The 57671-nt window shown below is 55.8% G+C and carries 49 protein-coding genes and 2 pseudogenes (1 of these 51 only partly in view); 27 read left to right on the top strand and 24 right to left on the bottom strand.

All coding sequences use genetic code 11. From position 1 onward, the window contains the following. A protein-coding gene (locus tag ACP15L_RS07470) for an adenylate/guanylate cyclase domain-containing protein (protein ID WP_425083694.1) crosses the window boundary here: on the top strand, window positions 1–1016 show its final stretch. It extends 1117 nt beyond the left edge of the window; 1016 of the gene's 2133 nt are visible here — the last part of the coding sequence; the start codon falls outside the window, past its left edge; it ends in the stop codon at window positions 1014–1016. Window positions 1017–1153: 137 nt separating this feature from the next. Here the strand turns inward: ACP15L_RS07470 and ACP15L_RS07465 are convergent, their stop codons facing one another. The 11 genes from ACP15L_RS07465 to ACP15L_RS07415 all read right to left on the bottom strand — a co-directional run bounded on the left by ACP15L_RS07465 (window position 1154) and on the right by ACP15L_RS07415 (window position 12697). After that, window positions 1154–2065, bottom strand: a complete 912-nt coding sequence (locus ACP15L_RS07465; protein WP_425083693.1) for a DMT family transporter — start codon at window positions 2063–2065, stop codon at window positions 1154–1156. A 143-nt stretch (window positions 2066–2208) separates the two neighbouring features. Continuing rightward, the gene (locus ACP15L_RS07460; RefSeq protein ID WP_425083692.1) at window positions 2209–3363 is read right to left on the bottom strand and encodes a Gfo/Idh/MocA family protein; all 1155 of its coding nucleotides are present in this window, start codon (window positions 3361–3363) and stop codon (window positions 2209–2211) included. Beyond that, a complete protein-coding gene (locus ACP15L_RS07455; RefSeq protein ID WP_170719913.1) occupies window positions 3363–4418 on the bottom strand; it encodes a sugar phosphate isomerase/epimerase family protein in 1056 nt (351 codons plus the stop codon). Before ACP15L_RS07455 ends, ACP15L_RS07460 begins: the two co-directional genes overlap by 1 nt. A 27-nt stretch (window positions 4419–4445) precedes the next feature. Beyond that, window positions 4446–5504: a LacI family DNA-binding transcriptional regulator gene (locus tag ACP15L_RS07450; RefSeq protein WP_170666317.1), complete on the bottom strand. Its 1059-nt coding sequence runs from the start codon at window positions 5502–5504 to the stop codon at window positions 4446–4448. Between the two features lie 7 nt (window positions 5505–5511). Further along, window positions 5512–7134: a dihydroxyacetone kinase subunit DhaK gene (locus ACP15L_RS07445; protein WP_425083691.1), complete on the bottom strand. Its 1623-nt coding sequence runs from the start codon at window positions 7132–7134 to the stop codon at window positions 5512–5514. 11 nt (window positions 7135–7145) lie between these two features. Continuing rightward, the gene (locus tag ACP15L_RS07440) at window positions 7146–8138 is read right to left on the bottom strand and encodes an ABC transporter ATP-binding protein (protein WP_425083690.1); all 993 of its coding nucleotides are present in this window, start codon (window positions 8136–8138) and stop codon (window positions 7146–7148) included. Next, complete coding sequence (locus ACP15L_RS07435) at window positions 8131–9228, bottom strand: ABC transporter ATP-binding protein (RefSeq protein ID WP_425083689.1); 1098 nt, start codon at window positions 9226–9228, stop codon at window positions 8131–8133. Before ACP15L_RS07435 ends, ACP15L_RS07440 begins: the two co-directional genes overlap by 8 nt. 2 nt (window positions 9229–9230) lie before the next feature. Next, window positions 9231–9419 carry a hypothetical protein gene (locus ACP15L_RS07430; RefSeq protein WP_155150119.1) on the bottom strand — a complete coding sequence of 63 codons (189 nt, stop codon included), beginning with the start codon at window positions 9417–9419 and terminating at the stop codon, window positions 9231–9233. After that, entirely contained in the window at window positions 9416–10354 is a 939-nt protein-coding gene (locus ACP15L_RS07425; RefSeq protein WP_010442361.1) for a carbohydrate ABC transporter permease, read from the bottom strand. Before ACP15L_RS07425 ends, ACP15L_RS07430 begins: the two co-directional genes overlap by 4 nt. After that, window positions 10351–11298, bottom strand: a complete 948-nt coding sequence (locus ACP15L_RS07420; protein WP_170332156.1) for a carbohydrate ABC transporter permease — start codon at window positions 11296–11298, stop codon at window positions 10351–10353. The genes ACP15L_RS07425 and ACP15L_RS07420 overlap by 4 nt, the downstream gene beginning before the upstream one ends. 79 nt (window positions 11299–11377) lie before the next feature. Beyond that, window positions 11378–12697: an ABC transporter substrate-binding protein gene (locus ACP15L_RS07415; protein WP_170375848.1), complete on the bottom strand. Its 1320-nt coding sequence runs from the start codon at window positions 12695–12697 to the stop codon at window positions 11378–11380. A gap of 395 nt (window positions 12698–13092) precedes the next feature. Between ACP15L_RS07415 and ACP15L_RS07410 the strand changes: the two genes are divergently transcribed. From ACP15L_RS07410 to ACP15L_RS07400, 3 genes and pseudogenes are all read left to right on the top strand, one after another. Further along, window positions 13093–13872 carry an MOSC domain-containing protein gene (locus ACP15L_RS07410; protein ID WP_425083688.1) on the top strand — a complete coding sequence of 260 codons (780 nt, stop codon included), beginning with the start codon at window positions 13093–13095 and terminating at the stop codon, window positions 13870–13872. A 122-nt stretch (window positions 13873–13994) separates the two neighbouring features. Continuing rightward, window positions 13995–14107: pseudogene (locus tag ACP15L_RS07405) on the top strand (IS5/IS1182 family transposase); the annotation flags it as partial. After that, a pseudogene (locus ACP15L_RS07400) lies at window positions 14106–14268 on the top strand (IS5/IS1182 family transposase); the annotation flags it as partial. The pseudogenes ACP15L_RS07405 and ACP15L_RS07400, both read left to right, overlap by 2 nt. 75 nt (window positions 14269–14343) lie before the next feature. Here ACP15L_RS07400 and ACP15L_RS07395 read toward each other — a convergent pair. Genes ACP15L_RS07395 through ACP15L_RS07380 form a run of 4 tightly spaced genes read right to left on the bottom strand, consistent with a single transcriptional unit; the run spans window position 14344 to window position 18253 of the window. After that, entirely contained in the window at window positions 14344–15078 is a 735-nt protein-coding gene (locus ACP15L_RS07395; protein ID WP_425083687.1) for a peptidase, read from the bottom strand. A gap of 11 nt (window positions 15079–15089) precedes the next feature. Further along, window positions 15090–15887 carry a transglutaminase family protein gene (locus ACP15L_RS07390; protein ID WP_425083686.1) on the bottom strand — a complete coding sequence of 266 codons (798 nt, stop codon included), beginning with the start codon at window positions 15885–15887 and terminating at the stop codon, window positions 15090–15092. 3 nt (window positions 15888–15890) lie between these two features. Beyond that, window positions 15891–16832 carry an alpha-E domain-containing protein gene (locus tag ACP15L_RS07385; RefSeq protein WP_425083685.1) on the bottom strand — a complete coding sequence of 314 codons (942 nt, stop codon included), beginning with the start codon at window positions 16830–16832 and terminating at the stop codon, window positions 15891–15893. 2 nt (window positions 16833–16834) lie between these two features. After that, window positions 16835–18253: a circularly permuted type 2 ATP-grasp protein gene (locus ACP15L_RS07380; protein WP_170638005.1), complete on the bottom strand. Its 1419-nt coding sequence runs from the start codon at window positions 18251–18253 to the stop codon at window positions 16835–16837. A 436-nt stretch (window positions 18254–18689) separates the two neighbouring features. Between ACP15L_RS07380 and ACP15L_RS07375 the strand changes: the two genes are divergently transcribed. The 9 genes from ACP15L_RS07375 to aspT all read left to right on the top strand — a co-directional run bounded on the left by ACP15L_RS07375 (window position 18690) and on the right by aspT (window position 30511). After that, window positions 18690–19877 (top strand): hydroxymethylglutaryl-CoA reductase, encoded by a 1188-nt coding sequence (locus ACP15L_RS07375; protein WP_425083684.1) that lies wholly within the window; start codon window positions 18690–18692, stop codon window positions 19875–19877. Then, complete coding sequence (locus tag ACP15L_RS07370) at window positions 19874–20785, top strand: UbiA family prenyltransferase (protein ID WP_425083683.1); 912 nt, start codon at window positions 19874–19876, stop codon at window positions 20783–20785. Before ACP15L_RS07375 ends, ACP15L_RS07370 begins: the two co-directional genes overlap by 4 nt. Then, window positions 20782–23238: a PEP/pyruvate-binding domain-containing protein gene (locus ACP15L_RS07365; protein ID WP_425083682.1), complete on the top strand. Its 2457-nt coding sequence runs from the start codon at window positions 20782–20784 to the stop codon at window positions 23236–23238. Before ACP15L_RS07370 ends, ACP15L_RS07365 begins: the two co-directional genes overlap by 4 nt. Next, entirely contained in the window at window positions 23231–24331 is a 1101-nt protein-coding gene (locus ACP15L_RS07360; RefSeq protein WP_425083681.1) for a DUF3419 family protein, read from the top strand. The genes ACP15L_RS07365 and ACP15L_RS07360 overlap by 8 nt, the downstream gene beginning before the upstream one ends. Further along, on the top strand, window positions 24328–25659 hold the full coding sequence (locus tag ACP15L_RS07355; RefSeq protein ID WP_425083680.1) for a hypothetical protein: 1332 nt from the start codon (window positions 24328–24330) through the stop codon (window positions 25657–25659). Before ACP15L_RS07360 ends, ACP15L_RS07355 begins: the two co-directional genes overlap by 4 nt. Then, window positions 25656–26501, top strand: a complete 846-nt coding sequence (locus ACP15L_RS07350) for a hypothetical protein (RefSeq protein ID WP_425083679.1) — start codon at window positions 25656–25658, stop codon at window positions 26499–26501. Before ACP15L_RS07355 ends, ACP15L_RS07350 begins: the two co-directional genes overlap by 4 nt. Continuing rightward, entirely contained in the window at window positions 26494–27924 is a 1431-nt protein-coding gene (locus ACP15L_RS07345; protein WP_425083678.1) for an AMP-binding protein, read from the top strand. The genes ACP15L_RS07350 and ACP15L_RS07345 overlap by 8 nt, the downstream gene beginning before the upstream one ends. A 65-nt stretch (window positions 27925–27989) precedes the next feature. Further along, complete coding sequence (locus ACP15L_RS07340; protein WP_425083677.1) at window positions 27990–28295, top strand: transposase; 306 nt, start codon at window positions 27990–27992, stop codon at window positions 28293–28295. Between the two features lie 515 nt (window positions 28296–28810). Next, window positions 28811–30511, top strand: a complete 1701-nt coding sequence (aspT, locus tag ACP15L_RS07335) for an aspartate-alanine antiporter (protein ID WP_425083676.1) — start codon at window positions 28811–28813, stop codon at window positions 30509–30511. A 107-nt stretch (window positions 30512–30618) separates the two neighbouring features. Here the strand turns inward: aspT and ACP15L_RS07330 are convergent, their stop codons facing one another. From ACP15L_RS07330 to ACP15L_RS07315, 4 genes are all read right to left on the bottom strand, one after another. Then, a complete protein-coding gene (locus ACP15L_RS07330; RefSeq protein ID WP_425083675.1) occupies window positions 30619–32250 on the bottom strand; it encodes a bifunctional aspartate transaminase/aspartate 4-decarboxylase in 1632 nt (543 codons plus the stop codon). Between the two features lie 651 nt (window positions 32251–32901). Continuing rightward, window positions 32902–34173, bottom strand: coding sequence for an O-antigen ligase domain-containing protein (locus tag ACP15L_RS07325; RefSeq protein WP_425083674.1), 1272 nt, complete (start codon window positions 34171–34173; stop codon window positions 32902–32904). Beyond that, entirely contained in the window at window positions 34170–35651 is a 1482-nt protein-coding gene (locus ACP15L_RS07320) for a GumC family protein (RefSeq protein WP_425083673.1), read from the bottom strand. Before ACP15L_RS07320 ends, ACP15L_RS07325 begins: the two co-directional genes overlap by 4 nt. A gap of 114 nt (window positions 35652–35765) precedes the next feature. Then, window positions 35766–36380, bottom strand: a complete 615-nt coding sequence (locus tag ACP15L_RS07315; RefSeq protein ID WP_425083672.1) for a LuxR C-terminal-related transcriptional regulator — start codon at window positions 36378–36380, stop codon at window positions 35766–35768. 252 nt (window positions 36381–36632) lie between these two features. On the opposite strand from ACP15L_RS07315, the gene ACP15L_RS07310 reads away from it, so the two are divergent. The 4 genes from ACP15L_RS07310 (at window position 36633) to ACP15L_RS07295 (ending at window position 42099) form a co-directional block, all read left to right on the top strand. After that, window positions 36633–38006 carry a WecB/TagA/CpsF family glycosyltransferase gene (locus ACP15L_RS07310; RefSeq protein WP_425083671.1) on the top strand — a complete coding sequence of 458 codons (1374 nt, stop codon included), beginning with the start codon at window positions 36633–36635 and terminating at the stop codon, window positions 38004–38006. Between the two features lie 20 nt (window positions 38007–38026). After that, window positions 38027–38908, top strand: coding sequence for a UTP--glucose-1-phosphate uridylyltransferase (locus tag ACP15L_RS07305; protein ID WP_425083670.1), 882 nt, complete (start codon window positions 38027–38029; stop codon window positions 38906–38908). A gap of 101 nt (window positions 38909–39009) precedes the next feature. Then, on the top strand, window positions 39010–39516 hold the full coding sequence (locus ACP15L_RS07300) for a molybdopterin-dependent oxidoreductase (protein WP_170663342.1): 507 nt from the start codon (window positions 39010–39012) through the stop codon (window positions 39514–39516). Window positions 39517–39711: 195 nt separating this feature from the next. Next, entirely contained in the window at window positions 39712–42099 is a 2388-nt protein-coding gene (locus ACP15L_RS07295) for an ATP-binding protein (RefSeq protein ID WP_425083669.1), read from the top strand. 1 nt (window position 42100) lies between these two features. Here ACP15L_RS07295 and ACP15L_RS07290 read toward each other — a convergent pair whose 3' ends face one another. Next, window positions 42101–43330, bottom strand: a complete 1230-nt coding sequence (locus ACP15L_RS07290; RefSeq protein WP_425083668.1) for a polysaccharide biosynthesis/export family protein — start codon at window positions 43328–43330, stop codon at window positions 42101–42103. Between the two features lie 194 nt (window positions 43331–43524). On the opposite strand from ACP15L_RS07290, the gene ACP15L_RS07285 reads away from it, so the two are divergent. Genes ACP15L_RS07285 through ACP15L_RS07270 form a run of 4 tightly spaced genes read left to right on the top strand, consistent with a single transcriptional unit; the run spans window position 43525 to window position 47606 of the window. Beyond that, window positions 43525–44763 (top strand): oligosaccharide flippase family protein, encoded by a 1239-nt coding sequence (locus tag ACP15L_RS07285; RefSeq protein ID WP_425083667.1) that lies wholly within the window; start codon window positions 43525–43527, stop codon window positions 44761–44763. Then, window positions 44760–45674: a glycosyltransferase family 2 protein gene (locus ACP15L_RS07280; protein ID WP_170471327.1), complete on the top strand. Its 915-nt coding sequence runs from the start codon at window positions 44760–44762 to the stop codon at window positions 45672–45674. Before ACP15L_RS07285 ends, ACP15L_RS07280 begins: the two co-directional genes overlap by 4 nt. Window positions 45675–45694: 20 nt before the next feature. Further along, the gene (locus ACP15L_RS07275; RefSeq protein WP_425083666.1) at window positions 45695–46681 is read left to right on the top strand and encodes a glycosyltransferase family 2 protein; all 987 of its coding nucleotides are present in this window, start codon (window positions 45695–45697) and stop codon (window positions 46679–46681) included. A gap of 13 nt (window positions 46682–46694) precedes the next feature. Continuing rightward, on the top strand, window positions 46695–47606 hold the full coding sequence (locus ACP15L_RS07270) for a glycosyltransferase family 4 protein (protein WP_425083665.1): 912 nt from the start codon (window positions 46695–46697) through the stop codon (window positions 47604–47606). Window positions 47607–47767: 161 nt separating this feature from the next. Here ACP15L_RS07270 and ACP15L_RS07265 read toward each other — a convergent pair whose 3' ends face one another. Genes ACP15L_RS07265 through ACP15L_RS07255 form a run of 3 tightly spaced genes read right to left on the bottom strand, consistent with a single transcriptional unit; the run spans window position 47768 to window position 50419 of the window. Beyond that, on the bottom strand, window positions 47768–49060 hold the full coding sequence (locus tag ACP15L_RS07265) for an ATP-binding protein (RefSeq protein ID WP_425083664.1): 1293 nt from the start codon (window positions 49058–49060) through the stop codon (window positions 47768–47770). Window positions 49061–49110: 50 nt separating this feature from the next. Next, entirely contained in the window at window positions 49111–49770 is a 660-nt protein-coding gene (locus tag ACP15L_RS07260) for a response regulator transcription factor (protein ID WP_425083663.1), read from the bottom strand. Window positions 49771–49807: 37 nt separating this feature from the next. Continuing rightward, the gene (locus ACP15L_RS07255; RefSeq protein WP_425083662.1) at window positions 49808–50419 is read right to left on the bottom strand and encodes a PepSY domain-containing protein; all 612 of its coding nucleotides are present in this window, start codon (window positions 50417–50419) and stop codon (window positions 49808–49810) included. 179 nt (window positions 50420–50598) lie between these two features. Here ACP15L_RS07255 and ACP15L_RS07250 point away from each other — a divergent pair, with 179 nt between their 5' ends. Further along, the gene (locus tag ACP15L_RS07250; protein ID WP_425083661.1) at window positions 50599–51726 is read left to right on the top strand and encodes a hypothetical protein; all 1128 of its coding nucleotides are present in this window, start codon (window positions 50599–50601) and stop codon (window positions 51724–51726) included. A gap of 240 nt (window positions 51727–51966) precedes the next feature. Here the strand turns inward: ACP15L_RS07250 and ACP15L_RS07245 are convergent, their stop codons facing one another. Then, on the bottom strand, window positions 51967–52155 hold the full coding sequence (locus ACP15L_RS07245) for a hypothetical protein (protein ID WP_170375770.1): 189 nt from the start codon (window positions 52153–52155) through the stop codon (window positions 51967–51969). 301 nt (window positions 52156–52456) lie between these two features. Here ACP15L_RS07245 and ACP15L_RS07240 point away from each other — a divergent pair, with 301 nt between their 5' ends. The 5 genes from ACP15L_RS07240 to ACP15L_RS07220 all read left to right on the top strand — a co-directional run bounded on the left by ACP15L_RS07240 (window position 52457) and on the right by ACP15L_RS07220 (window position 57664). Then, window positions 52457–52876, top strand: a complete 420-nt coding sequence (locus ACP15L_RS07240; RefSeq protein ID WP_425083660.1) for a hypothetical protein — start codon at window positions 52457–52459, stop codon at window positions 52874–52876. Window positions 52877–53238: 362 nt separating this feature from the next. Then, window positions 53239–54777: an FAD-binding domain-containing protein gene (locus ACP15L_RS07235; protein WP_425083659.1), complete on the top strand. Its 1539-nt coding sequence runs from the start codon at window positions 53239–53241 to the stop codon at window positions 54775–54777. A 2-nt stretch (window positions 54778–54779) separates the two neighbouring features. Continuing rightward, window positions 54780–54911 carry a DUF2256 domain-containing protein gene (locus tag ACP15L_RS07230; protein ID WP_425083768.1) on the top strand — a complete coding sequence of 44 codons (132 nt, stop codon included), beginning with the start codon at window positions 54780–54782 and terminating at the stop codon, window positions 54909–54911. Further along, entirely contained in the window at window positions 54908–56143 is a 1236-nt protein-coding gene (locus tag ACP15L_RS07225) for an FAD-binding domain-containing protein (RefSeq protein WP_425083658.1), read from the top strand. The genes ACP15L_RS07230 and ACP15L_RS07225 overlap by 4 nt, the downstream gene beginning before the upstream one ends. 27 nt (window positions 56144–56170) lie before the next feature. Further along, window positions 56171–57664: a cryptochrome/photolyase family protein gene (locus ACP15L_RS07220; RefSeq protein WP_425083657.1), complete on the top strand. Its 1494-nt coding sequence runs from the start codon at window positions 56171–56173 to the stop codon at window positions 57662–57664. Window positions 57665–57671: the final 7 nt, after the last annotated feature.

Genomic DNA, 57671 nt, shown 5'->3' with positions numbered 1-57671 from the left:
GCAAAAATCTTGTGCGCGTGGCAACGGAAGCCAGAAAAGTCAGTAACTTTGAGCTAAGTGAAAACTTGAACTTGAAATCAAATATTCAGGAAGTCGCCGAACTCGGGGCCGCCGTTGCGAGTATGAAAGCTGGATTGTCGAGTTTCGGTGCGTACGTACCGAAAGAGCTGGTACGCTCTATCCTTTCAAAAGCGGAGAGAATTAGCGTTGGCGGAGAGTCGCGCGACGTTACACTTATGTTCGCCGATCTCAAAGGCTTTACGCGCCAAACCGAGGGGCTTGAACCCGAAGTACTGATGCCTGCTTTGTCCGAGTATTTCGAAGCAATGGAAAAAGAGATATCCGGCAATCAGGGTACCGTGGATAAGTACATCGGCGATGCCATTATGGCTCTGTGGAATGCTCCGCTCGATGATATCGATCACCCTGTTCATGCTTGCCGAGCAGCTTTGGCGTGTTTGCAGGCTGAGGCGAAACTCAATTCTGATAAGGAAGCGTTACCATTGCGTCCGTTGCATACACGTTTCGGCCTGCACACCGGTCGCGTAGTGGTCGGTAACGTTGGGTCACTTTCAAGATTGCAATACACTGCGCTCGGCGCTGCCGTTAATTTTGCTTCCAGACTGGAAGGGTTGAATAAAGTTTACGGCACAAGAATTCTCGTATCGTCGGATGTGGCTGTTCACGTCGAGAGCAAGTTTGTGCTGCGCGAAATTGACTTTGTCGTGCCCGCCGGGACTAGTTTTCCTAGTCGTATCTTTGAACTGGTAGCGGAAAAAGATGATGAGAGTGGTTTTCTGGTAAGCGCAGCCAAAAAACGCGAACTCGAAGAATGGCGTGCATGCTATGACTTGTATCAGTTTGGAAAATGGACTGAAGCATTAGATTCCTTGAAGAGGCATCGGGAAATCGCTGCTAACAAGCTTCTTGTAGATGTCTTTATCGAACGCTGCAGCAGTTTTGCGTTTGAACCACCGGCCGATTGGGATGGCGTTTATCGTTTCGAAAAGAAATAAATGAGAAGCATCGCAAACTCTCGCCCCGTTGGACCAGAGACCAGTTATGCACTCACAATCAAACCGGACCAGTCAAATCAGGCCAACCGAATATGGAATTGTACTACTGCCAGCGTATTTCGCCTTCGAACCCAATACTACCGCCTCGGTGATTTTGCGAGCACGGTAGATACGGTGCGCGTCTTTCTACTTCTTGTGATCGCGATTGCGCCCAGCACTAAGGCACATGCAAAAGCTTGAGGAAAAGAGATGGCTTCGCCAAAAGCAAGGTATCCGACGGCAAACATCGTGCGCAATTCGATGCTTCCTACGACCGCAGTTTGGGAAGCCCCAATAACAGGTGAGCATATCGTGTAAATAAGCTGGGGCACGAAAGCTGTAACCAGACCAATGCCAACAATGAAAAGCCAATCGGACTGTTCCCTTGGGAGAAGCTCTCCAACCTCAGCACCAAGTATAAGCGGCGCGAGGCCCAGTACAGGCCCCAGAGAAACTGACGCGATACGTGCCAACGGCGCAATCCGTGACAACCTGTGTACCAGGACGCAAATTCCGAAGCCAAACCCAAATGGGGCGGCAAGGGATAGCAGCAGCGTTGGTAGGTATTCCGCAGCCACTGACGCAGGCGAGCCAGCAATGACAGCTGCAACCACAATCAGACCAGCGGCCAACATGGCACGTCGCGTGGGTGCATCGCCAAATACAGCCCAAGCAATAACTAAGGTGAACACCGGATAGGTCATGTAAAGCACACCCACTGTCGATGCGGGCAACTTCTCCAACGCCTTTACATATCCGATCCAACCAAGCCCCATTACGGCTCCGGCGGAAAGACCCCAAGTGATCTCTCGCCATTCTTTTCGGTGCACGATGAGAACAGGAAGCAGAAGAAGAGCCGCAACAGTGTAGCGGTAGAATGCGACCGCATAGGGTGCAACGCCCTGTTCGGTCAGGCTGCGGCTGAAATAGGGAACCAGCCCGAAACAAATTGAGGCAAAAAGAACACCAATAACCGCAAATGCGTAAGGGATTGGCGATCGATTGCTCACGGGTCTCGTTACCAAAATCTGGAGCTGCTGCTTCGCTCGCAGTTCGTTGTTCCGGAGTGTTCAGTTATGGGTTGCGCGCTTCGGTTTTTGGTAGATACCGACGCTGCCTTCCAAGATGTATGCCCTACGCCCACAACGAGGTTTTAAGTTAAGCTGACCCAAGCCGCATTCCTTGAAGCGCTTTGCACACATGCGGCTACAAACTTAACACCATTGAGCCCATCGTGAACCGTTGGATAAACAACGGATGCGTCAGGTGAACTCCCCTTCCGGAAAGCTAGGATCGCCTCGGCAGCCTCTCCATAGATATTGGCGAAACCTTCAAGATATCCCTCGGGATGGCCCGGAGGGACTCTGCTTAGCCGATTGGCAGCATCACCAGCTCCAGCTCCATTTCGAGTGATCAGACGCTTGGGTTTGTTGTATGGTGTGAACCAAAGGTAATTGGGATCTTCTTGGGCCCACTCCAACCCACCTTTTTCGCCGTAGACCCGCAACCGAAGTGCGTTTTCATTTCCGGGAGCCACCTGAGAAGACCACAGCATTCCACGCGCTCCGCCCTCGAAGCGAAGCAAGACGTGGGCGTTGTCATCGACTTTGCGCCCCGGCACAAAGGCCTGCAAGTCCGCCGCTAGGCTTTCCGCTGTCAGCCCGGTTACAAAGCAGGCAAGGTTGTAGGCATGGGTTCCGATGTCACCGGTCGATCCGCCCGCGCCCGAGCGTTCTGGATCGGTGCGCCACTCAGCCTGTTTGAAATTCTGCTGCTCGGTCAGCCAGTCCTGCGGGTACTCAACCTGGACCACGCGGATCTTGCCAATATCGCCGTTGGCAACCATTTCGCGCGCCTGCCGAACCATCGGATAGCCCGTGTAATTGTGGGTCAAAATGAATAGGGCGTTCGCGCTTTCTGCTGCTTTGACCAACTTCTTTGCATCCGCAAGGGTCGAGGTGAGTGGCTTGTCACAAATGACGTGAATACCGCGTTTCAGGAACTCACGCGCGGCTGCATAATGGACGTGATTTGGCGTGACAATCGAGACCGCCTCGATCCCAGATTTCAGCCGGGCTTCCCTTATCGCCATTTGTTTAAAATCTTCATAGACCCGTTCGAGCCCCAATGCCTGACCACTTTCCAGAGATTTCTCTGGCGTCGAAGACAAAGCACCAGCGACCAGCTCGAACTTGTCGTCCAGTCGCGCGGCTATGCGATGGACACCGCCTATGAAGGCGTCATTTCCGCCGCCAACCATGCCAAGGCGAATACGACCCGAGGTTTCTTCACTGCGTCCTGTGACCATCACTCAATCCCCAGCATTTTACGATTGGCGGCTTCGTCGGCGCCACCGTCGGCGAAATCATCAAAGGCTTTCTCGGTCACACGGATGATGTGATCGGACACGAACTGCGCGCCCTCGCGCGCGCCGTCTTCGGGGTGTTTGAGACAGCATTCCCATTCGACCACAGCCCAGCCATCAAAGTCATTCGCGGCCATTTTTGAGAAGACCGCACCGAAGTCCACTTGGCCATCACCAAGCGACCGGAACCGCCCGGCCCGATCAACCCAGCTTTGATATCCGGAATAAACACCCTGCCGCCCGGTCGGGTTGAACTCGGCATCTTTAACATGGAACATCCTGATCCGATCTTTGTAGATGTCGATATTGTCCAGATAGTCGAGACATTGCAGCACGTAGTGTGACGGGTCGTATAGCATGCAGGCCCGTGGGTGATTTCCCGTCCGTTCCAGAAACATCTCGTACGTCACACCATCGTGGAGGTCCTCTCCGGGGTGGATTTCATAGCAAACATCAACGCCGCAGTCTTCGGCGTGATCAAGGATTGGCACCCAACGACGCGCAAGCTCATCAAACGCCGTTTCAATCAAGCCGGCAGGGCGTTGCGGCCAAGGATAGACATAGGGCCATGCTAGCGCGCCAGAGAATGTTGCATGTGCGGAAATACCCAGGTTTTTTGACGCTGACAGAGCCTTTTTGACCTGATCCACTGCCCATTCTTGCCGGGCTTTCGGGTTCCCGCGAACGCTTTCGGCAGCAAAGCCATCAAACGCGCTGTCATAGGCGGGGTGAACGGCCACAAGCTGGCCCTGAAGATGCGTTGAAAGTTCGGTGACTTCGACGCCATTCTCCATGGCTTTGCCTTTGAAGTCATCGCAATAGCCGGTGCTGGACGCGGCCTGTTCAAGGTCGAACAACCGGCCGTCCCAACTGGGGACCTGAACGCCTTTGTATCCACAATCAGCCGCCCATTTGGTGATCGCGTCCCACGAATTGAACGGTGCTTCGTCCCCCGCAAATTGCGCAAGAAACAAAGCTGGACCTTTAATCGTCTTCATAAAATTTCCTCCCCAAAACCTAAGCCTCTACGGCGGTAAATTATCCTTCAGATAGATGTCGATACGGATACGTTCCTGCGCTTTGTTGAATGGAACCTTGTCCTTAGTAGCGCGCAATAGACGGACGGCAGAACGAACAATATGCCCGGTGTCTTGCGAGATTAAGGCGTCAAATGTGCCAAGCCTAAGCGCCTCACGACTGAGCGGTGTGAGTTCATGTGCTATGATCACCAGATCTTTGCTGAACCTGTTTTCTGAAAGAAATTGTATCAGACCCGCATTGCCCGCTGCTGATGAGTATATTCCGACCAGATCCGGATAGGTTTCAAAGATTTCGGGCATCATCTTGTAAATCAGATCCGGGTCATCGCGGCCTTCGACAGACGCCACGACTTGGAGGTGCGGAAACTCCTCAGCCACAACAATATCAAAGCCTTGGCGACGCTCTAGGTGGTCACGTGCCAAACGGGATCCTGTAAGAACCAAGACCTTGCCGTCACGATGCACAAATCGCCCCATCAGCTGAGCGGCGGTTCGTCCTGCCGAAACGTTATCGATTCCCACAAAGTGGTCTCGCTCGGAACTGGGCAAGTCAGATACCAAGGCAACCACCGGAACGCCTTTGTCCCTGAGCCTTTTGACAGCATCGCGAACAGAAGGCGTTTCGGGGCCGAAAACTGCGACTCCGTCTACATCCAAACTGTCTACAGCATCCAGAATATTGACGATATCTTGCGGCTCGAACGGAGCGACCTTCTTAATCGCAATGCGCGTCCGCTCGATAAACTGGTCACGGGATTGTTCTGCGATCTGACTGCTGATTGCCTCCACAAACTCGTTGTCAGTGTCCGGCAGAACAAAGAGGAAGTTGTAAACTCGGTTTCGCGCAAGGTTGGCCGCGGCCGTGTCGCGCACATAGCCCAGCTCATCAATTGCCTTTTGCACTTTCTGTACAGTTACGGCCCGCACGCCGGGGCGTCTGTTCAAGACGCGGTCAACAGTCGCTAGGCTGACACCTGCAACGCGCGCGATGTCATTGACGGTTGGCTTTTTCACCAATTCTAGTTTTTGTTTTTGGTCTTCCACGTGTTCTTCAGCCCTCAATCTCCCGCGCCAAGCCTTCAAACAACAAAGCAACCGCCTCAGCACCGGGATCGTTATGTCCAACTAGGTTTTCTTCGGGAACATAAGCTGCCCGGCCCGCCTTCGCACGACGAATATTCGCGGTGTTGTTCGCGCCTTCGCGGGCAGCCTCGGCCGCGTGCGTCAGACCAGACGGCAATGCGGCAAGTGCCGGTGCCAAGGCGTCAATCATTGTCCTGTCACCGACCTTGGCACCCCCGACCTGGCTGACGCGGTTCAGGCCCTCGACAAGGGATTTAGGCACGGAGGCTCCGCTTGCACAGGCATCCCCGGCTGCGTTGAAAAAGATCGCAAGAATCACACCGGACGACCCACCCATTGTCTGGCTCAGTTCGTTGCCCAACGCCGGAAACAGCTGTGTCAGATCAGCCAGCGGCATCCGGTCGAGGCTGCCCTGTAACGCCCGAGCGGCGGTCGCCAATGTGCTTCCTGTATCACCATCCCCGGATTTTGCGTCCAGCTCGTTAAGTGTTTTCTCGGCGTTGATGAGGAGGTCGGACAACCGGGTGATCGTTTCCTTTGTTGCGGGATTGTTCGAAGGAATTGGATCGATTGGGGTCAGGCCATCAGGCAATGGTGCTACTTTGATCGGGTCGATCGAATTGACCCCGGGCCATGCAGCTAGATCAACGGGTGCTTCAAGCGCTGACAAATCGCCTTGATCTACGGGCAGAATGGAAACCGAAAACCCGTGCATATCCAGCGACGTCATCATGGGTGCAGGGCCAATGATATGGTGGGCAATACCAGTTTCGGACAACGCATGCGTGAGGACGGCCATTTCCAGCGGAGTTGTAGAACCCAGGTTGTTGACCAACGCCACGCAATCCCCGGACCCAACCCTTTGCTTCAGCTTTTCTACGACTGTGGACATAGCCGAAACAGCATTTGAGAACTCGACTTGCTGTACGCCGGGCTCACCATGGATACCCAAGCCGAGCTCTGCTTTCCCGGGTGCGATCCTGTCTTCTTTCGGAGATCCCGGAACCGTACAGGTGTCTAAGCTCATACCGATGCTGACAACCTTTGCTATGGTGTTTCTTGCGGCGGCGGTGACGGTGTCCAAATCGGCACCGTTTTCAGCAAGCGCTCCGGCGATTTTGTGGACGAACAACGTACCCGCCACGCCACGTGGTTGCGGAAGATCGGGCAGGGCGATGTCATCGTCGACGACGACCATTTCAACCTTGCGACCCAATGCACGAGCGCGTTCAGCCGCCAGTCCAAAATTCAGCCGATCGCCGGTGTAATTCTTGACAATTAGCAAGCATCCAGCCTCACCCGTGACAGCAAGAATGCCCGCTAGAACCGCCTCGACTGAGGGCGAGGCGAACACTTCACCGCAGACCGCGGCTGTCAACATACCGGCGCCAACGAAACCGGCATGGGCGGGTTCGTGACCAGACCCTCCTCCGGATACCAGGGCGACTTTCGACTTGTCCCAATCCGACCGGTAAACGACCTTGATATGCGGATAGCCGTCCAGCCGGGTGAGCTGACCGCCAGAAGAGGCCAGAAGGCCGTCTATCGCCTCTGTCACCAGAGTTTCTTTTGTGTTGAGGAACTGGGCCATGCTTTTGCTCCTTAATTCACGCGCGCGCCGGACGCGTCAAAATACAACGGGTTATTGGGACGGATTTTTATAATCTTTCCAGATGGGTAGTCCTGATGGACATCAATCAGTGTCACAACCGGGTGACCATTCAGGTCTAGGTGCAGCCGCGTTTGATCGCCTAGATGTTCTGCGCGTATCACACGCGCCTCGCTGCCTTCGCCTTCGATGATGTTTTCCGGACGCAGGCCGATCTGCGGACCTTTGTGATCGCCTCCGAACAACTCGGACGGCAGGATGTTGATCCGCGGCAGACCCAACCGGCTGGCTACGTAAACACTTCCCGGATTTTCATAGATATCCCGCGGTGTTCCGTATTGAACCAGCCTACCATTTTCCAAAACGCCAATATGCGTCGCCATTGTCATGGCTTCGACTTGGTCGTGGGTCACATACAGTAAGGTTGACCCAAGATCGGCCTGAATCCTTTTCAACTCGACCCGCAAATCCGCCCGTAGCTTGGCATCCAAAGAGCTGAGCGGTTCGTCCATCAGGAAGATCTGTGGATCGCGCACCAGTGCCCGTCCGATCGACACACGCTGCATTTCACCGCCTGACAGTTCAGTGGCTTTGTTGTCCAGCTTGTGCGGGATCTGGAGGATCTCCGAGACTTCGTTGACCTTCCTCGCGATCTCATCCTCTGGCGTTTTCAGGATCGGCGACCGCAGAGGGAAGGATAGGTTCTCGCGCACCGTCATATGTGGGTATAGCGAGTACTGCTGGAAGACCATCGCCACATCGCGCTGGGCAGGTGTATCTATTCCAACGTCACGCCCGGCAATGCGCACCGTTCCTGAATCCAGTTTCTCAAGCCCGGAAATCAATCTCAGCGTCGTTGTCTTGCCCGCACCAGTCGGGCCCAACAACACCACAAAGGCGCCGTTGGGGATCGTCATTGAGATATCATCCACCGCATTGACGTTGCCAAATGACTTCGAGATATTCTCCAACACGACTTCAGCCATTGCTTAGTACCTCGTCGTTCAGAGCGGACCTCAACGCGCGCCCAGTAGACTTTTCAAACAGGGTTACTGCGGGGGAGCGGAACTCCAATCCCACTGTCTCGCCGGGATTAACGGTTTCGCGGGCATCGATGCGGGCTTTCAGCTCTCCGTTCGGGCTCTGCAGCGTCACGATCTGGGTGGTTCCCAAATATTCTGCGGCCAGGACCTTGGCCCGGTAGGCGCTGTCGTCTGACAGAAAAACATGCTCGGGGCGGACGCCGAAAACCAAGTCCCCTTCCGCCCCTTCCATCAGCTTGGGCACGGCTTCGTCATGGCCATTCAGTCGAACCATTTCCGAGCCAGGTTCGACCTTTCCCTGAAACGGCAGGAAGTTCATCGAAGGCGATCCGATGAAGTCCGCAACGAACATCGTAGCTGGTTTGTCGTAGATTTCCTGAGGTGTGCCGAATTGCTCGATCACAGCGTTGTTCATCACCACGATCTTGTCGCCCATCTGCATGGCCTCCAGCTGATCATGTGTGACGTACACAGTGGTTGCGCCCATGCGATCATGAAGCGCGCGGAGTTCTTCGGCCATGTGTTCCCGAAATTCGGCATCCAAGGCACCAAGAGGTTCGTCCATCATGAACGCCTTGGGCTCGCGAACAATCGCGCGACCCAGCGCCACGCGCTGCCTGTCGCCGCCTGACAACCCACCTACCGGGCTATCGAGGATGTCCTTGATCCCCAGAATGCTTGCGACTTCCTCGACTTTGGCCTTTACGGCGGAGCGGGGCATACCCTGCGATATCAGGGGGTAGCTGATATTCTTGCGCACGTTCATGTGGGGATACAGCGCGAACATCTGGAACACGAAGGCAATGTCCCGCTCGGATGGTGGGCGTTGGCTGATCTCTTCGCCATCCAGATAAATCTCACCCGACGTTGGAAGCTCTAGCCCCGCGATCATCCGCAGGGTCGTGGTTTTTCCGCAGCCGGACGGGCCCAGCAGCATGAAAAACTCGCCGTCCTCAATCGTGAACGAGCTTTCGCGGACAGCCGTGAAATCGCCGAACATCTTCTTTACGTTTTTGACTACGATCTGGGCCATTTCTACTCCGGGAAATGGCTGACGATGATGAACATGACGGTTCCGATCAGCGTGACGATGAAAGAGTAGGTGAAGGCCCAAAGGACAAAGGGTTGCATCAGCATGAAGACACCCAGTGCAATAAGGATGGTTGCGACCATCTCCCATGGGCCGCGGCGGAGCCGTAGTAATCCGGTCAGAAACTCGCTCATTTGCGTACGGCTCCGAATGTGATCCCACGCAGCAAATGTTTGCGCATCAGGATGGTGAAGATCATGACGGGGATCAGGAAGATCGTGGCACCTGCCGCCACAGCAGGCCAGTCCAGCCCGCCAATACCAATAATGGTCGGGATAAACGGTGGTGCAGTCTGCGCATTCGCGGATGTCAGCAGCACGGCAAACGCGTACTCATTCCAGGCGAAGATCAGGCAGAAGATGGCGGTCGACGCAATACCTGTGGCGGCTTGTGGCAGGACAACTTTGTAGAACGCCTGAAACCTCGTGTAGCCATCGATCAACGCCGCTTCTTCGTATTCCCGTGGGATTTCGTCGATGAACCCTTTCAGCAACCAAACCGCCAGCGAAATGTTCACGCCCGTGTAGAGCAAGATCATTCCCAGATGCGTGTCGCTCAGCCCGAGGTTTCTGAACATCAGGAAGATTGGGATGGCGACAGCAACCGGTGGCATCATCCTTGTACTAAGAATGAAGAACAGAAGATCGTCCTTGAGCGGTACTTTAAATCGGCTGAACGCATAGGCGGCCAGCGTACCAAGGAAGATACTCAGGAAGGTTGAGCCAAATCCGATGATAACCGAATTCATAAAGCGCTCGCCGAACTTGGATGGCCCGACAATCACCATGTCGTATTGGCGGACGATCTCATCGGCCCAGTTCTGCGGCGGATTTGCTTCCAGAAACTCCTGCGTCTGCCGTGTGCGCGTGGTGAAGAGGTTGACGTAGCCTTCAAGCGTTGGGTCAAAGACCACTTTAGGCGGGTAGCTGATCGCATCGGCCGGAGACTTGAATCCAGTCAGCAAGATCCACACCAGCGGTATCATCGTGATCAGCGCATAAGTAATGACTAGGAAGCCTGCGATCCATTTGGACCGGTTCGAGGGTTCAGTGACGGAAAAACTGCTCATCTCTGCTTCACCTTGTTCAGGGCTTTGACGTAGATCGACGCAAGGCCGAACACGGTGACGAAAAGGATGATCGCATAGGCTGACGCATAGCCCGTACGCCATTTTTCAAAGGCTTCGCGTTTCAGGTTAATCGAAGTGAGTTCCGTCACAGACCCCGGCCCACCACCGGTGAGCTGAACCACCAGGTCGAACATCTTGAAGTTCTCGATCCCTCGAAACAGCACAGCGAGCATCAGGAACGGCAGCACCATCGGGATGGTAATCGTAAAGAACTGTCGTAGCTTGCTGGCCCTGTCGATCTCAGCCGCCTCGTAGATGTAGTCGGGAATACTGCGTAGACCGGCCAGACAGATCAGCATTACGAAGGGGGTCCACATCCAGGTGTCGACAATCACAATCGCCCATGGGGCCAACGTGACGGATCCCAGCATTTCAAAGCTCGATGGGTCCTTGCCGGTAAACCAGGACACGATGTAGTTAAACAGGCCGATCTGAGGTTGATACAGGAACTTCCAGAAGTTTCCGACAACCGCCGGAGACAGCATCATCGGCAACACGATAATCGTGGTCCAAAGATCGTTGCCCTTGAATTTCTTGTTGATCAACCACGCTAGTGTGAACCCGATCAGGACCTGGAAAAAGATCGTCCAGAACAGGAAATGCGCCGTTGCCTGCATGTTCAGCCAGGTGTCCGAGTCCGTCAGGATACGTTCGTAATTCCTGAGCCCGACATCTTTGACTTCACGCCCGATCCGGTTGGCTTTGTAGTTGGTAAAGCTCAGTTGGATGGTCCAGATCAACGGAAAGATGTTGATCGCCAGCAATAGAAAAATCGTTGGGGAGATGAATATCCAGGCGATCGCGCGGTCGGATAGTCCCCGGATTTTTCGCGCGACTCGCTCGGGCGTTGCCTGCGCAACGCGATCTACGGTCCTGTCAGACATCTCTTTGCCAGTTCTTGTTGGTTTCGGACTCACGGGTGAAGGTGGAGCGGGATTGCACCCGCTCCGGCCTGCGTCCGGACTACAGCTTGCCTTCGTCTTCGAAGACTTCCGTCCAATCTTCGATCAGAAGATCCAACGCTTCCTGAGCTGTACCTTGGTCAGCAACCACGTAGTCGTGGATGCGTTTCTGCATTGCCAGCAAAAGTTCCGCATAAGCAGGCTCTTGCCAGAAATCCTGCACACCGCCCATTGCTTCTAGGAAGTCTCCGGCGAAAGGCTGGCTGTCCACGAAACCGGGATCTTCCAGCACCGAGTTGTGCGCCGAGTAGCCGCCTAGCTCCCACCATTTGGCCTGCACTTCCGGCTGCGCGAACCACTTGATGTACTCAAGTGCAGCGTCCTGTTTGTCAGAGTAGCTGACAACCGAGATACCTTGTCCGCCCAGTGTCGAACCAGCCTGATTTTGGGGTGGGTTCACGAAGAAGTCGATCTTGTCACCGCCGGTATTGGGATCGGCATAGAGACCTGGGAAGAACGCAAACCAGTTCATGGCCATGGCGACCTGACCGGACTTAAAGGCGTCCAGGCTCTCACCCATGTAAGAGTTGGTATATCCCGGAGGCGTCGCCGTTTCGTAGAATTCCTTGTAGAACTCCAGAGCTTCAACCGCTTCGGGTGAGTTTACCGCACCTTCCATGTCATATGAGCCCGGCGTGTTTTCGTATTTGAAGCCCCAAGGATACAGCGCTCCGGTGACACCCATGGTGATCCCTTCCGAGCCGCGCTCGGTAAAGATTGCTGCCCCATAGACGGTCTTGCCGTCGATCTCACGACCTTGGAAGAACTGAGCGATCTGCAGCAGCTCTTTCTGAGACTGTGGCTCACGCAGGTCCTGACCAGTCGCTTCTTTGTATGCGGCTTGGATGTCGGGGTTCTCGAACCAGTCCTTGCGATAGAACCAGCCGTTTGCATCGCCCATCGCAGGCAGCGCGTAATAGTTTGGTGTACCCTTTGGCCAGGTCGAGTACGCGTAGACAGTGGCCGGTGCGAAATCGTCCATGCTGATGCCTTCAGCATCGAAGAACTCGTTCAGCTGAACATAGTGACCATTCTCAGCGCCACCACCGATCCATTGGCTGTCACCAATCAGCAGGTCGCAGAGCTTCCCCCCCGAGTTCAGCTCGTTCAGCATCCGGTCCGCAAAATTTGGCCAGGGAACAAACTCGAAGTTCATTGTGTGGCCGGATTCTGCTTCGAATTCTTTTGATAGCTCAACAAGCGCGTTGGCCGGGTCCCATGCAGCCCAACAAAGCGTCAGATCTTCAGCATTTGCCTTGGTAGAAAGAGTAGTAGCGGCAAGGACTATTGCGCTGGCCGAGGCCAGTTTTGTGTAAGTCATCCATTCCTCCCTTTTTGCGCCGTCAATCGAGGATGTGCGAATCGCGGCATACTTCCAAGGCTATTTGAGGTACGCACCTCAAGTCCAGAATTTTTTGAGGTTCGTACCTCAAAAAGCCTAAGAAGTTTGTTAACACTTCTTTTAGCTATTGATTTTATTGAATTTACTTTCTTGTGTTGATGCGCATGTATTCTTGGCAGTTAGGATTTATGAGGTGCTATTGATCAAAATTTGTACAGCCCGTACCGCGGAAATGATGTGTCCAGCAGGTTTAGCGAACACGCTTTTGAAGCACTCACAGATTATTTGGTCGATACCTTGGAGAATTGGAGATAGCGTAAAACGGCACGGACCACTGGGGATCGTGCATAACTCGTTTGGTCAGGTGCAGACGTATGAACACGCTCTCTATCGTCAGATTGAACCGGTACCCAATTAAGGGTTTGAGTGCCGAACCTATGCACACCGTGACGCTGCGAGCAGGAGAGGGGATTCCTGGTGATCGCCTATTCGGATTCGCGCGCTACAACTCCGGTTTCGACGCGCAGAACCCTCAACCACTGCCGAAAGATCGCTTTGTTGTTCTGTTGAATGAGGCTGCGCTGGCAGGCGTCAAGACGAATTTTGATACTGAGACCCAATTTCTTGAGATCAAGGTGAGCGGTAAAACTCACAGCTTTAATATGCAAGCACCAGAAGATCGGGTGAATGCGGCAAGTTTCCTGTCTTCAGAGATCGACTTAAAAGATCCCGAACCGCCAAATTTCGTTTCGTCTGCTCCGCATCGGTTTACAGATGTGTCTGTCGTGTCACCTAAAATGATGAACGCGATATCCGTTTTGAATCTGACGTCGGTGGAAAAATTGGGTGAACAACTGAACGCGGAAATCCACCCAGCACGCTTCCGGGCGAATATTGAGATAGAAGGCTTACCCCCGTTTTCTGAGCTCGACGCAGTTGGATCAGTTCTTAGATTCGGCGATGTCGAGTTAAAGATACTCTCACGTACGAAAAGGTGTGCAGCCACCGAGGTGAACCCGGATACGGCCGAGCGGGACTTGAAGATACCCTATCTAATTCGGAAGTTGATGGGTCATATGGACATGGGTGTCTATGTTGAGGTGGCCAAAGGTGGAACGCTGAGCGTCGGTCAAACTGGGGAAACGTTAAATTGAATACCTCTCCTCCTGCCAAAGTGGTATGAGCTAGGTTCTTGCCCCATTGATTTTTGCGTGGTTCACGGTTCGAAAAACGAGCGGCACGTAGGTCTGATCTGTTTTGGCTGACCGACGCCCAGATGGCTCGTCTTCAGCCCTCCCTTCCTAAGTCTCACGGCATACCCCGCGTCGATGACCGGCAGTGTTGAGCGGGATAGTCTTCATTAGTCGCGATGGTTTGCGCTGGCGCGATACGCGCGTGCATCCCAGGCCGGAAGCAGCGGAAGAAAGCAGTGAAGTACGACAAGCGTCGCTACAAACGTCGCAATCGGATCGAGATCATGTTCGGAAGGCTGAAAAGACTGGCGGCGAGTGCCAAACCAATACGATACGTGCCCAAAGGTCTGCCTCTAAGCCATAGCACTGGCGGCCACCGTCATCTATTGGCTTTGCGTCCCGACCACAAGCGGAGATTCAACTATTTCGCTCTCACATCGCCTTGTATTCTGGAAGTTTCGACAAGGCAGACTTCAAGGCGTCGCCCCAGCCTTCCGATATCGTTCGAAAGTACTGATCATCACTCTCAAACCTGGACCTCGTGCCAGCATCAAGGCTATCTTCATCGTAAAGCAGTAGATCCAACGGTGCCCCAACAGACAAGTTCGCCTTGATCGTGGAGTCGAAACTGACGAGCAAGAGTTTCACGGTCTCTGGAAAGCTCATTTCGGGATCGTAGGCACGCACCAGAATTGGGCGGCCGTATTTTGTCTCTCCGATCTGAAAGAATGGGGTGTCGTCGCCTGCCTCGATAAAGTTGCCTTCGGGGTAGATCAGGAACAATCGAGACGGCCCACCCTTAATCTGCCCACCCAGAATAAGTGTCGCGTGAAAGGCGCTGTCAGCTTGTTGCCCAGAGCGGGCGTGCTCTTCGATGACATCGTTCAGCGTAGCCGCGACCAGTTGCGCGACCTGAAACATCGTCGGCGCTTCCAGGATCGAGGGAGAACGATCTTCCGGGGCCTTAGTGCGCTCCTCAAGCAGGCTTACTGTGGCCTGAGTGGTCGCCAGATTGCCTGCGGTCAACAGAGTGATCGACCGCTCACCTTCCACCGTCCAGTTGAACATCTTGTTAAAAGTCGAAATATTGTCGACGCCAGCATTCGTGCGCGTATCGGACATGAACACCAGTCCGCGGTTCAGCCGCATGCCCACAGCATAGGTCATTAAGTTCTCCGTTACTGCTGTGCGACTTGCAACTGTACTGTCAATTGCTCGCCCGCTGTCCCAATTCTGTTCCCTATTACCGGCGCAGCTTGGGCATAGTCCAGACCGGTTGCGACGCGTACATAGCGGTGATCAGGCGAAATCCCGTTGGAAACGTCAAATCCAACCCATCCGAGCCCGTCCAAATGCACTTCGGCCCATGCATGGGTCGCGTCTTGCAGCTCCGTTTCGTTCATCATCAGGTAACCCGAAACATAGCGCGCAGGCAGTCCGATCTGTCGAGCGCAGGTAATGAAGATATGCGCATGGTCCTGGCACACGCCGCACCCTGCTGCGAGGGCGTCTTCAGCGCTCCAGCCTGGGTGCGAACTTCCAACTTCATAGCTGACCCGAGATCGAATTATTTCGGACAAGGCGTGCATCTGTTGAAGCGGTTCGCCTTCGGGCAGCGCGCCGATCACGTCGGCAACCCCTTTTCCTGGCGTTGTCTGAGGCGTGCTCCGATTGAAAAGCCATAGCGGTGTCGACCCTTCGTGGCGTCCCAGGATACCATGTGTGTCTTCCACCGCCACAACGCCTTCGGAAATCAACGAAATGCTCTGGGTATTTGCTTCGAAACTGATCAGTTCCACTGTGTTTCGGTGGTAGTCTTCAAAGCTCAGCTCTTTGACCCCTCCGATGACTTCAGTGCTCCAGCTTTCAATGGTCTGGTTGCGAAATGACTTTGGCGTTTTCCTAAGCTGCTGCAGTCCAAAGGGGACCGGCGCGTCGAAATCGTATCGTGTCTCATGGCGAATATGGAGTTTCATGGGCTACTCATAGAACCGGTAGTCAATCTCGATCTGACGACTTAAGCTGCCGAGATCTTTCAGAAAATCCTGAATGTATTCATGCAGCCCCAACTCAAAGATATCGGATATTTTCCGGTCCAGATATTTCTCGTACAGTGCATTTGATGCGGCGCATGACGGCCCCGCAAAGCCATAGTCTTTCTTCAGGTAGGACAGGTTTTCTTGAATCTTTCTACAACAAAAGTGAAGACTGCGGGGCATCCGCTCATCCAAGATCAAAAACTCGGCAATGTCAGACGGTCGGGTTTTCTGACCGTGGGTCATCCGATAGCCGCCACCAGCACCGACGGAGCGAAGGATGCTTTCCCACTGGATGTTGTCCAATGACGAGCCGACAGAGAACGCTGTGGGCAATAGAACGTAGTACTTCACGTCCAAGATGCGCCCCGTGTTATCGGCCCGTTCGACAAAAGTGCCGATGCGGGTGAAATCGAAAATATCATTGCGCAGCATGGTGCCCAAAGTGGCGCCACGGACCAGAGCGGCCTGGTGGCGAATAAGCTCCAGCATGGCGGGCAAATCGCGCTCATTCACGCGGCGCTTCATCGCCTCGTCAATTTGCATCCAACTTGCGTTCACCGCGCTCCAAACATCGTGGGTCAATGCGGTTCGAACAAGGCGAGCGTTGTTTCTTGCCTGTTTGATGACCGACTTGATCGAGGATGGGTTATCGGCATCGCGTAACACCCAATCCACAGCGTTGTCTTTTGAAATGTCATCGTACTTGGCGTGGTATCCATCCAAAACGCCCGCCGTTTTCAGTACAGAGCCCCATTCTTCGGCGGAGTTCTTGGAACGGGTCAACGCCATCCTCTGACCTGTTTCAAGCAGCCTCGCCGTGTTTTCCGCCCGTTCGAGGTAACGGGACATCCAGAACAACCCGCCAGCAGTTTTTCCCAGCATGGTCAGTCCTCCAGAACCCAGGTGTCTTTGGTCCCGCCGCCCTGACTTGAGTTCACGACGAGCGACCCTTTCTTCAGCGCCACGCGTGTCAAACCGCCGGGCGTGATATTAACCCCATCTGGAGACACCAAAACAAAGGGGCGCAGATCAACGTGCCTGGGTGCGAGCCCCGAGCGCGCGAAAATTGGAACCGTTGAAAGCGACAGAGTCGGCTGAGCTATATAGTTCCCGGGTCTCTTCTTCAGCTTTTCACGGAAAGCTGAAATCTCTTTCTTGCTGGCCGTAGGGCCAATCAACATACCGTAACCGCCAGACCCATGTACTTCCTTGACCACGAGGTCGGAAAGGTTGTCCAGCACATAGGATAGGGACTCTGGATCGCTGCAACGCCAGGTGGGTACATTTTGAAGCAGGGGTTTTTCGCCCGTGTAGAATTCAACGATTTCAGGCATGTAGGAGTAGATTGCCTTATCATCCGCGATACCTGTGCCCGGAGCATTCGCAATAGTGATGCCCCCCGCGCGGTAGACATCTAGGATGCCGGGAACGCCCAGCGCGCTATCAGGGTTGAAATTCAGCGGATCTAAGAAATCGTCATCGACCCGTCGATACAGAACGTCGATAGGCTTGTAGCCCCGGGTGGTACGCATGCAGACGCGGCCATCTACAACCCTCAGATCGTGTCCTTCGACCAACTCCACTGCCATCTGGTCCGCAAGAAACGCGTGTTCGTAATAGGCTGAGTTGTAGATACCGGGGGTCAAAACCGCGACCGTGGGCTCTCCCTCTGCACAGGCCGGTGCGCAGGCTGCAAGAGACCGCCTCAAATTTCGCGGGTAGTCGGAAACATTTCGTACATTTGTGGCGCTGAAGAGCTCGGGGAACATCTTTAGCATCGTTTCCCGGTTCTCCAGCATATAGCTGACGCCGGATGGGGTGCGCGCGTTGTCTTCAAGCACAAAGAACTCATCTGGTCCGGTTCGCACCAAGTCAACGCCCACGATATGCGTATAAACCTGACCGGGCGGTGAGACGCCAAGCATTTGCGGCAGGAACGCTTCGTTTCCAGCAATCATCTCGGCCGGTACACGTCCCGCCCTAACGATTTCTTGGCGGTGGTAGATGTCGTGAAGAAAGGCATTTATTGCCCGCACCCTTTGTTCGATACCGCGTTCCAGCCGCTGCCACTCTCGCGCGGAAATGACGCGCGGCACGATATCAAACGGTATCAACCGTTCCTCTGCTTCGGCTTTGCCATAAACGTTAAAGGTAATACCCGTCAGCCTAAAGACTTCCTCAGCCTCGCGCTGCTTGGCTCTTAGCCGTGATACATCTTCCGCATCAAACCAACGACCGATCTCTTCGTATGGACCTCTGAGCGATCCATCGCTGTTGAACATTTCATCAAAATACTCACTCATGCGAGAAGTTTGACGATCAATTCGGGGTTTTCAAGTCATTCGGTCCTTTTTGCTAAGCACTTCTGGAAGAAACGCCTATTTTTCAAGCGAGTTGGTGCATCCACCAATTTGAACAACGCCGCTGGTTTTTTTGTTCGAATTCATGCGGCTTCGTTGCACAAATCGAGGAGAAGGCTTGCTCCCCCCTTTCCTCTGACAGACTTATCCTTCGGGCTCTGCGACGAATGCGAGACCCCTTGGGATCAAACACTTGATCGGCGAACATTTGTCTGGATTTCGATCTCGCGACTGATACCTTGCCCTCGCATCGGTTTTTAGCTGCACAACATATGTACGGATAATTTATTGGAGCGCGCCTTTGGTCATTCCTTTTCACGTTCGGGAAATGCTTCAACGCATAAAAACGCGATTTGACGCCGATCAGATACCCCAGCAGATGGCGCCGAGCGACGCGGAGTTTTCAACACTGCGCCCCTCCCGCAAGCCGACCAAAGAGATGCTCGAACGCTTTTGGGGCAAGTTGAAACCCACAGCCAGCGCTGAGGATCAAGCACAGATTGCAGATCTGGCGACCATCGAAAACGCCGAAATCTACGGGGCCAATATCGAGAACTTCGTTGGGACAGTTAAGCTGCCTGTCGGAGTTATTGGCCCCTTGCGCTTAAACGGGATGAACGCAAATGGCGATTTCCATGTCCCCCTCGCGACCACCGAGGCCGCGCTGGTCGCGTCTTACGCCCGGGGCGCTTACGCCGCCACCCGGTCGGGCGGTGTCAGCACTGCCGTTCTGTACGAAGGTGTGCTCCGAACACCAGCCTTTGTATTTGAGAGCCTGCTAAAGGCTGGGCAATTCGTGGATTGGGTGGTGACAAATGTCGACATGCTTCAATCTGCGGCCGAAGCGACAACCCGTCATGGCAAGCTTGTCTCACTGGAGCCGTTCATCGACACCAACGTCGTTTTCCTGATTTGTCGGTATACCACAGGGGATGCTGCGGGTCAGAACATGGTGACCATCGCCACCGAAGCCTTGTGCCACGCCATCGCAGATAGCTGCCCTGTCGCGGTTGAAAACTGGTATGTCGAAGGTAATTTCTCGGGCGACAAAAAGGCCTCGGCTTTAGGGTTGGTGACGGGGCGCGGGCGGAAGGTCAGCGCTTCGGTCACGCTTCCTGCTGAGATTGTCGAGAAGACGCTGGGAACCACGGTCGAGGCGATGCTGGACTATGGCCGTGTCGCCAATCTGGGGGCGCATTTGTCGGGCCAATTCGGCGCGCAGGCACATTATGCCAACGGGCTGGCGGCGTTCTATATCGCAACCGGACAGGACGCGGCCTGCGTTGCCGAAAGCGCAATGGGCATCACGCGCATGGAACCTAGAGGCGACGATCTGTTCTGCTCGGTCACGCTTCCCAACATCCTTGTCGGCTCGGTCGGTGGCGGAACCGGTTTGCCAAGCCAAACAGCGGCGCTGAACATACTTGGCCTCAAAGGCGACGGATGTGGCACGGCTTTGGCTGAGGTGGCCGCAGCCACATGCCTGTGCGGCGAAATCTCGATCGTTGCCGCGATAGCTGCAGGCCATTTCACCCGCGCCCATGAAAGCCTGGCCCGCCACAGATGAGCATTCAGAACCGATTCTGGATTTACCAGTCCGAGCGATTTCCGCTGAAGAAAACCGTCCCTCTGCTGCTGATGTTTTCCTCGGCCAGCATCTGCGTGTCAGCCCGTCTGGCCGACCGCCCCTTGCCCGAATGGCCGGCCTTTGCCACCGGTTTTGTGCTGGCCATGGCGTTGTTCTTCCAGATGCGGGTCTGCGATGAGTTCAAGGACGCCGAGGATGACCGGCGGTACAGGCCCGACAGGCCAATCCCACGTGGATTGGTCTCGCCGGGCGAAATCCTGAGCCTAGGATTACTGACGATCCCGATGGCACTTGCTGCGGCCTGGTTCTGGCACCCTCCCGTTTGGTGGTTGTTGGGTGCGGTCTGGATCTGGCTCGCAGCAATGACGGTTGAATTCGGCGTTCCGGTTTGGCTGAAGGCCCGACCGGTTCTGTACCTGCTTAGCCATATGGCCATCATGCCCTTGATTGACCTGTTGCTGACCAGTCTCGAGTGGAAGCCAGCAGGTGGAGCAGCATCCTCACTATGGCTGTTCCTGGCACTGTCTTTTGTGAATGGCTGCGTCCTTGAGATCGGGCGCAAACTGTGGGCGCCGGAAAACGAAATCGCCGGGGTTGATACCTATTCCGGCCTTTGGGGGCCGCGTTTGGCGGGACGTATCTGGATCGTTTGCGTGCTGGTGTCCTACGCCCTACTTGTCGGCACAGGCAGCGGAACCGGAGTCGGCTGGCCAACCGCCCTGATCGGCGCGCTGGCACTTGTGCCCTGCGGAATTGCCGCCCTCCGCTACACTCAGACACCCACCGCAAAAGCCCAAAACAGGATGGACACAGTATCCGGCCTATGGGTGTTCTTCTGCTATGCTGCGGCTGGTTTTCTACCCTTCCTCATCGGAGCCGTTGCATGAGTTTCATCGTTTCCCAAACGGACGCCACCGATGTCTCGGATGTCGGAGGGAAAGCGGCGGCCCTTTCGCATCTTGCGCTGCACGGGTTTTCCCCACCAGCGTTCTTCGTCATCATCAACGATGCATTTCGCATGGGGCAATCAGGACCCATCGCGCAAAAGGGCCTGAAATCGGCTGTGACCGCCGCGCTTGAAACACTCGGACCCGGACCTTACGCGGTGCGGAGCTCTGGCAGGTCCGAAGATGGTGTGGACCACAGCCATGCGGGACAGTTCGAAACGGTCGTGAACGTTGCCGGCAAAGATGTGATCGCAGCGGCCAAGCAAGTCTGGCAATCCGGTTTCTCGGAAACAATCGAAGCCTACCGCGCGGTCAAATCCGGCGGTGAGGCCGAGGCCCCTGCGATCATTGTGCAATGCATGATCGATGCCAAAGCGGCCGGTGTCGCCTTTTCCGCCGATCCGGTCAGTGGTCGGCGCAATGTGGTCGTGATCTCGGCCATTGACGGGCTTGCGGAGCAGCTTGTGTCAGGCGAAGCGGACGGAGAAGACTGGGTCATTGGTTTGGATGGCACACCAGAAAACACTCTGGACACGCCCGCGCATTTGACCCTGCCCGAGGCACAATCCATTGCAGCCCTCGCCCGACAGGCCGAGGCGCTGTTCGGTTCCCCTCAGGACATCGAATGGGCGATCGATGCGCAAGGGCTGCATATTCTGCAGGCCCGACCGATCACCACGACCCTGCGCCCGGCGCCGCTTGCAGATCAGACTCTGACCGTTTTCGACAATTCCAATATCGTCGAAAGCTATCCGGGGATTGTCAGCCCGCTGACTTATTCCTTTGCCCTGCATGTGTATTCTCAGGTGTATCGCGCTTTCGTTAGGCTGTTGGGCGTGACCCGGCATACGGTTGCCCGAAACCCAACAGTGTTTGACAACTTACTCGGACGGGTGGACGGGCGCGCCTATTACAACCTGATCAACTGGTATCGCGTGCTGGCAATGCTGCCCGGGTTTTCGCTAAACCGCGACTACATGGAAACGATGATGGGCGTTTCTGAACCGATGCCACGTGAAGTTACGGATGCTCTTGCCCCGCCGCCCACCGTCGGCTGGCGCAAGCTTGTAGACTACGCGAAACTGTCAAAAGTTGCGGGCGGTCTGATATGGCAAGCCATCCGACTGCCACGGACCCGGCGTGATTTTTATCTTAGATTGAACGACATCTTGCAGGCGGAGCTGGATGTGGATGCCTCGAATGCGACCGAACTGGCCGCTGAGTATCGTCGCATTGAAAGCACCCTGCTGGATCGGTGGGATGCGCCGCTGATCAACGATTTCCTTTGCATGATTGCCTTTGGCGGCTCGCGCAACCTACTGCAAAAGTGGCTGGGCGAAGACGGGTTGACCCTGCACAATGACCTCATGATCGGGCAAGGCGATATCGTTTCAGCGGAACCCGCGCAACGCATTGCCCGGATGGGAGAACTGGTCCGGCAGGCAGGTCTTGCTGAGCCGATAAAAACCAATGCGCATCTGTCGGTTTTGTCCGGGCACCCCCAGATTGAAGCCGAGGTTGATGCCTATCTTGAGAAGTTCGGAGACCGGTGTACGGAGGAACTCAAACTGGAAAGCGTTCCGCTGCGCGACGACCCCACCAGCCTGCTGCTGGCGATTGCAGCCAGCGCCGAACGTCCCAAGACTGGGCGTCAGGAAGGTACTGAGCCGGACTGGAAGGCGCTGTTTCCGTCAAACCCCTTCAAACGGCAATTGGCCAAATGGATTTTGAGCTGGACCAAGGCGCGCGTGCGCGACCGGGAAAACCTGCGCTTTGAGCGCACGCGTATCTTCGGCTATGCCCGGCGTGTGTTTTTAGGCATCGGCCGGGAATTCGCTGCCCGTGATCTGCTTTCATCACCAAAGGATGTATTCTTCCTGACAACTCAAGAAGTTCTCGGAGCGGTTGAGGGCTACAGCTTATCACCCGACCTGAAAGGCATCGTTGCGCGGCGCAAACGCGAGGATGACGCCTCCTCCCGACGCCCCGACCCGCCCGAGCGTATCGAAATCCGTGGTCCCGCTATCGCACCGATCTGGTCCAAAGATGTGGAAGCCGAGGCAGATACGGCACGCGTGAAGCACGGCACGGGTTGTTCCGCAGGACAGATCAAAGCGCGCGCGCGTGTGATCCGTGACCCGCGCACCGAAGCCCTGAACCCCGGAGACATTCTGGTCGCCCGCCACACCGACCCAGGCTGGATTGCTGTATTCTCGAACGCCTCCGCCATCGTCGTTGAACGAGGGTCGCTGTTGTCTCATTCAGCCATCGTCGCGCGCGAATTGGGCATCCCTTGCGTGGTTGGCCTGAAAGGCGCCACGAACTGGATCGTAGATGGCGAGATGATCCGTGTAGACGGCGCAAGCGGCGCAGTGGAGCGATGCGATGGATAGCAGTGAAATCGAGGCAAAAGCGGATTTCGATCATATCCGCTATGCCCAACTGTGGGAGGACGCAGATGTCCTCACCTCAGCCTTGGGTGAGTGCGCGGGCAAGACCTTGGTGTCCATCTGCTCAGCCGGGGACAATGCGCTTGCGATGCTGACACTCGATCCTGCGCGCGTCGTGGTTCTGGACCTGTCACCGGCGCAGATTGCGTGCCTCAAGCTTCGGATCGCGGCTTATCAGGTGCTAACCCATCCCGAATTCATCGAACTCACAGGTTCGCGCGCAAGTACGCGACGGGGTGCCCTGCTGAACCGGGTTTTAGAGGCCACCGATGCTGAGACGCGCGCCTTCTGGCAGACGCTAACCCCGGAGGTTGAAAGACATGGTATCGGCGGTGTCGGCAAGTTCGAGCGCTATTTTCGCATCTTTCGAACCTGGCTGCTGCCGCTCGTCCATTCTCGCCGCACCATTGACGCAGTGTTCGTCCCCCGCTCGCCCAGAGAGCGCCAGACATTTTTTGACACGCGGTTCAATACGGTGCGATGGCGGCTTTTGCTGAACCTCTTCTTCTCGCGTTTCGTCATGGGGCGCATGGGTCGGGACAGTGCGTTCTTCGACCATGTCGAGGGCAGCCCCGCCCAACATGTCGCCCGGCGCATCCGTCATGCGGGGGGCACCACTGATCCCTCGCAAAACCCCTATTTGCACTGGATTCTCAAAGGCAATCACGGCGACGCGCTGCCGATGGCCTGGCGGCCCGAGCACTATGAGGCAATCCGATCCCGGTTGGATCGTCTGGACATCCGCCTTGGATCGCTCGAGGCTTTTGTATCAACCGGTGAGAAAGCCAACGGTTTCAACCTGTCCGACATCTTTGAATACATGTCCCCCGAGACCTTCCCTCAGGTCTACGGCTCTATCCTGACTGCCGCTGAGCCAAACGCCCGATTGGTCTATTGGAACATGATGGCACCCCGTCGGGTTCCGACTAAATACTTAAAACGCGTCACAACCTTGACCGACATCGAAACACAGCAGAAAGCCCGCGACATGGCATTCTTCTATTCCGATTTCGTCGTCGAAGAGGTTCAGCCGTGACTGTTCTTGGGCAGATCCTGTTGGCGGCGGGGTCCGTGGTCGCCTTGATCGGCGTCATGATGGTCATACGGCATCTGGCCAAAACGGCGGGGTTGAGTGCCGAAGTACAGCGCAAACTTATGCATGTCAGTACCGGCCTCTTTGCACTGCTTTTACCTTGGCTCTTTCCCGATCGTTGGCCGGTTTACATGCTGATTGCAGCCACAATACTGGTGATGCTGGTGCTCCGCCTTCCGCGCTTTTCATCGGGTCTGGGCGCGACTCTGCATGGGGTAGAGCGTACGTCCTACGGTGACTTTCTGCTCGCCTTGTCGGTCGGGCTTTGCTTCCTGTTGGCTGGGGAAAACACACTGTTCTACATCCTGCCAATCGCCGTTCTGACACTGGCGGATGCCGCCGCGGCGCTGGCCGGAACTACCTATGGAACCAAACGCTACGTGGTGGAGGATGGCGACAAGAGCTTGGAAGGCTCAGTCGTGTTTTTTGTCGTAACGCTGTTGGTCGCGATCATCTGCTTCTTGTTCATGTCGAGCCTCCCACCGTCCAACGTCATGATGTTGTGCCTCATGGTGGCGGGTTTTGGCACATTGGTCGAAGCGCAAAGTTGGCGCGGGTTTGATAACCTGTTCCTACCGCTTGGCTTGTTGATTTTTCTGAACGGCCACTACCACAGCTCTTTGGCAGAACTCGCCCTGTTGGCTGCTCTGTTCTTTGCTGCTCTTACCAGTTTCGGCGTGGTGGGAACCAAGCTGGGCCTGACCAAACATGCGACCCGTGTTTATGTTGTTGCGGTTTTTTTACTGCTGGCCGCCGCAAAATTGCAAAATACGGTGCTGCCGATCATAGTTCTTGCTGCGCATGGGTGGGCGCGCACCGCTTCTCCTTGTGACAGCAAGTTCCCCGATCTGGACATCATAGCCGCCTTGGGTCTTTTGGGATTTGGTTGGCTTGCAATGGGACATGCAACGGGATGGGATGCGATTTCCTTTTTTGGGCTAAGTGCTATGGGGCTGGCCATGGGGCATATTGCAGTCGCGCTGCGTTCCAGCCCAATCGCGATACCGCTTGCTGCCGCTGTTTTGTTCGCCGTACGGGCTTGGGTTGTTTCCCAGAATTCCGAACAGTCGAACTGGGCCGAGCCTCTGACGGCTTTGGCCCTGTTTTCACTCCTTTGCACAGCCGCAGTGCCGTTGGCCCGACCACAATGGTTCGAAAAAGACAGAGTGTTTAGACTCACGCTGTTGGCCCTCGCCCTGCCCTTGTTTTACTACGTTTGGATCCTTGCCGGATCACTTGGTGCAGGGGTCTTTGCCGGAGTTGGTGCATGACCAAAGAGACCATCAAAACAGCGGATGCAAAACTGACTGTCTATCTGAACGGCCCGAATTGGGACGGCGCATCGACCGCAACTTTCGGTGATTTTTCCTGCAAAACACCTGAGGCCGGTGCTGAGATTCTGCGCGAGGGGATAGAGCGGGTGCAAGATGCGGGCCTCAATCGCATTATTGGGCCTATGTCGGGCGATACGTGGCACAGCTACCGGTTTGTCTCGGACAGCGACGGGTCTGCTCCGTTTCTGATGGAGCCCAGAAACAAACCGCATGAGCCCGAGGCGTTCCGGTTAGCGGGGTTTGCAGAGATCAGTCGGTATTTCTCGGCCCGTGTAGCGCTGCAGGCCGCCGCTGCGACCGCACCGCCGGATAGCGGCAGCTTCGTGGTGGAGGCCTGGGACGGAACGGACCCCGAAGCCCTCTTTCGTCAGGTCTTTGAACTCTCAACCCGGGCGTTTTCAAACAACGCGTTCTACAAGCCGATATCTGAAGCGGATTTTCTGGCCATGTATTTGCCGGTGGTGCCGATGATGAAGCGCGACCTAATCCTATTTGCGCGCCGCAACGACGGAACACTGGCCGGGTTTTTGTTCGGCATTCCCAACTATGCCGAAGGCCCCAATCCGAAATCCGCCATCCTTAAGACCTACGCCAGTCTCGAACCGGGGGCAGGGCGGCATCTGGCCCACAGGTTTCACAATACGGCATTCAGCATGGGGTACGACACGGCAATTCATGCGCTGATCCATGATTACAACACCTCGGCTGACCGCAGCGCCGCCGAAGGCGCAACGATCTTCCGGCGCTATACCCTGCTTGGGCGCAAGCTGAATGGCTGATCTGTTGTCCCATTTCGCCGCTGCGGTTGAGCGGGCTCCAAACCAGACCGCAATTGTGGACGGCAAGGGGCGCGAGATCAGTTTTCAGGCCCTATACAAACGCGTACAGCAATTGGCGGGTCGGTGGCACGGCAAAGGCATCCACCCGGGGGATCGCGTGCTGTTGGCCATGCCGGTCAACGCGGACCTCTATGCCAGCCTGGCCGCCCTGTGGTCCCTTGGCGCCACCGTAGTCTTGCCGGAGCCAGCCATGGGGCTGGCCGGTCTGTGCCACGCCATTCGGACAACAAACCCAAAAGCGTTCTGTTCGGCGGGCCCGTATTCCTTGCTAAAGTTTCTGGTTCCCAGCCTTTGGACCCTTCCCTTGCTCACGCCCCGAGAAGGCCACATCACCCCGACAGTGCACAAGGTGCAACCGGATGATATCGCCCTGATCTCCTTCACCTCCGGCACAACAGGTCAGCCCAAAGCCATTCCCCGCTCACACGCGTTTCTGATGGCACAGCTCGATGCGATCGCACCCCTCCTCCACAGCAGCAATTCCGAGCGGGACCTGGTCGCCTTTCCGGTGTTCACCCTGATCAATCTGGCGGCCGGGCGCACAAGTGTTTTACCTAATTGGAAGCTCAGCAAACTGGACCGCCTATCACCCACGCAGTTGGAACGGTGGATTCAAGCGCAGAACGTCACCCGCGCCCTGATACCGCCATCACTGTGCGAAAAGCTGGTTCGATCCGAGGACACAGGGCCGTTGCATACGGTGTTCACCGGCGGTGGCCCGGTGTTTCCAAACCTGGTGGAGACATTGAGAAGCCGGCACAGGCTATCGGTTATGTGCGTCTACGGCTCGACCGAGGCTGAACCAATCGCGCATCTTGATGCCATCGACATCTCGGAGCAGGATTACCGCGACATGGCTTCTGGAAGGGGGCTGCTCGTGGGCTATCCGGTCTCTGACATCACGCTCCGCATTTGCGACAACGAGATTCAGGTCGCCGGCGCACATGTGAATGAAGGGTATTTGGACCCAAATCACTCACAGCAAAACAAAGTCAAGGAGGGTGACATTGTTTGGCACCGGACTGGTGACGCGGGCACGCTGGATGATGACGGACGTTTGTGGCTTTGGGGGCGTATCGGGTCCGAAATTGAAGTCGCTTCAGGTACGCTTTTCCCCTTTGCCATCGAAGTCGCGGCCCAGCAATGGCCGGGTGTGGATCGATGCGCTTTTGTCACAACGAAAGTAGGCCCCACACTCTGCGTCCAAGGAACACAAAAGTACCTCGAGGATTGGAAGCGTTCTGCGCGTGGGTTTGGCGTTCCCAATGTGGTGTCGATTGAGAGCATCCCTATGGACAAGCGCCATGCCTCCAAAGTCGATCGCGCGAGACTTGAAACCCATATTTCCCATATGATGGAGTGATTTAGCTTCACCGTCCTTGCTTTTCGTCAAATATTGTAGCATGTTGAGCCGCTTTGGAGGCTGCGATGTGGGATCTGCATGTTGGAGCGGTTTTAGTGGGTGATTATCAGCTCGATTTTGATAACCGCGTTTGTCTTGAATTCCACGGCTCCAGAATCAGTTCCGATGGCGGTTTGTTTCTGTTTCTGGAGCTGGATAAGACTTTGGGTCTGCATGATTTGGCGGGGCAGATGTTGCGAGATACCCGAACCGACAAGAAAGGGTTTCATGTTTTTGTAGCTCTGTTTTGCCAGTCTACCTTCGGGCGTCTTGCGGGAAACCCTGATGTCGACGATGCAAACCTGCCGGCCCGTGATCCGGTGAAGCGCTAGATCGTTGGAGGGCGCGCGGTCGATGGCCTAGCGGCCTAAACTAGTCAATAGGCGCGTTTTGAGACGGGCATTCTTGCTTCGGCTCACGATTTGTCCGCCATAGCAGACCTCCTCGGCCTGAGGACTAAAGCAATGAACGATGTGCAACAGCCCAAGTGGATCTTACCGGATATGGACAGTTCCGAGAGCCCCGTTCATGGGGATCAGGAGTGGGCTGATTGGAACGGTCACTTTGGCTGCAAGTGCTGTTAGGTGAATATCTGAAAATGGTCGAAGAGAGCGTAGGAATCCATCGAAATGGCAAAGGCTCTTTCCTCAAAAGGCAAAGAATGAATCGCGTGACCTACATTTTAATTTTTTTGATCTCAAGTTAACCCGAACATTAAGAGAAACTGTTCCGAATGGTTTCATAGAGTCCGCACGAAGTCGGTTGTCTAAATATTTTTGTTTTCAATACAGTAAGGCGCTGTATCTTGAGGCTAACGGACCAGCGTTAGCACCCGGGAGATTTCACAATGGAATTGATTACAGAACAGCTTCGCGCCTTCCCGATCATGGCATTGTTTCTTTGTCTGGGTCTTGGATACGGCGTCGGAAAGTTTCGGGTCGGCAAGTTCGAATTGGGGGGCATCGCTGGCACTTTGTTGGTGGCCGTCTTCATTGGCCAGATCGGTGGGATCAACCTTAGTACCGATGTTCAGAATGTATTCTTTTCCCTCTTTATATTCATGGTCGGTTACAATGGGGGGCCTCAGTTTTTTGCGGCCTTGAACCGAACTGCGCTGACCAAGCTACTGGCCGCGTTTATGATGACCCTCTGGGGGTTGTTTTTTGTTATTGTTGTTGCTCGGCTGGCGGGCTTGGACAAAGGGCTGGCCGCGGGGTTGGCCGCTGGTGGCCTGACACAATCTGCAATCATTGGCACCGCTGGGAACGCCATCGATCTGCTTGGGCTCGCCGCTGATGAGGCGGAAAAACTGAAAACCAACATCGCCGTAGGATACTCGGTTACTTACATCTTCGGCTCAATAGGCCCGATATTGGCAGTTAGCATCATTCCCATCATCATGCGTGTCGATCTGCGGCAAGAAGCGATTAAGTTGGCTCAGAAACTCGGCGGCGGTGGTCCCAAACTAGAGGAAGGTGAGTTCCTTCCCATGAATCGGTTTGACGCCCGCGCCTATCAAGTAAATGCCGATGCAAGCATTGCCGGAAAGTCCGTCAAGGACATCGAAAGCGGCTATGATGGCGATCTGATCGTAGAACGATTGCTCCACAATGGCGCTCCTGTAGATCCGACCCCCGAAACGATAGTCAATGCCGGAGACACGGTGGTCGTCTCCGGCCTCGTCGCGACTTTGACCCAGTTCGAGGGGAGCGCCAGTGGCGAAATCGGAGAGTATCCTCCTGAACTGACTGTTGTGGAGGAACGTCGCAACGTCGTGGTCACCAACCGCAAACTGACCGGTAAAACCTTGGCAGAACTGCGCGAAGCTCTGACGGCAGATCAAAGGCGCGGTGTTCATGTCTCAAAGATCACTCGCATGGGCCATGATGTCCCAGTCCTGCACAATACTGAGATCCACGCAGGTGACGAGATCAGTATTGTCGGTCACAAGGACGACTTGAACCGAGTTGCCAAAGTTGCGGGCTATGTACCGCCTTCGGCCTCGGTCACCAATTTCATTGCATTGGGGATCGGCGTGGCCATCGGCTATCTGATCGGAGAGATCAGTTTTGTCATCGCAGGAACGAAGGTGGCATTGGGGTCTGGCCTCGGTTGCCTGGTTACAGGATTGATCATCGGCTATTTGCGCATCCGGCAGCCCAAGATCGGCGGTATTAATCGTGGAGCTGCTAATTTCCTTCAGAGTTTCGGGTTGGCTGTGTTTGTTGGTGTCGTTGGCCTCAACGCAGGCAAACCTGCATTAGAGGCAATTCAGGAATATGGGATCATACTTCTGCTTTTGGGTGTTGTGGTTACATTGATGCCCATGATCGTGCAGTTCCCGATCAACTACTTCGCCCTGCGTATCAAGAACCCGGTTGAGGCCTGTGCGGTTGTGACCGGATCACGCTCGGGCAATCCCGGTTTTGCGACACTCTTGGAAAAAGCCGGGAACTCGACACCCACGCCCGCCTTCACCATGACCTATGCCGTGGCCAATATCTTCCTGACACTCTGGGGACCGTTGGTTGTGGCTTTTGTGCCGTAATTCAGGTCGGAAGCGGGCGCGACAACCGGGATCCTAGCTCGGAAGGTCGAGATCAGCATGTGTGTCAGTCATCATGCTGATCCGTTGCTCTACGCTGTTACTGGATCTTAACCGTGCAAAGGCAGTCCTTTCGAGGCACGATAGGCCTGTACGTAGCCAGTGGCCACTGCGCGCACCGCTCTTCCGATCTGGCGGTAAGCACTATCATCCAAATTGGCGAACGATACCCGCGCCGACCAGTTGGGCGCGTCAAAGCCCGATCCATTGAGCAGCACGATCCCGTGGTCCTGCGCCAGTTTGAAGGAAATATCCAGCGGGTGAACGTTCTCCTTTATCCACTCGACCACCTCTTCGCCCACGTATTTGCGAAGCCAGAACTCAAAGTCGATAATACCGTAGTATTTGTCGAACAGCGGGTTGTCGGGAACCTCTATACCCATCCCGTCGACCAACTCGTCAAAGCGATGTTTCAGAATACCCCAGCAGAATTTCTGATAGGCCTTCTCTTCGTCCATAAGCTCGACCAGTGAAAACAAGGTCATCATCACCTGTTGTGGCAGCGACAGACCCGCAGTGTGGTTCAGCGCAACATCGCGGCTGTCGGCGACGATCCGGTCGATGAACTTGAACGAGGATGGGTCAGGCGTCAGCGTTTCGTAGCGCGCGTTGACGACGGTTTTGGTTTCGTCCGGAGCATCCGCAATCATCTTGTCGAAGATGTTATTCTCAGCCACTAAAATCGCGCCTAAACGCCACCCTGTGCAACCAAAATACTTGGAGTAGGAATAAACCCCGATGGTGTTCTCAGGTAGATGCCCCAAGATCGATTGAAAGTTTGGAACGAAGGTCCCGTAAACATCGTCAGTCAAAATGATCAGGTCGGGGCGGCGGGTCTTTACGAACTCGACAAGCCGAGCTGAGACCTCGGGGCTGATAGCGACTGAAGACGGATTGCCCGGGTTAACCAGAAAGAGTGCTTTGACTTTCGGGTCCGACAGAATTTCGAAATCTTCGTCGTTCAGTTGGAAGTGGTCCTCTTCTTTCGAAGATACATCCACAGTGTTCAGCCCATAATCTTCAAGGACCGGCATCTCCAGATAGGGTGTGAAAATCGGAGTACCCAACGCAATCGTGTCACCGGCATTCAGCAATCTCTGGTTCTTGAGCGCTTTGAAGATATAACACATCGCTGCGGTTCCACCCTCGACCGCGTAGATATCGAACTTCGCATCCGGTCGGTGCCCAGCGCACATAGCCCACATAACGTATTCATGCACAATCGCTTCGTTGTGCTCCATGCAACGGTCGGGCATCGGGTAATGGTCACCGACAATGCCATCGGTCAACTCAAGCACGAAATCGTCTGGCGTAAATCCAAATTTCTCAATCGCAAAATCAACGACCGCCACCAAAGTCTCCGCACCAGGAGGGCCGTTTCCTTCAACCGATTTGGCGCAATACTTTTTTAGCCGGTCATAGCAGCCTGGCCCTTGCGGCATCCCAGCCAGACCGACCTCCGGCTCATTCCGATGGCGCTGAGCTTCTGTCATGGCGAACTGCCCCAAAAGGAAAAATGCCTCACGCGCTTTGGTGGCGATCCAGTTTGGGTTCCCTCGACCGGCATTTAGATATGGCAAAGCCATCTGCCGCGCTTCTTTTTGCGCCAACTTGATAAGTTCATCTTTGATTTGGAAAGGACTTAGGTTTTCAAATTTATGCAGGTTGAGCGATTCTGGCATGACATCAAATCCTTGCGTTAAAATAGATGACGTAACTCAGCGGATCGCATGCAAGGCAACGTGTCAACGAAAACAACGCTAATTTAAGGGACCAGCGTACAGCCGAGGATTGCGTGTCGTCACTAGAAGCTTTGGATTTTACCTTTTTGCAAGGCCGTCAGAAGGATAGAAATTGTGCTGAGGCTCTGGGCTCGGAGTTGACATCTCGCAAAGATCTGTAACTTTCGCTTTTCCGCAGAAACCGTTTTTACTCGGGACCGGCAAGGCGATTGCTGGGAACGGAGGTAAAGTCCTTCAAATTGTGAGTTTGATATTGTCGGAACTTTGGGCTGGCGGCGAACGGCAGCTATACAGGCAGCGAATTCAGTATCTTTGGGTCGGGTGGCGATTGACGTAGCCTTCGTTTTGCTTGCTCTTGGAGCTTTTGGGGCTGAACATCGTGCCGTTGTTTGCGGGTGCGGGTATCTTAGGTCTGACCGAGCGCGCCAATAGTGGCGCAGACCAAAGTCGCATTCCAGGGAACGGTGTCTTTTAACACGGTCGTTCGATCCGCAGCGGCATTGCAACTGCAGGAAGGCTCGTGCTCGGTGCGTCCCGTCGAACTGAGCTACGCTTTGGGTCAGGACACTGAGACAAATCCGCTGTAGCGTGTCACGGACTCAATGATTTGATCTCTCTCAGATGACATCCGAGCGCCAATAGGGTTGGCCAAAGTAGATAGGTTTGGATTTCGACGTTCTCTCCAAAAGTCAGCAGGAGAACAGTGAGCAACAGCCCGAGCGGCAGCCTCCCGCGTTCCGACTTTATGGCGTCCAAGGTGACGATTGCGAAATGAACGAGGAAAGGGATGAGAAACGCGGCAAATCCGGTCAACCCTTTGACGAATAGCAACCCGTACCAGGTGTGATGGCTGCCGATCGGCATGTATTCGACAAGATGCGCTCCGGGCCTGATCGTGCCGTGCCCGAAAACCATTGCATCCGATTGCCAGCGCTCATACGCAATGCGCTGCAGCGTTTCGCGTACGCGGGTACTATCGGCGCGCGCGGATTTGAAGCTGTAGAGGGCTCGGTTGCCGAACTCGACAAAGGTGGCGCCCCAAACGGCTATGGCTGTGGTGGCAGTAGACAATAGCACCCATCCCAAGCTGCGGGCGACAAGTGGCAAGAGGCGGGGTGACAGCGAGCAGACCACCAATCCGACCAAGCCCATGCGGGACTTCGACATCAGGATCATCAAAACTCCGGCGGCCAAGCCGATGAACTTCCAGCTGCGGTGCTTTTCTTCGAGGGCAAACAGGACCATGCAGACACCCAGCAAAGCTGCGAATGGAGACCAAGGCGCAAAGAACTGCCAACGCGGCGTGCCGCTGGCCGGGTCGATTGTGTACAGGTAGACCGAAAAATACTCAGGCCCCGGGCCGCCAACTGCTTTCAACGGAGACGTAAACAGCAGATGAGGCAGACCGGCATAGGGAGCGACCATTAGCAACGGCAGAAGGCACAAGGTCCATAGGCCCAACACGCATTGTCCTCTGACCAGAATCTCACGCCGGATGGGCAAGACTGATCCGGCAAGGATAAACAACGGGATCAGTGCCCAACCCTTGGCCCAACCGATGCTCGATTTGATCGTTTTGGTGGTGCCGAGATTCCAATCCGCGTGGCCTGCCCAAAGTGAGACCAGCATCACTAGCATGCCAACGCTCCAGACCCAGACCAAGGTGGGGACGGCGCCGGTTGCGCGCATATCCGAACGGATCGCCGGGCCGAGGTAAAGTGACAACCCGGCCATCGCAGCCAACATCCAACCTAGCACCGGACCGACAACATAGAGCGCGCCAAGCCCGTAGAACGGCCAGGTCCAGTTCAGCGTGTACCGGACGATCTTTTCGGCCGGGGTTTGAGGGGCTACACGCGTCAAACTGTGGCCTCTCTCTGGTCTTTCAGCAGCTTTGAGATCAGCGGGTTCCTGACCCATGCCAGCACCAAACCCATCAGCAGCATAAAGCTTGCGGCGATCCCGGCGGCAATCGAGATCTTCTTGTTCGGTGAAGACGGGTGGGTCGGAAGCGACGGGTTTTCCAACATTTGGATCAACGGGTAGGAGGCGTAGACATCGGTTTTTTTCGACTCGGACCGAGCGATGGCAGAGGCGAACACGGCTTCTGCCACTGCGAAATCTCTCTGCCGGTCCTCCAACTCAGCGGCGATGGGGGCGAGGTCTGACAAGCGCAGAGTTTCCAGACGAACTTGTGTGCGCAGCGTCGCGACATGTTCTTCCAATCCCGCACGCAAGGCATCCTCGCGCACCAACTCGCTGAGCAACTGCGCCCGTTGCCCTTCCGGCGCGCGATCCAGTCCACCGAGCTGCTCGGCCGTCAAGCCCGTCACCTGCGACGCGCGTTGTAACGCAACCGAACGCGCCCCTTCATAGTCGTTTTGGGCATTCACATAGATCGGATGGAGCGATCCATAGGTCGCGTCAGCTTGCGCCAGCTTTGCAGCCCCCACCGACACGTCCTTAAGCAACGATAGGTACTGCGCATCAGCATAGAGTTTCAGCGTTGCCGCCGCTGCATCAGAGGGCAGATCCAACGCGACTTGAAGCGCGCCGACACGTTCCGATTGGCGTGCCAGCTCGCCCTCCTGCGTTCGCAGTTCCTGCTTTGCACGGTCATTCGCGGCGACCTGCTCTTGGTATTGTGCGACTGATACTAGGCCGCTTTGCGACTGCAGCTGTTTGATTTCGGCCCGTGTGGCCTGAATTGCGCGCGTGTAGTCTTCGATCGCGCCCGTATTGCTGGCCTCACGGGTGGCAATTTCATCGGCGCGCAGGGCGTCAATTTCGGTGAAAAAAGCCGCCACTAGGGCGTCACCATATTGCTGAGCGTCAGCCGGAGAGGCCGCTTGAAGCTCGATATGGATCAGGCTGGTTTGATCGACCAGTTGAACCCGCGGCTTGCCAAATGCATCTCGGTCAGCCTCTACCGCCTTGGCTGCCGCATCAAGGATCCGATCGGCCGACAACAAACGTTTATACGTCTCGGTCGGGCTGATCGACCCGTTGGCAAAGGCAGAATTCGCATATGAGGATGCCTGACCGATATTGGCCAGATTGACCGATGCGGAAGCGCCAGATCCTGGCAGGATCAATGATGCGTGAGAGGTGTATTTGACAGGCGCGGTCGCCAAATAGCCACTGATGGGGCCCCAGATGCAACTCGCACCCAGAAGGAACAGTGCCATGTAACGGGGCAGGCGGCCTAGATCGCTGAGGCGCCCACCCTGTACGATGCGACGCCACCCCAGCGTTCTAAAATTGGATCGGGAAATGCGCACCCAATGCAGAAATTGCATGTCGTGCGTGGAATCAGAGGAGTTTGAAATCTGTTGCGGCATGGAAAAACCCTTTCTTACAAGGGTGATACAACGCATCTGATCGCTGATCATTCGCTCAGCAGGCTAGGGGCCGAGGGGATTGGGAGCGCCCCCTATCCCTTCGGATAGCGACGCTTAGAACAACCCCGCCTCGCGCGCGGCCAGGGCGGCTTGCGTTCGATTGCTGACACCAACTTTGCGGTACAAAGTCTTCATATGCAGTTTGATCGTCGGCTCAGACAGGTCCAGATCACGGGCGATTTCCTTGTTGGATTTGCCCTCAGTCAGCCCTTTGAGAACTTGCCGCTCTCGCTTTGTGAGTTTTTGAGCCATGGGGTGGGAGTCTTCCGGCTGCTCCGCGTTCATGAAACCCGCAGGAAGGTATTGCTCGCCCATCGCCATGAAGCGGATCGCATTGACCAGGGATTTGGCCGGTAGAGTCTTGGGGACGAAACCGGCCGCCCCAAGCTCCAACGCGCGTTGCGCCAGATCGCGCGAGGTGTCGCCGGTAAACAAGGCCACACGCTGGGCACCGTCCAAAGCGATGCAGGTTTCAAGTCCGGCCAACCCGTTCATGCCGGGCATGTTCAGGTCCAAAAGGACCAGATCAAAGGCTCCGTCGTTCTCGATCAGAGTCTTCGCGGCTGGGAAATCCGGCGCGGTCTCAACCTCGATCCCGCCCGCGGCATCTATGAAGGCAACGAGCGTGTCCAAAATAAGCTCATGGTCGTCAGCAATAAGAACTTTCATCTCAAATCTCCGTCTGCCCCCAACCACACCCAAATGCGTTAATAAATCATTGAACACATGGCATGAAGCCTGCCTGACGGACAGGTGAATATCCAATCGGATAGGTCAGCGGGCCGTTTCCACCACGCTATGTGCTGCGGGGTCGTTTGAATAGACCTATTCTCCGATCCCTCTCCGGATGCTCGCCTATCGGTTGCAGGATCACGTTGGCAGTCTGAAACCACAGATTGTCATCGTTGATCGGAGAGTTCCATGCAGTTCCTGTCAGTCCAAGATATGTACAAAGGCGCGCAGCCGACACCCACACCAAATCTGGAAGAGACCGAGATTTTGGGTTTGCCAGTTGTGAATGCCCAATCCGGGCAGGTGATCTCAAAACTGCTGGATGGAACCCGCCGGACGGTCTTTTTCCTAAATGCACATTGCGCAAACATACGGGCCCGTAACCATACCTATCGAGCAGCATTGGTCCGGGCAGATATGATCCTACCTGACGGGATTGGGGTAGAGGTCGCGGCAAAGTTGCAAGGCGTCCAGTTGGCCGAGAACCTGAACGGTACGGACTTTGTGCCCAAACTGCTGAAACGCGCGGCGCGTATTGGGCAGTCGGTCTACCTGTTGGGGGGACGTTCCGGAACAGCTCAGGCAGCGGCGGCCCGGTTGCGGCATATGATCCCCGATTTGGCCGTGGCTGGTACGCGCGATGGTTATGAAGGTGCCGCGCGGGTTGATGAGGCGATCGACGATATCAACCAGTCCGGCGCCGACATCCTGTTGGTCGCGATGGGTGTTCCGCTGCAGGAATTGTGGATTACGCAGAACCGCCACCGGCTAGACCCTCGCATCGCGCTAGGTGTGGGTGCTTTGTTTGACTTCCTGGCTGGCAACGTGCGCCGGGCACCGCGCATCGTTCGACGCGCCCGGATGGAGTGGGCATGGCGGTTAGCGATGGAGCCCCGTCGCATGGCCCGCAGATATCTATTGGGCAATTTCGAATTCCTTGGGCGTGCTGCGCACAATTCTGTTCCCAAGGTCTCAGCATGTCGCCTGCTGGACCTCACTTTGGCGGTGGTCGCGCTGTCTCTTCTGGCCCTGCCCATGGCCGCAATCGCCACATTGGTGCGATTGGACAGCCGCGGCCCCGCTTTTTTTCGGCAGACGCGGATCGGTCGAAACGGCGTGCCTTTCACGATGTACAAGTTCCGCTCGATGACGCAGGACGCAGAAGCGCGGCGTACGGACCTGCTCGCCCGTTCGGACCGTGAGGGCGTGTGCTTCAAAGCTAAAAATGATCCACGCATCACCCGTGTCGGGAAAGTTCTGCGCCGGTGCTCGCTGGATGAACTGCCGCAAATCTTCAACGTGCTGAAAGGGGATATGTCGTTGGTTGGCCCGCGCCCGGCTTTACCCGAAGAGGTTGCCGCCTATCCAGAACAAGCACTGGAGCGCCTTCAGGTGCGTCCCGGTATCACTGGCCTCTGGCAGGTTTCGGGCCGCGCGGGCATCGGCTTTGACCGCATGATCGAACTGGATACGGCCTATGTCCGCGCCCGCTCGCCCCTTCTGAACCTATTTCTCATCGCATTGACCGCACGTGCCGTCGTGTCGGGCAGAGGCGCTTACTGATCAATCCTAGGAGCATTGAAATGACCCGTATTCGCAAAGCTGTTTTCCCGGTCGCAGGTCTGGGCACAAGGTTTCTGCCGGCCACCAAATCGGTGACCAAGGAAATGCTGCCGTTGATCGACCGCCCCTTGATCCAATATGCAGTGGACGAGGCCCGCGCCGCCGGGATTGTTGAATTCATCTTTATCACGTCAACCGGCCAATCCGCGCTGGAGACGTATTTTGGGCGGAACCCGGGGCTGGAGCGCAAACTGAAGGATGGCGGCAAAACCACCCTGCTGAACCGTTTGCGCCGCACGAATCTTGAGGATGAGGCATACAGTTTTATCCAACAAGACAGCCCACGCGGACTGGGCCACGCAGTCTCTCTGGCACGTGACATTGTCGGTGATGAACCCTTCGCGGTGATCCTGCCGGATGATGTGATCCACGCGCAGCGCCCGGTCCTGGCGCAAATGGTCCAGAACTTTGAAGGCAGACACATGATCGCGACCGAAGAGGTTCCATCCGACCGGATCAGCGCCTATGGCGTGGTCAATATCGCGCATAGGGCTGGGCAGGTGCAGCATCTGAAAGGGTTGGTCGAAAAACCCTCCGCCGATGAGGCGCCGTCCGAGTTTGGCATCGTCGGGCGGTATCTGCTGCACCCCTCGATCTTCGATCAGTTAAACGGATTGGCACCCGGCGCGGGCAATGAAATACAACTGACTGATGCGATTGCGTCCGATATCGAAAAGATCGGATGCCACGGCTTCGCCTTTGAGGGAGAGCGCTTCGATTGCGGGTCGGTCGCTGGATATCTTGAGGCAACCACCGTCTTTGCATTGGAACGTGCAGAGCTGCGGGACGGGTTCAAATCCATGTTGCGTCAGCGCATGAACCTCCTGTCTGTCGCCGCATGAGACCGAGGCACCTATCCGTTCGGATAGGTGCGTATCCCCTTGCCCATCTGTCGCGACGGACCTCTTTCTGGTTTCTTAAGGCCAAAGAAATGGAGACTATTATGCGTCTGTTTTTTGCGATCCTCTCAGCTGTGTTCACATTTTGCCTGACGTCAGCGCAAGCCGAAGATTTGGCGACCCCGGCAGGTGAGGTTGTGCTGACCATTTCAGGCAACATCGCAAAGGCCGGACCCGACGGGGCAGCGCAGTTCGATATGGAAATGTTGCAGGCGCTACCGCAGCGCAGCTTTGAAACCTCGACGATCTGGACTGAAGGCGAGACCAGTTTTGTCGGCGTTCCCCTCTCTGTCTTGCTGGAACAGATCGGAGCAGAGGGCGCGACGATCCGAGCAACGGCGATAAATGACTACGCGGTTGAGATCCCAGTAGAGTCGATCTCAGCACAGGACCCGATTGTCGCCTATCAGATGGATGGGGAGGCGATGTCCCGCCGACAAAAAGGTCCGCTATGGATTGTTTATCCTTATGACAGTGACACCAAGTACCAGACCGAGGTGATTTACTCTCGCAGTATTTGGCAACTCGACAGGTTGGAAATCGTTAAATAGCATTGGGTTAAAATACGGCATGAAGTGGGCGATACGGGCCAGACATTGACAAGAAATTTCCAAAACCACTCGCGATGCCGATGGGCTTTCGGGCTCATCGGCATCGCCGTTCTTGGTGCCCTAGCTTTGGTCGTATTGCTGTCCGTCAAGGTGATATCCGACCTGCGCGACCGGCAGTCAGCCCGGACAGATAACGTGCAATGGACGCTTACGCAGGTCGAGGTCGAGTTTTTGTTCTACCTCAACGCGCTAGAGGCTGGTGTATTGGATGCAGAGGCAAGCACCGAAAACCTGGACCTTATCCGCCGCCGTTTCGATCTTTTTTTCAGCCGTATCGATATTCTGGACACCTCGCGTCTGTTTGAAACGCTGCGAAGTGACCCGAAATTCGCTGAACCTCTGAGCGACGTCTCTGCCTATCTGGAGGCCTCGGTGCCTACAATCGACGCTGGGGATACTGGGCTCATTGCGGGGCTGCCGGATCTCTATAACGGCGCGCAGGGGATCGCTCCAAAGGTGCGAGAGCTTTCGGTCTCGGCGATCTCGTACTTTGCAAGCCAGTCGGATCATCGCCGTGAGGAAACCGCGCTCAGCCTGTTTCAACTGGCCGTTTTGTCCGGTGGGTTATTTCTGACGCTGACTGCGGTCAGCGCCTACCTCTTGGTGGTCAACCGCAAAGCTGATCGGCGGGGGCAGGCGATTCAGCAGGCAAACCAACGCATGAATACAATCCTGTCGACCTCATTGGATGCCGTGATCGTGGTGAACGCCGCCGGCACAGTGCTGGAGTTCAACGCGGCTGCACAAGCGATTTTCGGGTATTCCGAGGCAGAGGCCAAAGGGCATTCGATCGGCGAATTGATTGTGCCTTCGCATCTACGCGCAGCCCATGATGAAGGCATGGAGCGGATGCAGAGCGGAGGCGACCGCCACGTCGTTGGCAAGGGTCGCGTCCAGCTTGAGGCGATGCGCAAGAATGGTGATGTCTTTCCCGTCGAACTCGCGTTGCAATCCGCCCAGGCCGGGGACGAGGAAATCGTAATCGGATTCGTCCGCGATATCTCACAAAGCGTTGCGGATCAGAAAGAGCTTGTCTCGGCCCGCGACCGCGCCCTTGCCGGGGAAAAGGCCAAGTCGGATTTTCTGACTGTTATGAGCCATGAAATCAGAACCCCGTTGAACGGGCTGCTGGGCAACATCACCCTTCTCAAGAATACACGCACGACCAAACAGCAGTCTCAGTTTGTCCGCAACATGGAGATATCAGGCCAGGTTCTGCAAAATCATGTGGATGCGGTGCTGGATATTGCTCGGTTCGAGGCCGGCAAGCTGTCAGTCGCGCACGAGCCAACCGACCTGAACGCGATGCTGCAGGACCTGGTGGATGGTCAAAGCGGCAATGCGGCCTCGCGCGGCAACTCAATCTCGTGGCAATGGGTAGGAGGTGCCTATCCGCATGTCGCGACTGATGCGCAAAGGTTGCGGCAAATTCTGTTGAACCTTGTCGGTAATGCAATCAAGTTTACCGAAAATGGCCGTGTGTCGATCGAGGTCGAAAGATGTGAACCGGCAGATCAGAGTAAGGCACATGTCTACGAAGTGCGTGTGATCGACACCGGGGTTGGCATCGCCGATGATGAGATCGACGCCATTTTTGATGACTTCTACACCAGCGATCCCTCTATCGGCCGCACGGTCGGAGGAACCGGGCTTGGCCTGGGAATTGCCCGCAGGTTCGCGCAGGCCATGGGGGGCGAGGTCGGGGCGGAAAGCACCTTGGGCGAAGGCAGTGTTTTCTGGCTGAGGGTGCCGTTGCAGCCGTCGGCGCGTGACCAACTGCTAGAAGCTGCTCAGATCAATACCAAGACCGTTCGCCCTCTGAACTTGTTGGTGGTCGAAGATAACGAGATCAATCTCGAGGTCATCTGCAACATGCTGGCGTTGGACGGTCACCGTGTAACTACGGCGGAGAACGGGAAGGATGGCGTCGACAAGGCCAGCAGTCAGAGGTTCGATGCGATCCTGATGGATATCAGCATGCCAGTGATGGATGGGCCAACCGCTGCGCGCCATATTCGTAGCGGTCAGGGACAGTCGACCGATGTGCCGATTATCGCTGTGTCGGCCAATGTCCTGCCAGATGCCGTTGAGACCTTTCGCGCCGCGGGTATGACAGCTTTCATTGGAAAACCGATTTCGCTGAATGCCCTGCGCAGGGCGCTTTCGGTGGTCACGCGCACCGACGGGCAGATTTCGGAGCATGCGCAGCAAGATCCGCTAGCAGAGTTGAAAGGCAGCCTCGGCCCTGAAGTCTTTGCCCGCCTGCATGCCAAGTTCATTGCCGAAGGGGATGAATTGGTTGAACAGCTAGAAACCGGGGCATTTGACCAGACAGACTTAAATCAAATCGCTCAGGCCTGTCACAAACTGGCTGGGAGTGCAGCAACCTTCGGCGTTGAAGAGTTTCGAGAGGCGTTAATTGCGGTAGAGACTGCGGTCAAAGAACGCAAAGACATCACTAACAAACTCGCTGCAGTTTCTACCGCTTGGGAGCGGGCGAAAGCATCGCCCGCTCGGGATTGAATTAGGGGGCTAGCAGTGCCGCTGCGCCGACGATGCCAACCGCGCGAGCGACTTCGGTCAGGCCAGTCACCTTGCTGTCGTAGCAGGCGATCGCATCACCTGGCAGAACATAGGGGTCATAGTCATCCCGATCCCCGCGTCGCAGCAACTTTTCGATATTGCGTTCAATTACGATCGAGTTCCCGGTCATCGGGTTTCGGGTGAACAGGACCGCGCTGCGATTGGCGTTGGTCGTCTTGGCCCCGCCGACGCAATTGGTATCGACTACGGCCTGCAGGTAGCGCGTGCCATAAGGAACTTCACGTACGTCGCGTCCGATGGCCGACTCTGCGTTACCTGTGGCAGGTTGCGTAAGGTTGGACATATAAAGCGTCACGCCGGGCGGGCTGATCGGGCTGGGACGCATCAGATCATCCTGGAAACACCCTCGGCTGTTGACCACGATCTGATCCCCGGTCAGCAGCATGATGTCGGTCGGGTCTGAGCCTTCGAACACGCCGCGTAGGTCCATCCGGTAGATCGTGCCTTGCCGGTGCAGCTCGACCGCTGACAGATCCGCATCCGGGCGCACCCCTCCGGCGGCGCGAATGGCGACAGACAAGTTGCGCGCCTCGGTCGAGGCCCCCAGCACACCCTGACGCCTTCGATCCAGCGCGTCGCCGGGAGTGCCTCCGATCTCGACCGAGTGGGGTTCGAACACTGCGCCTTTCACGCCGACAGTGACCGAGGCGAAATCGCGGATGCGCGCCGTGACACGCGGGGTGTTGTCGTAGAACTGCGCCGCCACCAGAACGCGGGCGACATCCCGCTCCACCTGCTCGGTCGTTCTGCCCTGCGCGCGCACCGGCGGCAGGTAGGGCAGCTTCAGATCGCCATCGCGGGACACAACATAGGTGTCGCTGAGAAGCTCATCACCGTCGATGGTGATCTGCACCATGTCATTGCGCGAAAGCTTTTCGCCCTGCAGAGCGCTAAGCACGGGCTGAGACCATTTGGCAAAGGCGCTTGCGCCCTGATCCCTGGTCTGAGGCATACAGGCGCGCCCATTCATATGTTCCGCTTGCAGCAAGGGTCCATTTGCCCGGCGCCGCGAGGGGGCACGGTACTGCGCCTGATAGCTGTCGCCTTTTGCGACGGGTTCGATGTTGCGCGGGGTCTTCATGCTGCTGCAACCCGACAGAGCAATCGCACTGACGGCTCCTAATACCAAAACTTTGAAATGTCGTGTCATTTTGAACTCTCCTGAACTGCATCCACAGCTACAGCAGTGTCTTGATGTGCGTCAGACCGGCATCGGGATTGCCGCTTATCCCATTCGGATAGGTCGCTCGCCGGATGGTTCTTCCTGCTGTCCGCCCGCGTTTGGGACAGGGATGTCGCGGCTAATTAAAACTGATCCCAACAGTGTTTTGGACTTTTGGCGACATGACTCAGCGATTGGCACATTCCGGTTTCTTGCGGCACTTGCTGGCCTATGCGGCGTCCGAAGTGGCGGCAAAAGCCTCGCGTCTTGTGGTCGTTGTTGTTGTGGCCCGCAGCCTCAGCCCCGAGGCGATCGGTCTGGCTGCTGCTGCCCTCGCCGCAGGGGATATCCTCAAGGCGCTGACCGAGAACGGTGTGGGGCAGAGGATCATCCAAGCCCCGCAGGCCGAGCTGGAACAGCGCTGCAACACCGCGCGTCGTATTTTCTGGGTTTGGTGCGGGGCGCTGTTTTCGCTGCAACTGGCAATAGCTGCGTTCCTCTACGCGATAGGGCACGAGACGCTGGCGCTGCTGCTCGCCATTCTGGCCGGAGAGTACCTGTTAATGCCCGCCGGTCTGGTGCAGGCCGCGCTTGCGATGCGTGAGGGCAAGCTGCAACAGACTGCCGCGGTTGCAGGAGGGCAGGTGGTTGGTGCGAATGTCATGGCGGCGCTACTGGCGCTGCTCTGGGCCTCGCCGCTGGCTTTGGCGCTGCCCCGCTTGCTGGCTGCTCCGATCTGGCTGGTCCTAATGCGCCGCCTCCGCCCTTGGGCGTCGGACACCAAACAAGGATTTGCCGCCCTTCGCCCCTTTGTTGGGTTCGGCTGGGCCGTTCTGGGGGTCGAGATCGTCAAAGTTCTGCGTCTGCAAGCCGACAAGCTTGTCGTCGGCGCGATGCTGGGGGCCGAGAGCCTTGGCATCTACTTCATGGCTTTCAACGCTGGGCTCGGCTTGGCGACATCGTTCACGCAGGCCTTTTCAGTCGTTCTTTTCCCACATCTTTGCGCAGCCCCGGATAAAACCAAGGCGCTGCGTCATGGGCTCGGCACGTCCCTCCTGGTGCTGAGCCCGTTGGTTTTTCTGCAAGCCGCGCTTGCGCCGGTCTATGTGCCGCTGCTGCTGGGGGCCGAGTGGCAACAGATTTCACCGGTGGTTTCGGTCTTGTGCCTTGCCGCATTACCCAGCGTCATCTGGTCCGCCGTGGCCGGCTGGCTACGGTCCGAGAACCGCGCGATTACTGAGCTGCGGGTCAGCGCGGCTTTGGCTTTCGCATTGATCCTCAACACCGCGATCATGGCTCCGTTCGGGCTGATGCCAGTGGCGTTCGGATACCTGCTGACCAGTACTGCCCTGATGTTGACCGCCTCTTGGGTGCTGTTGCCACGGGATCACAAATCAACAGAAAGGTTCGGCTTCCAATGACCCGCTTTACCGTCATCGTGCCGTTTCACACCGATGCGGATACAATTGCCGACACGCTGACCAGCATTCGCACGCAAAGCTTCACGAATTGGGAGGTGATCTGCGTCGGCGACCGTCCCTCAAGCGCGTGCCTGTCCGTCGTGCTAGATCACATCGCGCAAGACCACCGTATCCGGGTCGCCAGCAGCCCCTTCGATGGCCCAAGCGCTGCCCGCAACTATGGGGCCGAACTGGCCAAGGGTGACATACTGGCGTTCTGCGACGCGGATGATCTGTGGCACAAGGACAAGCTGGCGCAACTAGACGAAGCCTTTCAGCCGTCTTTGACAGATGCAGTTTTTGGGCAAATCCGGTTCTTCACCGATCAGCCCGGAGATTCTCAGACACGCTCGACCGTTCCAAGTGCAACGCTGACCATTCAGGACCTGTTGGCCGAGAACCCGGTCTGCACCATGTCCAATCTTTCGATACGTCGTGAAGTCTTCAACGCCGTTGGCGGGTTAGACACGAGAACGGTGCATAACGAAGACTTGGAGCTGTTGATCCGCCTCGCAGGCGAAGGGTTCACCATCGAAGGGGTCAATCAGTTCCAAGTCTGGTATCGCACCAGCGCCCGGGGCTTATCGTCGGATTTGGCCGCAATGCGCGCTGGGCGGGCCTACGCGGTCAAAACAGCCGCATCATATGGCGTGTTCCCGTCGCGGTCATCCGAGGCCATCTATCAGCGCTATCTTGCACGCCGGGCGCTGCGGTTGGGGCATCAGAGTCAGGCCCTGTTCTACACACGCAACGGCTTGAGCCTGCATGCGCGCAGTTTCCTGCTGCCCCTGCGCCGAGGACTGCTTACCGTCGCAGGGGCCGCGCTGGCCCCGATCCTGCCGCAAGCGATCAAACGCGCGTTGTTTTCATGAGAATTCTGAAGGAGATCACCATGCCCACAGCATCCATCGTCGTCCCCGCCTACAACGCCGAAGCAACCTTGGCCGAAACGCTCGCCTCACTGCAGGCGCAAACCTATGACGATTTCGAAATCATCATTGTCGACGATGGATCGCAGGATGCGACCGCCGAGATTGCCCGCGCACACCAAAGCGACCCAAGCGTACGACTGATCCAGCAAGCCAATCGCGGGCTGGCGGGGGCCAGAAATACCGGCATCGCTGCCGCGCGTGGTGCATTCGTCGGCTTTTGCGACGCCGACGATCTGTGGATGCCCGAAAAGCTGGCGGCTCATATTCACCATCTCAAGGCCGAACCGGATGTGGGGGTTAGTTACTCCGGCAGTGCCTTGATCGACGAGGCGGGGTGCGCGATGGGGATCAAACAAGCACCCCGCCTGAAGGATGTGACCGCAGCACATGTTCTGAACCGCAACCCAATCGGCAATGGATCGGCGGCCGTTATTCGAAAGACGGTGCTGGAGGCTCTGGCCTACCGCCCGAGCTTTGAAACCCAGCGGGATTGGGTCTTCGATGAGACATTCCGCCAGTCCGAAGATATCGAATGCTGGATGCGGTTGATGTTGAAGACCGATTGGCAGATCGAAGGTGTTCCGGGGCTGCTAACCCACTACCGGATCAACGCAGGCGGGCTTTCGGCGGCTTTGGATCGCCAGTTGGAGGCGTGGGAGCGGATGGTCGCGAAGCTGCGCCCGCTGAACCCTGAATTCTTTGCCCGGCACGAACCCTCGGCCCGTGCTTATCAGCTGCGCTATCTGGCGCGGCGGGCCATCACCAACCTCGATCAGGACACAGCTTGGGAGTTGTTTGCGCGCAGCGTCCAGGAAAGCCTCCGCCCGGTGCTTGAGGAACCTATGAAATCGTTCAGCACCTTCGCCGCGGCCCTTGTGTTGAAAACGCTTGGACCCGGCCCGATCACCCGGCTGGGACAAATGAAATCCAAACTTCAATCGATCTGAGAGAGGGGTCATCATGGAACAGAAAAAGATCCTACACCTGGTAGACGACACCACAGCGGGTGGCGTGATGCGGATGCTCGACCATCTTTTGGCGCAATCAGATCTGTCCGGCGCGGTCGAGCAAAAGGTGTTGAAAGTCAAACGGACAGCATTTTCTTGGGGCAAACTGAATGCGGATGTCATCGTGTCCCACGTCGTACCAAGCTGGAGAAGCCTACCCGCATTCTCGGCGCTTCGCGCAATGCACCTGGACACTCGACTGGTCCATGTCGAACACAGTTACACCCGGGCATTCACCACCCTTAATGTCCCTTATAAACGTCGGTTTTTTGCGATGCTGCGTGTGATCTATTCCTTCTTTGATCAGGTGGTCGCCGTCAGCCATGCGCAGTCGGACTGGATGAAGGAACGACGCCTTGCTGCTTCGGAAAAACTGGCTGTCATTCCTCCGACCGTTGATCTTGAGCAGTTGTCGAGCAACACGATGCCTCCCAAGTCAAAGACCACAATTGGCGCTATCGGGCGGCTGGAACAGCAGAAAGGGTTCGACATCCTGATCCAGGGTTTTCGGTCAACCCGAACGCCGGAGGCGCGCTTGTTGATCTTTGGTGAAGGCAGTCAGCGTTCATACCTTGAAGCGTTGGCAGAAAGTGACCCGCGCATCGAATTTAGGGGCCACGCCGAGGACCCGGCAGAAGCCTATCAAGCGGTGGATATCGTCGCGATCCCGTCACGGTGGGAGGCCTACGGGTTGGTCCTGGACGAAGCGCTTGCCGCTGGGCGCACGGTTATTGCCAGCAAAGTCGATGGGCTGCGTGATCGGGAAGGCGATGCAAGAGTGTCGTTCTGTAACCTTGATTCTGAGTCTTGGCGACGCGCTATCGACGAGTTTTTGCTTCCCGACCTTGCTGCGACATTCAACTGACTTCAGGCCTGCTATCCGATGTTCATTTTGGGCTCGAGGTTCGCCAAGTTTAGATCGTAGCACCCCCAAACTATTTGCCGAGTATCCGGACCGATCACGTTTCGTTAGAAGGAGTGGCGCCGTATGGCGACGCGGTGGGACATTGTCGCCGCTCTAGTCATCTATTGGCTATGTGTCCCGCGCCCAACATTCACCTCACAGGCCAAGCCCCCTAAGCGCTTCGATGTTCCAAGTTCCAGCGTTCCACCATAGGCGGCCAATAAATCAACGGAAATAGGCAGCCCCAGCCCTGTTCCTTTTACAGAGGTATCGAGGCGACCGCCGGACCGAAGGACCTCAAGCCGGGCCTCCTCTGGGATTCCGGGGCCGTCGTCCTCGACGCGAAGTTCGATGCCGCTATCCGTCCGCCTCGCAGTGATTTGGAATGTCGTCCTGCTCCACTTGAGGGCGTTGTCGAGGAGGTTCCCGATCACTTCCTCGATGTCCTGTGGGTCCATGCGAACTTGAAGACCAGGCTCGCAATTCGAAACAAGCGTCTTCCCTTCGCGTTCGGCCATCACCGAAAACAACCGGGACAGTCGTTCCACCGAATTCGAAAGATCTGTCCTGGAATGCGTTAACTCTCCGGTGTTCGATGCGCGCATACGCGCGAGTGAACGGCTAAGCTGGGCGTCAATCCGGGTTAGCGCCTCTTCCGCAGGCTCTGTCTGAGCACCGGCGTTTGCCAGTTCCGCCAATTCGTTTCGCAAGATGGCCGTTGGTGTCTTGAGCGCATGCGCCAGATCGGCCGCTTGTTTTCGCGAACCTGAGACAATCTCGCGGTTTCGATGCAGCAGTTTGTTGAGATCTTCCACCAGGGGCGAAACCTCTTCCGGATAGTCTTCGGGGGTCAGCTCATCGCCTCGATCCCAGCGATGGGCGACATCAGCGCGCAACTTCCGGAGCGGGCCAACAATGGCGGACATCAACAAAAGAGAACTTGCGACCCCGATCAAACCAACCAATCCGAAAACCGGGAGCAGGTATCTTTGTGCAGCGCTGCGTTCGTTGATCAGTTTGCTCCTGCTTTCGGCGACAGTTACACCCCACTCCGTTCCGTCTTCGAATGTAATCTTTTGATAGACGCTACGAATGGCTTCGCTATCTGGGCCCGAGGTGTTCCAAATGATTGTTTCGTCATTTCCGCGCGGAGGCTCGGCGATCGTTTCATCGAAGAGTGAAGCCGATGTATAGATGGAGCCGGTACTGTCTGTTACTTGCCAATACCGCCCCGAATATGGCGTGCTATAGGCCGGGTCGAATACCAACTGCCGCAGGGTTTCAGGGTCATCCGTGGTGGCGCTGAGGCCAACGACAACCTGCGTGTGCCGGTCTTGTAGCGTTGCGTCGAACTGCTCCAGAACGCGCGTATTGATGTAGGAAAACACCATCAGCGTACCGACGCCTACGGACAACGCTCCCGAAGCGATACCTCCGAGTAAGGCCCGTTGGCGCAACGAGAGCATTAGGCGGAATCAATCATATAGCCGCGACCCCGGACGGTTGTGATCAAATCGGAGCCCAGTTTTTTGCGCAGGCGGGTCACAAATACTGCAATCGTGTTGGAATCTCGGTCGCCGTCATATTCGTAGATGTGTTCAGATAACTCAGTACGCGACACCATCCGACCGATGTTGTGCGCCAGATAGGTCAGAACGGCGATCTCCTGCGCGGTCAAATCGACAGGTATGCCCCCAACGGTGACCCGACCATTCCGCGTATCCAGAGAAACCTCCCCCATTTCTATCACGGGGTTCAGCTGACCGCTTTGCCGTCGCAAGATGGCGCGTACACGTGCCGCCAATTCCGGCATATGGAACGGTTTGGTCATATAGTCATCCGCGCCGGCATCTAGGCCGTTGACGCGTTCGCTCCAGCCATCTCTGGCTGTCAGGATCAAGACCGGCGTCTTGACGCCCGCGCTGCGCCATTCGCGCAGGACCGAAATGCCGTCACGCTCAGGCAGGCCGATGTCGAGGATGATCATGTCGTACGGTTCAGTCGACCCCAGATGCAGGGCATCTGTACCATTGTTGGCCACGTCGACCACGCGACCTTCCGCACCCAATAGCTTTTTGACTTGCTCACAAAGCTGGGGTTCGTCTTCAGCAAGGAGTATTCGCATATCCAGAGACTACAGCTAAATCAGCGCGATCTTAACTCTAATTTTTTCCACCGCCATTGCCGCCCCCGTTGCCACCGCCATTGCCGCCGCCGTTGCCACCGCCATTGCCGCCGCCGTTGCCACCGCCATTGCCGCCGCCGTTGCCGCCGCCATTGCCGCCGCCGTTGCCACCGCCATTGCCGTTTCCATTTCCACCGCCGTTGCCGTTGCCGCCAGCATTGCTTCGGCCCGCACTGTTCCCACGGGTGGCAGAGGCGCTCTGACCGATGTTGCTTTGGGATTTGGTCGAATTGCGTGCGGCTTCGGAAATCTCGCGCCCGGTACTTGAGCGGTTCGAGACGACTGTGCCGGTTTCGGCGTTCACGATCACGCTGACGATCTTTCCGCCCGGCTTTTTGACCAGAATACGATAGTAGATCTTGTCTGTTTTGAATGCGCGCGCATCAACAGGGGTTCCGCCGTATGCTTTCTTCACGCCTTTGATGACACGGTTCAGCCGTATTGCACTGCCTGACAACGTCGCCATGCGCAGTTCAGACTGTTTGAGTTCGCGTGCATCTGCCGCCGCTTGTCCCCCGGACAAGGCGGTTAGCAAAGCTGCAACCACAAAAAACGCTTTGGCCTGCATAACACCCTCAAACACCTTCATTGAAGACTACTAGGCCAGACATGAACCGATGATGAACAAGCAGTTAGCCCTGCGTTCAAGCGACCTCAAGTTAAATCAGTGGCAAGGGCTTTGATTCGACTGCGAGTCATACTGCCGAAACACTGTGGTCAACCTCAGCACGCTGATTGCCGTTGCTGAAGGTTTTGAGGAGATTGAAAATGAAAACCACCAAGTGCGGACTGCTTAAAGCTTCGACGATCGCGATTGCCTTGTTGGGGTCAACGGCCATTGTAGCCACCGTCGCAGCTCCTGATTTTGCTTATGCCAAACCAGGCAACGGTAATGGTGGCGGCAATGGCGGTGGAAACGGCAATGGCAGCGGAAACGGTGGTGGTAACGGCGGCGGCAACGGCAACAGCGGTGGAAATGGCAACGGTAACGGCGGTGGCAATGGAAACAGCGGCGGCAATGGCAACGGCGCCCAGGGAGATCGCGGAGACAACAGCTCGGCTGGAAATGGTAGCCGTGGCAACGGGGCCGACAAAAGCCGTGGCGGCACCAGAGTCGGGATATTCGGACAAGGGAAAACAAAGTCTCAGTCTGCTCGGTCAGGTACGAAAAAAGGCGGAGGGTTCTCTCTGAAAGATCTGTTCAACGGGAATGGCAAAACCCGCCAAACGACAACCGTTCGAACGCAAAAGGCCAAGGTGCAAAAAACGGTTCGTCAGACTGTGATTGTAGAAGAGTCCAAGCGTCCCGTTTCCCGTACCAAAGGTAACCGTATGGCTGCGCTGCTTGGTGCACATCCGTCCGAGTTGGGCGCACTGAACGCGGCCAATGCAAGTCCAACGGCCCTCGCCAATGCTGCGCCCAATTCGCGGGTTGGCCGAATTGCCACGTACCGCGACACTGTGCTGGCCGGAGAACCCTTGCGTGAGGAACTGGAAGAACAGTTGGAGTTCCTTGAGGGGCTGGAAGAACCAGATCGGACAGTTCAAGAAATCGAGGATGACTTGGAAGTCGCATTGGGTGAGGTTCAAACCAACCGGGATACGGTCGCAGATCTTGAACAGGCTTTGGAGGATGCGGGCGGTAGCGATCCGGATATCGAAGCACAGCTAGAAGAGGCCCAAGCTGAATTGGACGCTTCGATTGATGAAGCCCAGACTTTGAATGACGAGAGACAGGCAGCCATTGAATACAATGAAGCCGTTGAAGAGGTGGAAGAGCTGACAGAACTTGTTGAAGAGCAAGACCTGGCAGAACGTGAGGCCCTGGAAGCCGCTGCCAACAAGCCTGTCACCGATGCAGTTGAGGAACAGGTCAAAGCCCTGCTGGGACTGTGACCTGAGGCTTCCCGGCCATCGCCAGCTTCCACTTCAGGATGAACTGAAGGCGGGAGCGCCGGTAAGTCTTTCGGATACTAAGTTGGCAGGTCGACCTAGTCGGCCTGCTAGGCGCAAACTCTTGATGATTGCGATGAGCAACAAGAAAATCCCGCCCCAAGTTGGGGCGGGATTTGTGTTACAATTCCGATGTTTAGGACGATAATCGAGAATTGTCGGGGGGGGTCAGCTGATTTGTCTTCAGACGTTCTGGTGAGCCTCGGATAGCCGCTTGTTTTTTATGATCTCTGTCAGTGCGTTTTCAATAGGAGGGAAGCGACTATTGCTCGAATTCATCGTGGTTTGCAGGCGCTCTTCAGCAGATTCGCTAGAGGTCCGCATCGCAATTTCAGTGCTGCGATCTTCAGTCATAAAGGCAGGCTTGACCATTTTGTTCCCCTTGTTTTCGTCAAACGAAATACGTCTCGTTCGATCCAACTTAGTCAGTATGCCTAAAGTTGTTTGAACCCACTGCGAATACACTGTTCACGTTCGGTTAATGTTGTTTACGAAATAAGAACAAACGATTTGTCCGGTCGTGCGCCTCTTCAATTACCCCATTCCAACTTGACGGTTTGAAAGGTCGTTAGCTGAGGCTGTCGTGCCAACGAACCATCGCGTCATAGTGGGAGACTTCAGCGGTAAGCCAGTCTCCGCCTATGCATTGGCCAAATCCCGACGGGGACCATAAATGGAAGACGCAGTTAAAGGAGGCAAAAGGATGAAAACGGCTTTAGCAATCACAGCAACCGTGTTCGCAATGCAAACCGGGCCGGTTGCGAGTGCGAGTTTTGACATCCAGTCTCTTGATCTGAGACAGACCGTTGCGTCGCACAATGCTATGCAGCCCGTTTTAGTGAAATCAAAAGCAGGACATTGCCCATCGGGCTTGGCCAAAAAAGCAGTTCCGTGCGTGCCCCCAGGCCAAGTCAAACGATACCGGGCGGGGGATTACATCTACGATGGCTATGTGCGCATCAACGATCCCTACAGATATGGTCTGAAAAGAAACGGATACTATGTGCGGGCCGGAAACTATGTCTACGAGGTAGATCGACGGACGAACGAAGTTCTGAACCTGATCGGTGCAATAGCGGATATTCTCAACTGACTGCCATATGGCTTGCAAATAAAACTCGGGAGAATTGGCTGATCCGTTTTCCGTCACGTGCGGCCTTTTCCTGCCATGGGCCAACAACCTCAATTGCTACAATGCGACCCGCCAAAACTGACATTCGTTACACCCGCAAGATTGTGGAGTAAGTTAGGTTGCGGACGCGGGCTAAGCCGTCCTTCCATGTCTGGTAATGAGCGATTTTGTCGCGCTTTATTGCCAGCGATAAAACTGAGGAAAAGCGCAAAAGCGGGCACTACTTGTAGTCGCCGACCTGCAGGCAAAGATGTCGCGATCGCTCTGCAAAATCAGCACTTTTTCTGATCCGTTGCATCCTATGACGCGTATGCACTCAAGGAATGGCTTGGGTGAGGTGTACGGATTTGCAAGTCGTCTGGTTCAAGCGAGATCTCCGTGTTTTGGATCATGCGGCCTTGGCTCAGGCAGCCAAGGTTGGTCCCGTGCTGCCGTTGTATGTTGTTGAACCTGAACTATGGCTACAGCCCGATGCCTCAGAACGACAATGGAGCTTTGTTTCTGAGACACTTGCGGAATTGCGTGAGGCAACTGCTCAGTTGGGACAGCCACTGGTCGTTCGTATCGGAACAGTGATTGAGACACTTACGGAACTGAAAAAACAGGGATTTCTGGAAGCCTTATGGTCACACGAGGAGACGGGCAACGATTGGACCTATCGCAGGGATCAAGATGTCGCTGCCTGGTGTCGCGACGCGGGTGTCCCTTGGCATGAGATTCAGAACCACGGTGTTATTCGCCGACTGAAGTCACGAGACGGCTGGGCGAACCATTGGGACGCGCAGATGTCGCAACCTACAGAAAAGGCACCGCAGCTTGCGCCATTGCCCATAGAGCTTGGCGCGCTCCCAAGCAGCAAAGATCTTGGCCTTGCAGGGGCCGTATGTACGGGTCGGCAGAAAGGTGGGCGTCAAGTGGGGCTGGGGCTTTTGAACAGCTTTCTGAACAAAAGGAGCATTGACTACCAACGTGCAATGTCCAGCCCCTTGAGGGGTGCGACGGCATGTTCGCGGCTGTCTCCCTATATTGCGTGGGGCGCGATCTCTGTTCGCGAAATTGCGCAACAGACGGAAAATGCGCGGCGCACGCTTCCCGTGGGCGCAGGGAAATGGCAGAAATCGATGCGATCCTTTTCAGCGCGTTTGCACTGGCATTGCCATTTCATTCAAAAGTTGGAGGACGAACCACAAATAGAGTTCGAAAATCTTCACCCGCTTTATGATGGCTTGCGCCCCAAGGAACCGGATGCGGCGCTTCTACAAGCTTGGTCAACAGGTGAGACAGGGTATCCTTTCTTGGACGCCTGCATGCGATCTCTGCGGGCAACGGGTTGGTTGAATTTCCGCATGCGGGCAATGGTGATGGCAGTCGCAAGCTATCATTTGTGGCTCCATTGGCGCTCGCCGGGCCTGCATCTGGCCAGGATGTTCACCGACTATGAGCCAGGCATCCATTGGAGTCAGGTCCAGATGCAATCTGGCACAACCGGCATCAACACCATCCGTATTTACAACCCCGTCAAACAAGGTCTGGATCAGGATCCGAACGGCATATTCATTCGTCGGTGGGTGCCGGAACTGGCAGAAATACCGGATGCACATCTGCATGACCCATGGAACGCGGACAATGCAGACGCGGTGCTTGACCGAGAATACCCTATGCGCGTGTTTGACCATCTGGCGGCGGCAAAGACTGCGCGTGAAAAGATGTGGGCGGTAAGGCGCGGGCCGGACTTTCGCGATCGAGCGCACGCAATCGCCACCAAACACGCAAGCCGAAAGGCTGAACGTTCTCGTAAAAGAAAAGCCAGAACACCGCGGAGTGCGGCTCAACTTGACCTACCGTTCGGAGACCTCACGTGAAAATGCGCATGAAGGCGGATTTGCCGCAAAAGATCTGTCCAGTCTGCCAACGTCCCTTCGTGTGGCGTAAGAAGTGGGAGAAGGTCTGGGATGACGTCAAATACTGCTCGAAGCGCTGCAAGGCTGCCACATGACCTTGGAATTTCGTGTGGTGGATAACGCTTTTGCACAGCTGAGGTTCGAACCGACGCGCGCCGCAGGATTGAGGCGTTTGGAGCAATTCGTGCCACGCGCTGGACGCGACTATGCGCAAAGCCGAAATTATGACTTTGGCCCCGACCGACGAGGCAATGTATCTACTCTCTCACCCTGGATGCGGCACCGCTTGCTAACTGAGGAAGAGGTTCTGTCATGCGTTCTGTCCGCTCATGGCGAAAAGGTTGTCGACAAGTTCATTCAAGAAGTGTTGTGGCGCACGTATTTCAAAGGTTGGTTGGAGCAACGGCCAAGTGTTTGGTTTAGCTACCAAAGAAACTTGGTGGCGCAATTGGAGCGTTTGGAGGGCGATACATCGTTGAATGCGGCGTATCGTGATGCTGTGTCAGGCCGTACAGGTATCGCGTGTTTTGATCACTGGATGCGCGAATTAAGCGCAACGGGGTATCTTCATAACCACGTGAGGATGTGGGTGGCCTCAATTTGGATTTTCACGCTCAGACTCCCTTGGGAACTGGGCGCAGACGTCTTCATGCGTCACCTTGTCGACGGAGATCCGGCGTCAAATACCCTAAGTTGGCGTTGGGTGGCGGGTCTCCACACAAAGGGAAAAACCTATCTCGCGCGCACCGACAATATCGCGAAATACACCGATGGGCGGTTTCAGCCCCAAGGCTTGGCCAACGTCGCTGAGTCACTGGTTGAAGCAACAGATCATCCGCGCTTCGAAATCCGCCCTCAGTCAGAAAAACCCCTCTCGAAGCCGTATCTACTCCTCGTGACAGAGGAAGACATGTCCGCAGCAGATATCACATCACTTCGCCCCGCAGGTGTGGTCGGTCTGCTGGCCACAGATGGTCGTTCGCCTGTTCAGGTCGGTGATCTGCCATTAGCTTTTGTCAAACACGCAATGAACAGCGCACTTTCGCCGCATGGAGAGATTGGACAAGCCAAGGACGATTGGTCCGAGCCCCTGATCAAGGCGGCCCAAACAAACAAAGTTGATACGATTGTCACCCCCTATTGTCCTATCGGTCCGACACGGGTGCGCTTGGACCGTGCCGAACCAAAGCTGAACGAGGCCGGTATTTATCTGCATCGTATCTGGCGCCCTTACGATGCGCACGCGTGGCCACACGCCAAAGCAGGGTTCTTTGGCTTCAAGAAGAAGATCCCGTCCATATTGCAGGCCCTGAATCTGACCTGCTAGCCGTGTAAACAAATCCGGGAAAACGCCGTGACATACGCCGCAATTGTGCTTCCAAATCAAATTTTTGCAGAACACCCCGCATTTGATATGCCGCTGCAAAAGGTGATCTTGTTTGAAGATCCGTTGTTCTTCGGAGACCCACAGTATCCCGCCAAAATGCATAAGCAGAAGCTATGGCTCCATAGGGCGAGCATGGCCAGGTATCGCCAAGAGCTCGAGATCAAGGGCTTTGATGTTGACCTCTTTGAGTATGAGCGCTCTACCAAAGCTTGCCTGCATTTGTTCGAACGGCTTTCTCTGGATCAGATTTCTCGGGTCGTGATGGCTGATCCCGTCGATTCAGTCGTTGAAAAGCGTTTGAGTGAGGCATCGCAAGCAACAGGAATTGCGATCGAATTCCTTCCTTCGCCCGGCTTTCTGAACACACGTGCCAGCAATCAGGCCTGGTCTGCCGGACGCAAACGTTGGTTTATGGCGGAATATTACAAAAGCCAGCGACGCCGATTGAACATCTTGCTTGAGAACGATCAGCCATTGGGTGGCCAGTGGAGTTTTGACGAAGACAACCGCAAAAAGGTTCCAAAAGCCCTGCTACAAAGCTTGCCTTGGATCGACTGGCCGCAGCACGACAGTGTGGACCAAGCGGCGAAAGACAATGTTCTGTCTGAATTTCCCGACGCGCGAGGAGATATCGATACCCTTTATTATCCAACTTCGCACGCTGCTGCACTGGCGTGGCTGCACCAGTTTTTGGAACGGCGTTTCGACCAGTTTGGTGACTTTGAGGATGCGATTGTTGAGGGCGAAAGCTGGCTTTGGCATGCTGTCCTTACGCCTGCATTGAACATTGGCTTGATCACGCCACAGCAAGTCATTGACGCAACTCTGGACCATGCCCAGCGTAAGAATACGCCCCTCAACTCTGTAGAGGGGTTTATCCGTCAGATCATAGGGTGGAGAGAGTTCATGCGCGCCACCTATGAGGACTTGGGCGTACGTATGCGTACAACCAATCATTGGCGTCACAACCGACCAATGCCTTCCTCTTTCTATGACGGCACAACTGGGATAAATCCGATTGACGACACGATCAGGCGAATCCTGCAGACCGGCTACTGTCACCACATCGAAAGGCTGATGGTTCTCGGCGGGTTTATGTTCTTGTGTGAAATCAAACCAGACGACGTCTACCTGTGGTTCATGGAAATGTTCGTAGACAGCTACGATTGGGTCATGGTTCCAAATGTTTATGCAATGAGCCAAAACGCGGATGGGGGGCTGATCACGACCAAGCCTTATTTTTCCGGATCAAACTACATTCGGAAGATGAGCCATTGGGGCAAAGGCGAATGGGCCGAGATTTGGGACGGCTTGTATTGGCGCTTCATTTTCAAATACAAAGATACGCTTTCAAAAAATCCGCGTTGGGCCATGATGTGCCGTACAGGCGATAGGATGTCGCTGGACACAAAAGAAAAACATCTGGAAAAGGCCAACTCATTTCTAACCGAATTGAACTGAGTGCAAC

The organism is Ruegeria profundi, assembly GCF_049800715.1.
GTDB classification, from domain to species: domain Bacteria; phylum Pseudomonadota; class Alphaproteobacteria; order Rhodobacterales; family Rhodobacteraceae; genus Ruegeria; species Ruegeria profundi_A.
This window is presented reverse-complemented; position numbering and strand designations above follow the sequence as displayed.

What these genes read in the sequence shown, in the direction of transcription:
- ACP15L_RS07285 (WP_425083667.1), top strand. Translation starts at nt 43,525, where the DNA reads ATGACTCAGCGATTGGCACATTCCGGTTTCTTGCGGCACTTGCTGGCC.
- ACP15L_RS07345 (WP_425083678.1), top strand. Translation starts at nt 26,494, where the DNA reads ATGGCTGATCTGTTGTCCCATTTCGCCGCTGCGGTTGAGCGGGCTCCA.
- ACP15L_RS07365 (WP_425083682.1), top strand. Translation starts at nt 20,782, where the DNA reads ATGAGTTTCATCGTTTCCCAAACGGACGCCACCGATGTCTCGGATGTC.
- ACP15L_RS07300 (WP_170663342.1), top strand. Translation starts at nt 39,010, where the DNA reads ATGCGTCTGTTTTTTGCGATCCTCTCAGCTGTGTTCACATTTTGCCTG.
- aspT (WP_425083676.1), top strand. Translation starts at nt 28,811, where the DNA reads ATGGAATTGATTACAGAACAGCTTCGCGCCTTCCCGATCATGGCATTG.
- ACP15L_RS07305 (WP_425083670.1), top strand. Translation starts at nt 38,027, where the DNA reads ATGACCCGTATTCGCAAAGCTGTTTTCCCGGTCGCAGGTCTGGGCACA.
- ACP15L_RS07225 (WP_425083658.1), top strand. Translation starts at nt 54,908, where the DNA reads ATGACCTTGGAATTTCGTGTGGTGGATAACGCTTTTGCACAGCTGAGG.
- ACP15L_RS07290 (WP_425083668.1), bottom strand. Translation starts at nt 43,330, where the DNA reads ATGACACGACATTTCAAAGTTTTGGTATTAGGAGCCGTCAGTGCGATT.
- ACP15L_RS07370 (WP_425083683.1), top strand. Translation starts at nt 19,874, where the DNA reads ATGAGCATTCAGAACCGATTCTGGATTTACCAGTCCGAGCGATTTCCG.
- ACP15L_RS07410 (WP_425083688.1), top strand. Translation starts at nt 13,093, where the DNA reads ATGAACACGCTCTCTATCGTCAGATTGAACCGGTACCCAATTAAGGGT.
- ACP15L_RS07315 (WP_425083672.1), bottom strand. Translation starts at nt 36,380, where the DNA reads ATGAAAGTTCTTATTGCTGACGACCATGAGCTTATTTTGGACACGCTC.
- ACP15L_RS07380 (WP_170638005.1), bottom strand. Translation starts at nt 18,253, where the DNA reads ATGAGTGAGTATTTTGATGAAATGTTCAACAGCGATGGATCGCTCAGA.
- ACP15L_RS07420 (WP_170332156.1), bottom strand. Translation starts at nt 11,298, where the DNA reads ATGTCTGACAGGACCGTAGATCGCGTTGCGCAGGCAACGCCCGAGCGA.
- ACP15L_RS07340 (WP_425083677.1), top strand. Translation starts at nt 27,990, where the DNA reads ATGTGGGATCTGCATGTTGGAGCGGTTTTAGTGGGTGATTATCAGCTC.
- ACP15L_RS07275 (WP_425083666.1), top strand. Translation starts at nt 45,695, where the DNA reads ATGCCCACAGCATCCATCGTCGTCCCCGCCTACAACGCCGAAGCAACC.
- ACP15L_RS07230 (WP_425083768.1), top strand. Translation starts at nt 54,780, where the DNA reads ATGCGCATGAAGGCGGATTTGCCGCAAAAGATCTGTCCAGTCTGCCAA.
- ACP15L_RS07435 (WP_425083689.1), bottom strand. Translation starts at nt 9,228, where the DNA reads ATGGCCCAGATCGTAGTCAAAAACGTAAAGAAGATGTTCGGCGATTTC.
- ACP15L_RS07460 (WP_425083692.1), bottom strand. Translation starts at nt 3,363, where the DNA reads ATGGTCACAGGACGCAGTGAAGAAACCTCGGGTCGTATTCGCCTTGGC.
- ACP15L_RS07425 (WP_010442361.1), bottom strand. Translation starts at nt 10,354, where the DNA reads ATGAGCAGTTTTTCCGTCACTGAACCCTCGAACCGGTCCAAATGGATC.
- ACP15L_RS07395 (WP_425083687.1), bottom strand. Translation starts at nt 15,078, where the DNA reads ATGACCTATGCTGTGGGCATGCGGCTGAACCGCGGACTGGTGTTCATG.
- ACP15L_RS07390 (WP_425083686.1), bottom strand. Translation starts at nt 15,887, where the DNA reads ATGAAACTCCATATTCGCCATGAGACACGATACGATTTCGACGCGCCG.
- ACP15L_RS07385 (WP_425083685.1), bottom strand. Translation starts at nt 16,832, where the DNA reads ATGCTGGGAAAAACTGCTGGCGGGTTGTTCTGGATGTCCCGTTACCTC.
- ACP15L_RS07240 (WP_425083660.1), top strand. Translation starts at nt 52,457, where the DNA reads ATGGAAGACGCAGTTAAAGGAGGCAAAAGGATGAAAACGGCTTTAGCA.
- ACP15L_RS07375 (WP_425083684.1), top strand. Translation starts at nt 18,690, where the DNA reads ATGGCGCCGAGCGACGCGGAGTTTTCAACACTGCGCCCCTCCCGCAAG.
- ACP15L_RS07235 (WP_425083659.1), top strand. Translation starts at nt 53,239, where the DNA reads ATGGCTTGGGTGAGGTGTACGGATTTGCAAGTCGTCTGGTTCAAGCGA.
- ACP15L_RS07455 (WP_170719913.1), bottom strand. Translation starts at nt 4,418, where the DNA reads ATGAAGACGATTAAAGGTCCAGCTTTGTTTCTTGCGCAATTTGCGGGG.
- ACP15L_RS07245 (WP_170375770.1), bottom strand. Translation starts at nt 52,155, where the DNA reads ATGGTCAAGCCTGCCTTTATGACTGAAGATCGCAGCACTGAAATTGCG.
- ACP15L_RS07270 (WP_425083665.1), top strand. Translation starts at nt 46,695, where the DNA reads ATGGAACAGAAAAAGATCCTACACCTGGTAGACGACACCACAGCGGGT.
- ACP15L_RS07280 (WP_170471327.1), top strand. Translation starts at nt 44,760, where the DNA reads ATGACCCGCTTTACCGTCATCGTGCCGTTTCACACCGATGCGGATACA.
- ACP15L_RS07330 (WP_425083675.1), bottom strand. Translation starts at nt 32,250, where the DNA reads ATGCCAGAATCGCTCAACCTGCATAAATTTGAAAACCTAAGTCCTTTC.
- ACP15L_RS07310 (WP_425083671.1), top strand. Translation starts at nt 36,633, where the DNA reads ATGCAGTTCCTGTCAGTCCAAGATATGTACAAAGGCGCGCAGCCGACA.
- ACP15L_RS07445 (WP_425083691.1), bottom strand. Translation starts at nt 7,134, where the DNA reads ATGGCCCAGTTCCTCAACACAAAAGAAACTCTGGTGACAGAGGCGATA.
- ACP15L_RS07415 (WP_170375848.1), bottom strand. Translation starts at nt 12,697, where the DNA reads ATGACTTACACAAAACTGGCCTCGGCCAGCGCAATAGTCCTTGCCGCT.
- ACP15L_RS07440 (WP_425083690.1), bottom strand. Translation starts at nt 8,138, where the DNA reads ATGGCTGAAGTCGTGTTGGAGAATATCTCGAAGTCATTTGGCAACGTC.
- ACP15L_RS07255 (WP_425083662.1), bottom strand. Translation starts at nt 50,419, where the DNA reads ATGAAGGTGTTTGAGGGTGTTATGCAGGCCAAAGCGTTTTTTGTGGTT.
- ACP15L_RS07350 (WP_425083679.1), top strand. Translation starts at nt 25,656, where the DNA reads ATGACCAAAGAGACCATCAAAACAGCGGATGCAAAACTGACTGTCTAT.
- ACP15L_RS07250 (WP_425083661.1), top strand. Translation starts at nt 50,599, where the DNA reads ATGAAAACCACCAAGTGCGGACTGCTTAAAGCTTCGACGATCGCGATT.
- ACP15L_RS07360 (WP_425083681.1), top strand. Translation starts at nt 23,231, where the DNA reads ATGGATAGCAGTGAAATCGAGGCAAAAGCGGATTTCGATCATATCCGC.
- ACP15L_RS07320 (WP_425083673.1), bottom strand. Translation starts at nt 35,651, where the DNA reads ATGCCGCAACAGATTTCAAACTCCTCTGATTCCACGCACGACATGCAA.
- ACP15L_RS07260 (WP_425083663.1), bottom strand. Translation starts at nt 49,770, where the DNA reads ATGCGAATACTCCTTGCTGAAGACGAACCCCAGCTTTGTGAGCAAGTC.
- ACP15L_RS07430 (WP_155150119.1), bottom strand. Translation starts at nt 9,419, where the DNA reads ATGAGCGAGTTTCTGACCGGATTACTACGGCTCCGCCGCGGCCCATGG.